This is a genomic window from Morganella sp. B601 (assembly GCF_051172335.1).
Classification (GTDB): Bacteria; Pseudomonadota; Gammaproteobacteria; order Enterobacterales; family Enterobacteriaceae; genus Morganella; species Morganella morganii.
This window is the reverse complement of the sequence record NZ_JBPIZE010000004.1, coordinates 1-57,671: the sequence shown is the minus strand read 5'-3', so window position 1 is coordinate 57,671 and position 57,671 is coordinate 1. Positions and strand designations below refer to the sequence as shown.

Genomic DNA, 57,671 nt, shown 5'->3' with positions numbered 1-57,671 from the left:
TCCACCGCCATCACAAATGACAGTGCGTCTTATTTCCAGACTTTCGGTGTGACAGAAGGATTATTATCTGACAGCCCGTGGTACGGATTAATTCTGATTTGTCTGCTGGTCGCCATCTCTTCACGCGGCGAAAAGCTGTTATTTAAATTATCCGGTTTTATGGTGCTGACCAAGCTGTTTATTGTCGCCGCACTCGGTATATCGATGGTGGGTATGTGGCACCTGTATAATATCGGTTCACTGCCGCCGGCTGGCCGTTTAATTAAAGAAGCGGTTATTACACTGCCGTTTACTCTGACATCCATTCTGTTTATTCAGACGCTCAGCCCGATGGTCATTTCATTCCGTAATCAGAATCTGAACCGGGAAGTGGCCCGCTTTAAAGCACTGCGGGCGATGAATATCGCTTTTATTATCCTGTTCTGTACTGTCTTTTTCTATGCCGTTTCCTTTACTCTGGCAATGGGTCATGACGAGGCGGTTAAAGCTTATCAGCAGAATATTTCCGCACTGGCAATCGCCGCTAAATTCTTCCCCGGCGGATGGGTGACAGTAGTCAGTGTGATGCTGAATATTTTTGCGGTTATGACGGCGTTCTTTGGGGTATATCTCGGGTTCCGCGAAGCCACGCAGGGGATTGTGATGAATATTCTGCAGCGCATGATGCCTGCGGAGCGGATTAATGAAACCCTGGTGAAATACGGCATTATGGTATTTGCGGTACTGCTGGCCTGGGGCGCCATTATTCTCAACGCACCGGTGCTGAGTTTCACCTCAATATGCAGTCCGATTTTCGGGATGGTCGGTTGTCTGATTCCGGCTTATCTGGTTTATAAAGTCCCGATGCTGCATAAATATAAAGGCATCTCCCTGTATCTGATTATATTTACCGGGTTGCTGCTCTGTGTGTCGCCGTTCCTGGCATTTTCCTGATAATACCCTCAGAAATAAAAAAGCCGCCGGATTTATTTTCCGGCGGCTTTCAGTCTGTCTGAATATAAAAATTACTGCTGATATAACCGGCGCAGATAATGAGCAACCGCGTCATCCGCATTGGAGCCAATCACTTCCATTTCCGGCAGAATATCTTTCAGGCGCTGATGCGCACCCGCCATAATGCAGCCTTTTCCGGCCATTTCCAGCATTTCACGGTCATTCATGCCGTCACCGAAAGCAATGCAGTCATTCAGGCGGTAGCCCAGTGATTCTGCGACCTGTTGCAGCGCCTCACCTTTTGAGACACCTCCGGCCATCACTTCCAGACAGCTGCGCAGAGAGAAACTGACATTCACTTTATTACCGAAACGCACGCGGATTTTGGCTTCCAGCGCGACAAGCTTCTCGTGGTCATCACAGGTGAAGTAGACTTTGCAGACCTGATCAACCGGAAAATCATTGCGGTCGAACAGCTCATACATAAAAACAGATTCCCGGAAAAACTCTTTCTGTTCCGGGCTTTCCCGGTTGATCATCCAGCCGTCACCCCGGTAATAGTTGGTGAGGATATCCGGGTTATCAAACTCCATCAGGCACAGCTCGCGGACCACATCCGGATCCACATCATGACTGAATACCAGCTCGCCTTTGGTGTTGTGTACCCGCGCGCCATTGGAGGTGATCATAAACGCATCAATCCCCAGCGCATCACGGATCTGCGCCACATCCACATGGTGGCGGCCGGTGGCAAAAACAAAATGCACGCCTTTATTGATGGTCAGCAGGCGGAGGGTTTCCTTGGTGTAGGGGGTCAAACTGTGGGCAGGTGATAATAACGTTCCGTCTAAATCTGAAGCAACCACATGATACATATGCAAATTCCTGAAAATTGATTAGTGGAGTCCGAAAAAATGACAAATCGCATTGAGCGCGACAGCGCGCAACGCGTCTTCTTCGAACAGGATCTCGTGATAAGCTCCCTCAAACGTCAGAGGCATATGTTCTTCTTCTTGTCCTGTCCGGGCTTTACGGCGATTTTCGCAGAAAGCCAGCAACTCCCGATTGTCCACCACCTTATCCTCTGATGCCATCAGCACCATCAGCGGGGTGTTTATCTCTCCCGCCTGCGCAATTATTTTCTGTCCGATATCAATGCTTTCGCGTAACCAGTGATACGTGGGTCCGCCGAGACGTAAAGCAGGATAGTCAGCATAACAGCGCAGGTAACGCCGGTACCGCGGGTAACTGTGGGTCAGCATGTTGATTAAAAACGGCAACGGCTGCCACTTCCCGGTTGATACCGCATACTCATTGCGTTCCGACGGCCGTTTATCGGCCCGGTTCACAATCATATTCGCCAGCCACATCGGCATCGGTAAATTGATGCCGAACATCGGGGCACATAATACCACGGCACGGAAGGTGTCCGGCTCGCGTAACAGATAACCGCCCAGTATCGCACCGCCCATCGAGTGAGCCAGTGCATAACGGTAAGCGTAATTTTTCTCCGCCAGTGCGATATTGGTGAACTGAGAAAAATCATCAATATAGTCGTCAAAACGCTCGACATGGCCTTTTTGCGGATCATCCAGCATCCGCCCGGAAAGCCCCTGACCCCGGTGATCCATAATAAAGACATCAAAACCGAGGTGGAAAAAATCGTACAGAACTTCCGGATATTTGACGTAGCTTTCGCTGCGTCCGGAGCTGATCACCAGCACTTTATCATGGTCAGGATCGGTAAACTGCACATAGCGGATAGTGACATCATCCGCGCCCTGAAATGTCCGCTCATCCCGCCGGTTCCAGAAATCAAGTAACGGGCCGTTCACAAAGGCAGAATACTCCGCTTCGCGTTCCAGCCAGCTTGCTTTCAGGGTTTCCGGTGGCAGCATAGGGTGCTCCTTTAGTCATCAAATCCGGTGAGATGCTCGCGGATAAGGGCCATAAATGCATCGCCGAATCGTTCCAGTTTCCGCTCTCCGACGCCATTTATCAAGAGTAAATCATTTGCCCTGACCGGGCATTGTTCCGCCATTTCAATAAGAGTGGCATCGTTAAATACCACAAACGGCGGGATATTTTCCTCATCCGCAATGGATTTGCGCAATTTGCGCAGTTTTGCGAACAGTTTTTTGTCGTAATTACCGCCGTAACTGCGGGCAGTCTGACGCGGCTTGATATTCTGGATCCTCGGTACCGCGAGTTGCAGCGGCACTTCGCCGCGCAGAACCGGGCGGGCGGATTCGGTTAATTGTAACGCAGAATAATTAGCAATGTTTTGCGTTATCAGCCCTAAGTGGATCAACTGGCGCAGCACACTCACCCAGTGTTCCTGGCTTTTGTCTTTGCCGATGCCGTAAACCGCGAGTTTGTCGTGTCCGTATTCACGGATCCGCTGGTTATTCGAGCCGCGCAGCACATCCACAATATACCCCAGACCAAAACGCTGCCCGGCGCGGTAGATGCAGGACAGCGCCTGCTGCGCCTCAACCAGCCCGTCATACTGCTTCGGCGGATCCAGGCAGATATCGCAGTTGCCGCACGGTGTCTGGCGGTTCTCGCCGAAGTAATTGAGCAATACCAAGCGGCGGCAGGTCTGCGCCTGGGCAAACGCGCCCATAGCATTCAGCTTGTGCTGCTCGATATCTTTCTGCGGCCCGGCCGGTTTTTCATCCAGGCAGCGGCGCAGCCACGCCATATCCGCCGGGTCATAAAACAGAACCGCTTCCGCACTGACCCCGTCACGTCCGGCACGACCGGTTTCCTGGTAATAGGATTCGATATTGCGCGGGATATCAAAGTGCGCGACAAAACGGACGTTGGATTTGTTAATCCCCATTCCGAACGCCACCGTGGCAACCACGACCTGTAAGTTATCCTTGAGGAAGGCATCCTGGACCCATTCACGCTGCGAATTATCCAGGCCGGCATGATACGCCGCGACACTCAGTCCGCGCTTTTGCAGACGGGCGGCAACATCTTCCACTTTATTACGGCTGTTACAGTAAATGATGCCGCACTGGCCTTTCTGACCACGGACAAACATCCACAGCTGATCAAACGCTTTATATTTTTCCACCAGTGTGTAGCGGATATTCGGGCGGTCAAAGCTGCTGATGTGGATCAGCGGATCACTGAGGCGCAGCCGCGAACAAATATCAGAGCGCGTGGTGTTATCGGCGGTAGCCGTCAGGGCAATGACCGGCACACCCGGCAGATGCTGGCGAAGCTCGCCTATCGCGCAGTATTCCGGCCGGAAATCGTGTCCCCACTGAGAGATACAGTGCGCTTCATCCACCGCCAGCAGCGACGGCTGCCACTGCTGTAACTGGCGGATAAAACTGCTCATCAGCAGGCGTTCCGGTGCCACATACAGCAGTTTGATGCGGTTATTGTGACACCCTTCCAGTACCTTCTGCTGTTCCTGCGCGGTCTGTGCCGAGTTCAGATAACCGGCTTCCACCCCGAGCAGGCGCAACTGATCGACCTGATCTTTCATCAGGGAAATCAGCGGTGACACCACCACTGTCAGCCCCGGCAGCATCAGTGCCGGAATCTGGTAACACAGTGATTTCCCGCCGCCCGTCGGCATGACCACCAGACAATCGCGTCCGCCGGTCACGGTATTGATAATATCGGACTGTCCGGCACGGAATTGCTGATAACCAAAGACCTGGCGCAGGATAGCGTCAGCGTCGGGCAGGGTATTGATGACTTCAGCGGTAGACACGCAGCTCCTCAGGTGAAACAGAAATCCGGGCAGTGCATTCTGCCGGTGAAAAGATGCTTCTATGCTAGCTCAGTTTGCCATCAGATAACAGACTATCCGCACGGACGGTGATAATATTCGATCGGTGCTGAGTTTTTTTGCGCACGCCTGCTGGTGTAATTTTGTGATGCACGTTACACTTTCACATCTTTTTAACGTCTTTACCGCCATCCGGCGTATCGCAGGCGATCACATTTTACGAATAATTAATTAATGACGTGATTATTCACGTTGTAACTATGTGGTATCAATGCGAGAGTGACCGCGCCGGCAGGCATCTTCTTTTCTTCTTTCTTTCAGACTTGGACTATCATGAGCCAGCAACAGACCGTAAAAGGCGTCCTTTGTGCTCTCGGCGCTTACTTTATCTGGGGTATTGCCCCTGTGTATTTCAAACTGATCCAACAGGTGCCTGCGGATGAGATCCTGACACACCGGATTATCTGGTCATTCTTTTTTATGATCCTGCTGATCACTGTGTCACGCCAGTGGCCGCGTATCCGCCAGATTATCCGCCAGCCGAAGAAAATCATGATCCTAGCGCTGACCGCCTGCATTATTGCCTCAAACTGGCTGATCTATATCTGGGCGGTAAACCACAACCATATGCTGGAAGCGAGCCTCGGGTACTTTATTAACCCGCTGGTCAACGTACTGTTCGGGATGCTCTTTCTCGGTGAGCGTTTCCGCCGCCTGCAATGGTTTGCGGTGTGTCTCGCCTTTACCGGCGTGCTGATCCAGCTCTGGCAGTTCGGTACTGTACCGGTGATCGGGCTGAGTCTGGCCATGACATTCGGCCTGTATGGTCTGCTGCGCAAAAAACTGGGGGTGGATGCCCAGGGCGGGATGCTGGTGGAAACCTTGTGGCTGCTGCCGGTTGCGGGTATTTATCTGCTTTTCTTTGCCAACAGCGCCACCAGCAATATGACCATGAACAGCCTGACGCTGAATCTGCTGCTGATTGCCGCCGGGATTATCACCACCGTGCCGCTGCTGCTGTTTACTGAGGCAGCTAACCATCTGCGTCTCTCCACGCTCGGCTTCTTCCAGTACATCGGTCCGACCCTGATGTTTGTGCTGGCGACCACCGCGTATGGCGAGGCCATTTCCGCTGAGCGGCTGATCACCTTCGCCTTTATCTGGGCGGGACTGATTGTCTTTACCCTGGATGCACTGTACACCCAGCGCCACCGTTACAAAAAAGCGTGATATTCTGTGAGACAGCGCCGGATCTGCCGGTGCTGTCACCGGGAGGATAAATATGGACTGGATCACGCATCATCTGGCGGTACTGCACGACCACCCGCTCTGGCTGCTGGCCATTCTGTTTGTTATCGCCCTGAGCAAATCCACGATTATTCTCTCCTCCGTACTGCCACCCGCCTCTGTCATGCTGATGACGGTGGTGACCCTGGCATTTCCGGTCGTTCCGGTGGTAATTATCTGGCTGGTGATTACGCTGGGCGCGGCCTGTGGCTCGATGATTTCGTATTATCTCGGCCGCCTGATTATCACCCGCAACTATTTTCCCGGGCTGATGGCGAAATACAAAACCGCCCTCGGTAAAGCCCAGGCACGGCTTCAGACCAGCGGGCTGCTGATCCTGTTTACCTCACGGTTTATTGCGGTGCTGCGCTATCTGATCCCGATGGCGGCCGGATTGCTGCGTTTCACACAGACCCGCGTGCTGGTAACCTGTCTGCTCTCTGCCGGGGTCTGGACCGCCCTTTACATGCTGATTGCAAAGGGCATTGAATTCACATTTTTCTGAGGTTGGATGTTACAGCCAATTCTTGCGTTTGAAGTAAAGATACGGCGCGAGTGCAGCAGCAACCATCACCCCGATCGCAGCGGGATACCCCAGCGACCAGTCCAGCTCCGGCATAAATTTGAAGTTCATCCCGTAACTCGATGCCACCAGTGTCGGCGGCAGGAATACCACAGAAACAACGGAGAAGATTTTGATAATGCGGCTTTGTTCGATATTGATAAAGCCCATTGCCGCCTGCATCAGGAAGTTCACTTTCTGGAACAGGGATTCATTATGCGGCAGCAGGGATTCGATATCGCGCAGGATTTCACGTGCCTGCTCCAGCTGATTCGCCGGCAGACGGGTACGGCGGACCAGGAAGTTCAGCGCGCGCTGGGTATCCATCAGACACAGACGGACTTTCCAGCCGATATCTTCCTGCTCGGCCAGGGCAGACAGGGCTTTATCGAACTCATCATCCTGTTTGCCTTTCATAATCGCCCGGCTGAGTGTTTCCAGATTGCTGTAGATGTTTTCGATTTCATCCGCCAACTGCTCGATTTTGGTTTCAAACAGATCCAGCAGGATTTCATAACCGTTGCCGTCCTGCATAGTCTGTTTACGGGCACGCATACGGTACAGGCGGAAAGCAGGCAGTTCCCGCTCACGCAGCGTGTATAAACGCCCGTCACGCAGGGTAAATGCCACAGTGGAGTTTCCGGCGTGGTCGTCCGCATCTTCGTAATAGAAAAAGGAGTGAACGTGAAGCCCGTCATCGTCCTCAAAGAAGCGTGCGGAGGCTTCGATATCGTCCAGTTCCGGACTGGTTGCCAGCTCCTGGTTGAACTGCGTCTGAATCAGCTGCCGTTCATGCTCTTCCGGCTCCGAAATATCCACCCACAGCGCATCTGTCAGGGCGTCGCCCTCTTCTAAATCAAGACGTTGCAAACGCTTATTGTCAACTCTGAATGCGCTCAGCATGGTATGCGGCCTCCGGGAACGAAAGGAAAAGAAAAATTGTGCGCATGTTATGCGCAGATGAAAAAGGGTGTCAACCGGTTATTATCCGATTAACACCTTACTCTGCGGGAGATCAGGGTTTTTCCAGTTTGGCGTAGGAGGCCACCAGCCATTTGATCCCTTCACCCTGGAAGGCTATCTGTAAGCGGGTATGCTCGCCGTTACCTTCCATATTGATGATAGTGCCCTCGCCGAATTTCGGATGACGGACACGCTGCCCGAGGGTATAACCGCTGTCATTGGCGGTGATCGGTGTACCCAGCCGCTGATGATTAACCGGGCGGGATACGGTAGCACGCAGGCGCACTTCCTCCACACACTCCGGCGGCAGTTCACCGATAAAACGGGATGGCCGGTGATACACCTCTTTGCCGTACAGACGGCGGGTCTCGGCATAGGTCAGAGTCAGCTTCTGCATGGCACGGGTCACACCGACATAGGCCAGCCTCCGCTCCTCTTCGAGACGGCCGCTCTCCTCCATCGACATCATGCCCGGGAACATGCCCTCTTCCACCCCGACGATAAAGACCTGCGGGAACTCCAGCCCTTTGGCGGAGTGCAGTGTCATCAGCTGGACAGCATCCTGATAGCGGTCCGCCTGACCTTCGCCGGATTCCAGCGCGGCATGGGACAGAAATGCCTGTAACGGCGTCAGCCCTTCGTCAGCATCCTGATAGCTGAACTGGTTGGTTGCGGTCACCAGTTCTTCTAAGTTTTCGATCCGCGCCTGGGCTTTTTCACCTTTTTCCTGCTCATAGTGTGCCCGCAGTCCGGAATCGCGGATCACGCGGTCAGTCTGCACATGCAGCGGCAGGCCGTCAGTTTCCTGCGCCAGCAGATTGATCAGTTCGAGGAAACGTCCCAGCGCGGAGGCAGCACGTCCCGCCAGTGCTTTTTCTTCCAGCAGCACACCGCAGCTTTCCCAGAGGGTCAGTTCCCGCTCACGGGCCGTCTGACGCACCACGTCCAGGGTGCGGTCGCCGATCCCGCGGGTCGGGGTGTTTACCACACGCTCAAATGCCGCGTCATCATGACGGTTTGAAATCAGGCGAAGATACGCCAGCGCATCTTTGATTTCCTGGCGCTCGAAGAAGCGCTGGCCGCCGTAAATACGGTACGGCAGCGCGGCCTGCAACAGCGCCTCTTCCTGTAAACGGGACTGGGCGTTGCTGCGGTAGAGAATCGCGCAGTCCGCCAGGGCACCGCCGTTCTCATGCCACTGTTTGATGCGCCCGACCACATAACGCGCCTCATCCAGATCATTAAAGGCACAATACAGAGAGATAGGCTCGCCGTCCTCGCCGTCCGTCCAGAGGTTTTTCCCCAGCCGGTCACTGTTATGGGAGATCAGGGCGTTCGCCGCTTTCAGGATATTGTTGGTAGAACGGTAGTTTTGCTCGAGGCGGATGGTGACAGCACCCGGGAAGTCTTTCAGGAAGCGCTGGATATTTTCCACCTGCGCCCCGCGCCAGCCGTAGATAGACTGATCATCATCACCGACAATCATCACTTTACCGGTATCTCCCGCCAGCATGCGTACCCAGGCATACTGGATGCTGTTGGTGTCCTGGAATTCGTCCACGAGGATATTGGTAAAACGGTCGCGGTAGTGCTGTAAAATCGCCGGTTTATTAAGCCACAATTCATGTGCACGCAGCAGCAGTTCAGCAAAATCGACCAGCCCCGCACGGTCGCAGGCTTCCTGATACGCCTGGTAGATCCGCAGCCAGGTGGCTTCCACCGGGTTGCCGTAGCTCTCAACATGCTGAGGCCGCAATCCTTCATCTTTTTTGCCGTTGATATACCAGCAGCCCTGTTTGGCCGGCCACTGTTTTTCATCGAGATTCATGGCTTTGATCAGGCGGCGGATCAGGCGGATCTGATCTTCACTGTCGAGGATCTGAAAATCCTGCGGTAATCCGGCATCAAGGTGATGCGCCCGCAACAGACGGTGTGCCAGGCCGTGGAACGTCCCGATCCACATCCCGCCCTCACTGGTGCCGACCAGTTCTTCAATACGGTGGCGCATTTCCGCCGCCGCTTTGTTGGTAAATGTCACTGACATCACCGAAAACGGAGAAGCATTCTCCACTGCCAGCAGCCAGGCGATACGGTGCACCAGCACCCGGGTTTTTCCGGAACCGGCACCCGCCAGCACCAGCATGTTTGAGCGGGGAGCCGCCACCGCTTCGCGCTGTTTATCATTAAGGCTTTCAAGCAGATAAGAGACGTCCATAATTTCCATCAGTGTTTTGTGCGGCAGCGCCGCGGAAGAAAAAGCGGCTTCCGGACAGCCGGATCCGGAAGAACTGGTTTTTTATACAGATAAAATTATAACAGTCCGGTTAAAGAATCCAACTGTGTAATTTCAATATGCGGCAGCAGGCGGGTTTCCGGGTCGTGATAAACATCACGGCCGTCGAGGTTGATCCAGCAGGCCTGCATGCCGCTGCACAGCGCACCTTCCACATCGGTATTCAGGTTATCGCCGACATGCAGGATATTTTCTGCCGGGATAGCCAGCCGCTGCGCCGCCGTGCGGTACATATCGCAGAACGGCTTTGCGCGCCCGTCAGGACCGGCTTTGAGAATAAAAGTAAAATAATCTGCCAGCCCGCATTTTTCCGGCTCCATATTGCCGTTGGTGATCGCCACCAGCGGAATTTTGGCCGCCAGCGCAGTCAGCGTATCATGCGTGGACTGCGGCACATCAATACGGCTGCGCCACTGCGCAAAATGCGCCATCACTGCATCCGCCCCGGCCTGAGCACGGGCGGCGGTATAGCCGTAATGCAGGAAAAAGGTGCGCCAGGAGAGCAGACGCCAGCGGCTGACATCATGGAAAATCTCCGGCTGCTGACGGCGGATCCGGTCACGGAACACATTAATATAGTCAGCCGGTAATTCACTAAAACGCGGATCATACTGACGGATAAACGCAATGACCTCCTCCTCGGTTTTATCCATCACCGGACGATTATCATACAGCGTGTCGTCAAGATCGAACGTCATGGCGCGGACAGGTGAAAGGGGGCGGTAAAAACGCATTACGGTTTTCCTCGTTTGGCCCGCGGATGTGCAACATCATACACATTGGCAAGATGCTGAAAATCCAGATGGGTATAGATTTGCGTGGTGGACAGATTAGCATGCCCCAGCAATTCCTGCACGGCACGCAGGTCGCCGCTGGATTCCAGAATATGCGTCGCAAAGGAGTGGCGCAGCTTATGCGGATTCAGGTGGCTGTTCAGCCCCTGGTGCAGGCCCCAGTATTCAAACCGTTTCTGCACATTACGCGCTGAAATCCGCTTACCGCTTTTGGTGGAGATAAACACCGCCCGGTCTTCCGGGTCATACAGCTCACGCAGCGGCAGCCAGCGTTCCAGACAGGCAACCGCCGTTTTGCCGAGCGGCACTTTGCGTTCTTTGCTGCCCTTCCCCAGCACCCGCACTTCGCCGGTGGCCAGGTCAAAATCCCCGGTATTCAGCCCGACCAGCTCCGATAAACGCAGCCCTGCGCCGTACATCACTTCCAGCATGGTACGGTCACGCACGGTCAGCGGATCATTACTGCTGATATCCATCAGCCGAGTAATATCATCCACATCCATATTTTTCGGCAGGTGCCGTCCCTGTTTCGGGGCACTGACAGCTTTGGCCGGATTGGCGGGCAGCAGGCCGTTACTGACCTGCCAGTCGAGAAATGAGCGCAGCGCGGAAAGACGCAGCGCCAGGCTGGCGGGCTGTAACCCGTTACGGCGGCTTTTTGCGGCCAGCATCCGCACCGTTGCCGGTTCCAGCTGCGCCCAGCTGCGGAGTTTACTGCTGACCATCATTTCCGCCAGCGCGGTGAGCTGACGGCGGTAATTGGTAATCGTGACCGGACTTAACCGGCGCTCCACCCGCAGATACTGCAGAAACTGTTCTGCCGTGACCAGCAGGTCATCTGCCGCGCTGTCCGTCATGCCAGTTCCACCCAGCGCTGCAATAGTTGCGGCAGGAAATATGCCACCTGTTCCAGCATCGCGGTACCCATGTCCTTCTGATAGTGCTGCTTGTCACGGCTGACAAATATCACTACGCCGAGGTCATGCTGCCCGCCCAGCAGCGATACAGACGCTGAGCCGACAAATGCACTGTCCGGCAGCAGCAGCTGAATTTCAGGGGCGGTCAGTTGTCCGAGATAATGATTGCGGTCCCCGAAACGGGAGAGGCGGATAGCTTCAAAGTGTGCGCGGGATAAGGACAGATCCTGATGACGGAACGGCGCGCCCAGCCGCCAGCTGTCAGTAAACAGACGAATTTTGGCATGGCTGAGTTTCAGCCCCTTCGCCCACTGATTCAGACGTTCGGAAAAATCATCAAGAGAAGTCGCGGCGGACAGCGATGCCAGCAGTTTCAGCAGGCGCGAGAACAGGTGTTCGTTTTCACGGGCCTGTATCATCAGCTGCATCAGATCATCCGTCAGCGTGCCTATCCGCTCACGCTGGCGTCCGAGCTGCCATTCCACCAGAGAAACCGCACCTTTTACCGGGTGCGGGATAGTCATGTCAGTGATCTGCGCGGCATTGCGGATGAAAAAATCCGGATGCGCTTTCAGATACGCCAGCACCGCCGTCTCATCCGGCTCTCCGGAAGGGGCGAATACGGCGGTATCCTGTTGACTGTCCATTGCTATTTATCCTCTTTATGATGATTAAAGATGGATAACACCATCATATACATGCGTGGCCGGGCCGGTCATAAACAGGGGTTTTCCCTCCCCTTCCCAGCTGATAAACAAGGTACCGCCGGGTAAATCCACCTGCACATTTTCTGCCAGCAGACCCTGGCGGATCCCGACAGAGACCGCCGCACAGGCGCCGCTGCCGCAGGCCTGTGTTTCACCGACACCGCGCTCGTATACGCGCAGACGGATGTGGTCACGCGACAGGATCTGCATAAAGCCGATATTTGCCCGCTCAGGGAAGCGCTCGTGACTTTCCAGAACCGGGCCGATAACCTCAACTTCCGCCGTTTCCGTGCTCTCCACCTGGATAACACAGTGCGGATTCCCCATTGACACCACACCGCACAGAACCGTGCGTTCGGCGGCGCGGATAATATAGGTTTTCTCTTCTTTAACCGCGCGGAACGGTACCAGAGCCGGTTCAAACTCCGGCACGCCCATATTCACGCGGACATTGTCATCATCGGCAATCGTGAGCACCATACGTCCGGACTGTGTGCTGACACGGATATCCCGTTTGTTGGTCAGCCCTTTGAGGCGGACAAAACGGGCAAAACAGCGCGCGCCGTTGCCGCACTGCGCCACTTCACTGCCGTCGGCGTTAAAGATGCGGTAGTGAAAATCCAGCTCCGGGTCATAGGGTGCTTCCACCACCAGCAGCTGATCAAAGCCGACACCGGTGTGCCGGTCTGCCAGACGGCAGATAAGCTCCGGAGAAAAATAGATATTCTGGGTGACGGCGTCCACCACCATAAAATCATTACCCAGGCCGTGCATTTTGGTGAACTGCATGTTCAGATCCTGTTTACGCCTCAGTAACCGGGGTTATCCGGTGGTCATTTTTGCGTTTTGCCGGTCTCAGCGTTGTCAGTCTGCACAGCAGACTGCTCTGCCGCAGGCTTGGCTGCAGGCGCGCTTTTCGCGGCGGCAGGCTCTTCCGGCGGGAAGTAAAGCGGGCCTTTGAGTCCGCAGCCGGACAGGGTCAGCAGCATCACGGCGGATACCGCACAGATCATTTTTTTCTTCATTTACAGTCATGCCTGTTAATCATCGGTCAATACCCTCTATAATCGCAGTTAGATGTCGAAAAGCAAATAGGAAATGACGATGAACGATACAGAATTTCACCGGACAGCCGATGCGCTGTTGCAGGATATTGAAGCAAAATTAGATGATTACGACGGTGATGCGGATATTGACTGTGAAACCAACGGCGGTGTGATGACCCTGAGCTTTGAAAACGGCTCAAAAATTATCATCAACAAGCAGGAAGCATTTCATCAGATCTGGCTGGCGGCACGTAATGGCGGCTATCATTTTGATCTGAAATCAGATAAATGGATTTGTGACCGCAGCGGCGGCGAGCTGTTTGCCATGCTGGCACAGGCCATCAGCGAGCAGAGCGGCGAACCGTTCAGCTTCTGAGAGTCAGACTGACGGCACAGAACCTGTGCCGTCGTGTGTCAGCCGCGCTGCCCGGCGGCCTGATACTGTAACGGCCGGACATCCGCATGAAAATCCGGATACGGGGCATCACGCGGCTCTTCCGTCACAGGCTGGGAGAACATCGTGCTGTGGAACGGTGTAACCTGTGTTTTACCGTCCGTTTTCAGGATCTGATAAAACTGCGGCAGATTGAAATTGATAAAGCTTGAACCATAAGTGAAGCGGTCATGGGAAGAGGAATAGAACCGGCTGACATCCCGGATCAGGTCTTCTTTGCTGCCTTCACAGCCGGAATAGATTTCCACCCGGTTTGATTCATCCAGCACATAAATATTGAAGCCGTTATCATCACGGTTTTCAAAGAAGAACTGAATAATCCCCTCACTGGCATAACCGTCCACCACATCCGGCAGATGACCGGTTTCCGTGCTGATTTTCACCGGAAACCCGCGCAGTTTGTTGTTGGAAATCGCACCGTAGAATTCCACGGCATTTTCCAGTTTCTGCACCGAGACGTTAAGGCGCTCAAAGAACAGCCCCCAGGTCTGACCGGCCAGGCGCAGTGCCTTAAAGCGGCCCGGATCCTGACGGTTGGTGGTCAGGCGCAGCTCAATACATTCGGAAACCAGCTGGCGGATGCGGGTACTGATCAACCCGCGCAGATGGCGGCTGTAGCAGAACACTTCCACGCCGGACGGCGGAGCAGCATCCTGGTGCATCTTGCCGAGAATAGTTTTCAGGGCTTCCAGCACCGACTGTTCACCGCTGAAATGCAGTGTGCGCACTTCATTCCAGGAGTTGCGGTACAGCAGATCAATACTGCCGACCAGGCATTTCTGCTCCTGACCGAAACTGAACACATCCAGCTTGCTCATATCAAAATGCACGACCTGCTCGGCGAAATCTGCGGTCGGATCCTGCTCCAGATTGACAATAATCGCCAGATGGCGGATTTCACACGGGCTGTACAGCGCACGCGGTGTCGGGGCAGGCAGACGGATAGGGAAATTCTGTGATACATCATGCACCAGCTCGTGCAGTTTCTGCTCATCGCAGTGTGACTCACCGTTATGAATATAGACGCGGGTTCTGTCTGTCAGAAGGCCGTTGAAGTAAGTCCAGGAGACCAGCTTATTCAGATAGCGGTTATATTCCAGCGGCTGATGGCCGATGATGGTATGGATTGTCGGCGCCTGATTATACAGATACCAGCCGCTGCGGTTGGCGCGGCCCGGCGGAACATAAATAAAGGTCAGATTCTCTTCTGACAAGTCCGGCGAAATCTGCGGGTTGACCAGGGTGACTTTCCCCGGCAGCGCCTCGAAAGCGGCATACAGTTTCCGTGTCAGCACGCCGATATCCTGCGGGCTGGCACTGACACTCAGATTATTGCGGCGCGCAAAGCGGATAAGGTTGCGGTAGCTCTGCATCATGGTATCGAGCAGCTCATTGTGCGCATCCCGCACCTGCTCAATTTTCCAGGCATTACGGCGATCCAGCACAGCCAGCCGCTCCGGGGACCAGCCCCAGCCTTTCACCATCTCAGACAGCACCTGACAGCGCCAGCCGCAGCAGCCGCAGGATGCGCGTTCGCTGACATCTGCAGGCGGTTTCTCACACACTTTCAGGTAGAAACAGCGGCGGATCAGATCAAGGCGGGTTTCATCATTGATAGCTTTCAGATAACGGGTGACGCGGTCGAGCATCATCGTGTAAGCATCCAGGCCGTGGTGAACAATCTCACCGGCATGCAGATGCTTTTTAAACTCAGTTGCCAGAAGCTGCCCGTTCGGGTAATCCCACGAGTAAGCTTCCAGCAGTAAACTTTTGATCACGGCTTTATACGGGGAATCCACACTCTTATAGAGCTGCCACAGACTGGCACCGAAGTACTCTTCCGCAGACAATTCGCCCAGACCGCCCAGATCCAGCCATTCGTTCGGGGTTAATACACCCTGCGCATAAAGGGAGAGAACATATTCATCATAGTGATGTTCTTCTTCTGCCGGAACCATGGCCCACAGCAGACGCTTACCGGCCATCCGCACGGCGGTCCGGTAAAATTCATCGAGCAGTAAAATATGCTGGGTCGAGCCGCAGTCCTCACCGTTGAGGCTGCCGCTGGCATTGTGGCGGAAACGGTTTTCATCGATCAGGAAGAAAGTGACATCGATACCTTTTGCGGCTGCCCACTCTTCAATCAGTGTGCATTTGCGGCGCAGGTTCTGTTTTTCATCGTGATCAAGCCAGGACTGATGACAGACCCAGATATCGAGATCAGAAGAGTGGCTCTGGCCGACAGACGAGGTGCTGCCCATGGAATAGATACCGGTAATCGGCAGTTCGCCGCCGGCATTGCACGGCAGACACTCTCCGTGCTGACGGGAAAACTCCGCCAGCCAGTGTGACTGGTAATCATCGGACGCCCAGAAACAGACACCGTGCGGCACATTACCCGGCACATAGCCCGGCATATCCGGATGGTGATGATGCAGCAGTACCGGCAGCAGACTGTACACGTCTTTAAACGCACGACTCATCCCGATGGTCGCGCGCTCAGATCTGAGCTGATTTATTGCATCCAAACGCTGCTTGAGTGTTTCAATATAAAGATACAAAGGATTCGCCTGATGTTATTTCATGTAACTGGAAACGACCTGATGCCCGGCTTTATACGTGTATGAATACAGACTGATAAGGTAATACTGAAAAATGATAAGAATCGAACCAAAGTTAAATTGCCGGAAACGTGATCAATTTAACACCTTCGGGCCAAAGGGTAAAGCTTCGCACTAAAAAAGGCACGATTACTCAAAGTTGTTATTAGCCGGATAACTAATTGTAAAATATATATTTTCGTTGAAAATCACCGGGATACACACAAAAAATCTAAGGAAATATTCGGGAAAACCGGTGTGTTTCTGTTTTTGTACATTTTTTAACCGAAAAAATAATACTGCTTACTCACTCAGGGCGTTTTTATTTATTTTAATAATGCTATGAAATAGTTATTTAAATTGAATCGATTTAATTAATACAATTTTATAATTGCAAAATATTTTTATTATTTAAAATATGTTTTAATTATTTACTGACAGACTCCTGCCACCCGCCTGAGACTATTTATTCACTGATCGTCTTTTTTCGTTGTTATCTGCCGGGCAGGTCTCGTCACGTAACTGGAAAAATTATCAGCAAAATGATAAAACAAAGGCAGTTTTTCTTATTTTTCCGGCTATGTTTCACATAAAAAAACACCGGATAAAAAGACAAGGATCCCTGATAATTATCATGACCACTCAATCTCTGCGTATTGCCACCCGTCAAAGCCCGCTTGCACTGTGGCAGGCCGAATTTGTCAGACAGGAACTGGAACTGCGCCACCCCGGGCTGCACGTCGAGCTCGTCCCGATGGTCACCAAAGGTGACATTATTCTCGACACACCGCTGGCGAAAGTCGGCGGCAAAGGGCTGTTCGTCAAAGAACTGGAACTGGCATTACTGGAAAACCGGGCGGATATCGCCGTGCACTCCATGAAGGATGTCCCGGTCGATTTCCCTGACGGACTGGGATTAGTCACTATCTGTGAGCGGGAAGACCCGCGCGATGCCTTTGTTTCCAACCACTATGACAGTGTGGATGCCCTGCCGCCCGGCAGTATCGTCGGCACTTCCAGTCTGCGTCGTCAGTGTCAGCTGCGCGAACGCCGCCCTGATCTGGTGATCCGCGACCTGCGCGGTAATGTCGGCACCCGGCTGGGCAAACTGGATAACGGCGACTATGACGCGATTATCCTGGCGGTCGCCGGGCTGAAACGCCTGAAACTGGATGAACGCATCCGCTGTGCACTGCCGCCGGAAGAGTCCCTTCCCGCTGTCGGCCAGGGTGCGGTCGGGATTGAGTGCCGCCTGGATGATGAACGTACCCGTTCTTTACTCAGCGTCCTGAATCATGCGCAGACCGATATCTGTGTCCGTGCCGAACGTGCCATGAATACCCGGCTGGAAGGAGGGTGTCAGGTGCCTATCGGCAGTTATGCTATCTGGCAGGGGGATAAAATCTGGCTGCGCGCGCTGGTCGGCGCACCGGACGGCAGTGAAATTGTCCGCGGTGAACGCCTGTGCGACCCGCAGGACGCCGCCGCCGCCGGGGTTTCTCTCGCAGAGGAACTGCTGGATAACGGCGCCCGGGGTATCCTGACGGAAGTCTATCAGGGGCACACGCCTGCATGACCATCCTGGTCACCCGTCCCTCACCGGCCGGTGAAGCCCTGGTCAGCGCCCTGCGCTCACGCGGGCAGAATGCCCTTTCTGCCCCGCTCATCCGTATTTCCCCCGGATATGAGCTGCCGTTGCTGATTGCCAAAATCGCGGCACTTTCTCCCGGAGATGCCCTTTTTCTGCTTTCAAAGAATGCGGTTTGTCACGCAAATGAACAGCTTATTCAACAGAATTACCTGTGGTCTGATAAGCTTTGCTATTATGGGATTGGTCAGTCAACCGCTAACTGCTTTGAACAACTGACCGGATTCCCCGCCGCCTTTATGCCCGGCGGGGAAACCAGCGAACATCTGCTGACCCTGCCGGACTTACAGGATATGACCGGCCGCCGCGCACTTCTGCTGCGCGGTAACGGCGGCAGAGAGCATCTGGCACAGACATTGCGCGAACGGGGCGCAGTGGTGGATTACTGTGAATGTTACCGCCGCGAACCTGAGAATTACGACGGCGGAGAATGCGCCCTGTTGTGGCAGCAGCAACAGGTTCAGACGCTGGTCGTGACCAGCGGCGAAATGCTGCACCTGCTGCGGCAGCTGATACCGGCCGCGCATCTCGGCTGGCTGCTGCAATGCCGGATTATTGTTGTCAGTGACAGACTGGCAGCTATCGCACAATCACTGGGCTGGCAGAATATTGATGTCGCCGCCGGTGCAGATAATGAAGCCTTACTTCAGGCTCTTCAATGAACAGACATGGGACGCCACGAATGACGGAACACGAAAAAAAAACCGGATCGGCTGATGTACCTGAGACACAGGATGCCGTAACCGGCACCGATCCGCAGGCAGAGAAAAAAGAGACAACTGCCGGGAAAAAAGCGACCGCAAAAAACGTCACTGACAAAGCGGCGTCTGATAAAAAACCGGCGGAAACACCGGCGGCTGACAGTAAACCGGCTGATACCGCGCCGAAACCGGCACCGGAAGCGCCGCAGCCACGGAAAACCCCGCCTGCCGCTGAGGAAAAACAGCCCTCCGGCTTTCTGCGCGGTGCTATCGCCCTGGCCGTTATCCTGCTGATCGGCGGTGGTGTCTGGTATGCCTCACAGGCCGGTACTCAGACGCTGTCGAAAAACCTGGAAGCGGAAAATGCACAGCTGAAATCTCAGATGGCACAGCTGCAGCAGGAACAGCAGCAGACACAAAAACAGATGCAGGAATTTATCGCGCAGCAGTCTGCACTCAGCGCACAGCATCAGCAGCAGGAAGAGGCTCTGAAACACGAGCTGGATTTACTGCGCAGCCGTGTCACCGCGCTGTCCAGTACCGATGTGAAAAGCTGGCTGCTGGCTCAGGCGGATTTCCTGGTCAAAATGGCAGAGCGCAAACTGTGGAATGACCAGGATGTGGTCACCGCGATGGTACTGCTGAAAAATGCCGATGCCAGCCTCGCCGAAATGAATGATCCGGGTCTGCTCGATGTGCGTACCGCGCTGCGTAATGACATTACGGCACTCTCCGCCGTCAGTCAGATCGATTTTGACGGCACGATCCTGCGCCTGAACCAGCTTGCCGGTCAGGTGGATAATCTGCGTCTGGATGACGGCAGCCGTGACGGCGCGCCGATGGACAGCAGTGACAGTGAAGGGCTGACCTCCTCCGTTGCGGACTGGCGCACTAACCTGACCAAAAGCTGGAAAGGGTTTATGAATGATTTCATCACCATCCGCCGCCGTGACAACACCTCTGCTCCGCTGCTGGCACCGAATCAGGACATTTATGTCCGTGAGAATATCCGCGCCCAGTTACTGATCGCTGCTCAGGCGGTGCCGCGTCACCAGGAAGAGAGCTACAAACAGTCACTGGATGCGGTCTCCACCTGGGTCCGTGCCTATTTCTCTGACAGCGATCCGACCAACGCCGCCTTCCTGGCCGAAGTGGATGCGCTGGCCGCCCAGCCGATCTCAATGAGTGCGCCGGACAGCCTGACCAGCCAGCCGCTGCTGGATAAACTGGTACAGACCCGCATCCGCCGCCTGCTCAACGATGAAACCCCGCCGCCGGCACCGGCTGAGGCACCGCAGGAAACACCTGCTGCTGCACCGGCACAGCCGGAAGCGGCACCGCAACAGGAGGGATAACAGATGTTTAAAGTCTTTATTCTGTTTCTTATCCTGATTGCCGGGATTATTGTCGGCCCGCTGATGGCCGGACATCAGGGTTATGTCCTGATCCAGACCAATAATTTTGATATTGAAACCAGTGTCACCGGCCTGATCATCATCTTCCTGGTACTTCAGGCGGTTCTGATGCTGCTGGGCTGGTGCTGGCGTCGTCTGAAAAGCGGCAGCTCCCGCACCCTCGGCTGGTTTGGCGGTCATAAACGCAACCGCGCCCGTGCGCTGACCAACGATGCGCTGCTCAAACTGGCGGAAGGGGATTTCCGTCAGGTGGAAAAATTACTGAGCCGCAGTGCAGATAATGCCGAGCAACCGCTGGTCAACTATCTGCTGGCAGCGGAAGCAGCACAGCAGCGCAGCGATAATCTCCGCGCCAATCAGTATCTGGAGCGGGCTTCCGAGCTGGCAGGGCGTCATCAGTTACCGGTGGATATCACCCGTGCCCGTATTCTGCTGAGCCGCGATGAAATTCCGGCGGCGAGAACCGCTATCGATAATCTGCTGGAAGTCGCACCGCGCCATCCGGAAGTACTGCGTCTGGCGGAACAGGTGTATGCGCGCTCCGGTGCCTGGAAATCCCTGATTGCCATTCTGCCGCAGATGAAAAAATCCGGCGAATTTACGGATGAGCAGGTTGAACAGACGGAGATCCGTGCCTGGCTCGGTATGATGCAGCAGGTTGCGGATCAGGACGGCAGCGATGCGCTGCGCCACTGGTGGAAAAATCTCAGCCGCCATCTGCGCCACAATCCGGAGATGGCCGTGGCGGCCGCGCAGCACTTTATCGCCGGTGATGATATGGCGGATGCGGAAGCGGTGGTGCTCGACGGACTGAAGCGTCAGAAAGATCAGCGCCTGCTGATGCTGCTGCCGCAGATCCGGACAGACAATCCAAAAGCCATCCGCAAGGTGCTGAACCAGATGCAGAAGGAAGATGCGGATCAGCCGCTGCTCAACAGTACCCTCGGGCAGTTGGCCATGCAGGAAACACGCTGGGAAGATGCGGAGAAATACTTTAAATCCGCGCTGAGCGTCCGTCAGGACACCCATGATGCCGCCTGGCTGGCCGATGTGCTGGATAAGCAGAAAAAGTATGAGGAATCTGCCATGATCCGCCGTAATGCTCTGCTCAATACCCTGACGTTACCGGATGAAAAAACGCCCCGCGAATAAGCACAGGCGGATTCTTTTTTATCACACAGAGCCAATCCTGCCGGATTGGCTTTTTTTATGCCGGAACATCATTAAAAGGGATTGACGGAATACATTATTGATGGCAAGAATGAGACATAAAAAAACACCTATCGCGAAACGATAGGTGTATAAAATACAATCAGGTCTACAGACGGATGGTGCCTCACTCAACGTTACGTCCTGTTGGTGATGTAAAGATTTCGGGATCTTTTACATCGATAACCCGGACAATAGGCACCGAATTTAGCTCTGCGTCATCTCCGGGTTTATGAAGCTTACGCAAACATAAGAAATGAGATGAGCATCTACACCCTGATGTAATGCACAAGACGTGCCAACTTTTACGCCTTCTCGGTTTCCCACGGTTCCCGTGGGTTTATTTTTTTTATCCTGCCTTCTGCTTATCAATCACTGATGCAAATCTGTCCGCAGTGTCTCTGTTTTGCGACGTTTTCTGACAGCATTATTTAAATCGTTATATATCAAAAGATTAAATGTCTCATTTTGGCGACATGCATTATGCCCGTTGTCGCTGGATCTATACAACATTCATAATATAATGATTTATATAGAAATTATCAGACGCCACTAATATCGGCGGTTTCACAGGAAACGTGTGTATTTTTGTCTGCCTGAACACCACAGCAGCATCAGCACAAAAGAAACAAAAATCAGCTGCGGAACGGCAGCAGGAAGAAAAACAGGGCAGGAAAAAACAGAAACCGCAGAAACGAAAAAGCCCTGCTGTAAGCGGGGCTTTCTCTGAATATGGTCGGCGAGATAGGATTCGAACCTACGACCCACTGGTCCCAAACCAGTTGCGCTACCAAGCTGCGCTACTCGCCGAAAGGCTGACTTTTCATGATGATGGTGCGAAGGGGGGGACTTGAACCCCCACGTCCGTAAGAACACTAACACCTGAAGCTAGCGCGTCTACCAATTCCGCCACCCTCGCAGGTTCATCACTACAGTCATGTTACATGTTATTAAATGGGGTGGCTAATGGGACTCGAACCCACGACGACTGGAATCACAATCCAGGGCTCTACCAACTGAGCTATAGCCACCATAACATCGCAACATTTTACTACTTACAACAACGAAATACTATACCGTAACTCTTACACGCATAATGGCGCGCCCGACAGGATTCGAACCTGAGACCTCTGCCTCCGGAGGGCAGCGCTCTATCCAGCTGAGCTACGGGCGCTTTGCGCCGTTGCGGGAGAGGATAGTACGGATTTCTCATCCGTCTGTCCAGTGCTTTTTTTCACAAATGTATTGTTTGCTCAGTCTTTGCCCGCTTTGCTGATAAAGAGAGCATTTTCCCGCAAAAAGCCGCCCGGACAGGGGCAATTATAATTTATTACCGTAGTAATAACCCAGAAATTTCAGCAGTTTTAACTGACGGCGGAAGCGGGTCGGTTGTGATAACAGGCGGTAGAGCCACTCCAGTCCCATGTTCTGCCACACCTTCGGCGCACGCTTCACATGACCGGTAAAGACGTCGTAAGTACCGCCCACGCCCATATACAGGGCATCCGGGTGGATCTTACGGCAGTCGCGCATAAAGATTTCCTGTTTCGGCGAGCCCATTGCCACTGTCACGATTTTTGCGCCGCTGTCGCGGATACGCTCAAACAGGACATCACGCTGTTCTGCGGTGAAATAACCATCCTGCGTGCCTGCCAGATTGACATTCCACTGTGCTTTCAGTTTGGCTTCGGTTTCCGCCAGCACTTCCGGCTTGCCGCCGACCAGAAACACCGGCGTGTTTTCCTGTCCGGCGCGTTCCATCAGCCCTTCCCACAAATCCGCCCCGGCAATCCGCGAGACATCCGCCTGCGGGTATTTGCGGCGGATAGCACGAACAATGCTGATCCCATCCGCATACAGATATTCCGCGTTGCTCAGCAGTGTGTGCAGCGCCTCATCCTGTTCGGCGGTCATGACTTTTTCAGCATTAATGGCCACCAGTGTACCGGTTCTGATCTGTCCGTCCTTAAACAGATAATCCAGAAAATGTGCCTGATTCCGGAAACCCTGAATCGGGTGGTTACGGATAGAATACTGCGGGATATTTTCCGCGCTGCCGGCATCAGAAGATAACGGTTCCATGCTAATTCCTTACGATGAAAGACGGGTGCGTTTGCCCTTTGAAATCACATAATGGCGGATAAGCCCGGCCGTTTCGAACAGCCAGTACAGTAATTTCGCCACCACCAGACAAAAGCCGAAAATAAGACAGAAAAACACCACGCGGGAAACGAATGAGTCCATTCCTTCGCGGGCCAGCACAATCATGTTAAATATCGCGCCGAAACAAAATGCATGCAGAATGGCCGCTTTGTAACGGTTTGTCTCCCGTTTGCCCAGCTCATACAGCCAGTCGAACCATTTGATTATCAGCCCGACCACCACTGCACCGAGCGGAATAAACCAGAAGCCGCCCATCACCACCAGCGAGCCGATCAGGGTCGGTGAAATCGCCAGCCCGGAATGGTTGTTCAGCACTTCCCAGGTAAAATAGTTTGCCGCATTCAGTACGGTATCCGGCCGGTCCGGCCACAGCCAGGACGGGATAAAGACATAGAAGTCACGGATAATCGGCGCCAGCCCCTGGAACTCAATTTTGTCGTAGTTATTCAGCAGCAGGCCGAGGTTTTCCCACGGTGAGAAGGTATCGCGGGTCAGATAGAGGAACGTGTAAAACGCTTCCGCCCCGCTGACATCCAGACTGTAGCGTTTGAGTGCCAGCCAGAACATCCCCACCACGCCGAAGACCCCGGCGCTGACCAGCATCCACAGCGAAATCCAGCCGCGCACAATGCCGATAAACAGGAACAGCGCAAACGCGATAATGATGTTGGCGCGGGTACCGCCGACAATCACATAAGTCATAATCCCGAACGCCACCGTGGTGATCAGGAAGAAAATCCAGCGCTGAAATGTGGGTTTCAGGAAGAACACCACCAGCATCGCCGGGATAAAGAAGTAGAAAAAGCGCTTTAAGGCCACGCCGGTGACCTGGCTCGAGAAAATCTGACTGTAGGTTTTCAGCTTAAACAGCAGCAGTCCGTTTTCCATAAAGAAAATACCGGCGGTCGCGACGGCAATCGCCGCCAGCAGCAGCCAGGTGAGCCGGGTTTCTGTTTTGTTCATGGAAAACAGCGGCGTACCGCTGTAAACCGCGTCAGGTCTGCGCAGCCGGGTTTTATACGCCACATAATAAATGGCATAGAAACTGACTGACGCCAGCAGCGCCTGTAACAGCGCGGACGGCGGCACCACCTGTACATCAAACTGGAACACCAGTGCAAAGGTAAACGGGAAGCCGAAAAAGAACGTCAGCAGATAGAGCATGGAGAAAAAGATATTAAAACTGAAGCGGACCCGGCGGAATTCGCGGTAGGTCAGCAGCAGAATAAAGGCCAGCGAGATAAACCAGACGGCAAACAGCCCGATGAAATCAAACTGACTCATGCCTGTTTCTCCTGCGCGGCGGCCAGTGCCAGCTCCCAGCCCTGCACAAAGTTCGGGCTGAAGAAGGCAATTTTTTCACGGTCGAGAGCAAACAGCTGTTCCCGCGCCTGCGCCACCACATCCGGTGTCACATCATCACCGTAAAACAGCACCGGCACCTGCTGCTCGGTCATATCCTGCCAGAACGGGTTCTGACGGCTTATCACAAACGGAATACCGAACTGGATCAGCAGACACAGTGTGCCGATCCCCTGCTGGCGGTTAAAGATAAAGTAGCCGAGGTCGCATTGTTTCAGCAGATTCAGATAGATATCAAAATCCATTTTGTCTTTCAGGATCTCTGTCTGCTGCTGAGGGAACAGTTGCTGCGCGAAAGCATCCACTTCCGCAATATAGTCCCCGTTGTTTTCCGGATAGCCCATCGGGATAATGATTTTCACCTTCTCCCCGAATTGCTCATGAATACGCGTCAGTGCCTCTTTATGGCGGTTTGAACGGTCACCCGAGTTACCCAGCAGGATCATCATATTATCGTCACCACGCGGCTCAGGCGGCGTTAAAACCGTCAGAGAGGGATCCATCCGCGTCGGGAAATAGAGCAGGTCAGCCGGGATCTTCGGGCAGAACTGGGCAAAATAGTTTAAATCGCCGCGCGTGCCGAACACATGACCGACCCGTTTCTGTGCCAGGCGGCGCAGATGATAAAACAGTCTGAATTTCAGCTGACGGGAATCCTCATACAAATCCGCGCCCCAGATATGCCAGTAAAACTGATGACGTTTAATTTTTCCTGATAATAATGCCAGCCAGATCAGGGCATTAAACTGACCATGGAAGAAAAAGCGGCACTGCCGGTCACGTTTTGCTTTCGCTGTGACGGCATTCGCCAGGCTTTTTTTATCCGGCCAGACATCCAGTTCCAGGTTGGGATATTGCGCCAGAAGCTGCCCGGCAGTGGAAACAACCATAAATTCAGGCATTTCCTCACGCGGCAGCTGCGGTGCCAGCACATCATTGAAGAAGCGCAGCACGGTCTGGTTATGATGCGGGATATCAGATCCTAAAACGTGAATTAAAGTTGTCATGCTCGCCTGCAATAGATCAGAAATACGCTACAACACAAAAGGAAGTAGATAATATATGTCAGCATATAGGCCTGTGCCGCGCCGACGGCACCGTGTGCCGGAATCAGCCAGTACGCGGACAGCGTCAGTAAAGCAAACTGGGTCACTTCCGTGAGGATATAAAACCGCAGTGCGGCCTTGGCAATCACCAGATAACCGAAAACGTAAGCACCCACTTTCAGGACATCACCGACCAGTTGCCAGGCAAACAGGTCACGCATGCCGGTAAATTTATCCGTGAACAGCAACCAGATAGCAAAATCACGCAGCAGCCAGACCATAAAACTGGCTGCAGCCACTGCCGGTAACACAAATTTCAGTGATTTGATGATCTCACGGCGGATATCACTTTTTGCCTGTAACCGCGATAATGTCGGCAGCAGATAGACAGAAAACGACGCGGTAATAAACTGGAGATAAGCATCCGAAATACTGGTCACGCCACCCCATATCCCCACCTCATCCCAGCTGTAGCGGGAGGCCAGCAGGTTCCGCATCATGATATACGCCACCGGCAGTGTGACCGCCGTCATCAGCGCCATCAGGGTGAATTTCCCCAGATGGGATGCAATCGCCCGATCCCAGGCCGGTTTCAGCTCGGAAAGCGGGAAATGGCGGCGGCGCAGCAACATGGCAAAAGCCGGAATAATAATCAGCGCCGGCACCAGTGCCAGCCCGGCCAGTGCGCCGTCATAGCCCCACCAGCGCTGGCAGAGATAATACGCAGTGACACCGATCAGACTGCCCGCGATCAGCGCCAGCGCATTGCCGGACGCATCCCGGTATCCTTTGATAATCGCGAGAAAATAGTTGGCGTAAGCAATACCCATCTGGATAAAGGCCACCGCCGCAACAACATCCTGGTAAGCGTCATTACCGTCAAACAGCGCCATGCTGATCGGTCTGCTGAACAGCAGAAACACAATCGCCAGCAGTGTCGAAAACACCAGAATCAGGGTTGAGGACGTGCCTAACACCGCCCGGCGTTTTTCCGCATCATCACGGTGCTCGGCGATATATTTGGTCACGCCGTTAAAAATACCGGCACCTGACAATACCCCCAGCACCGTAATCAGCTGGCGGAAGTTCAGAGCCTGACCGATACCGGCCGGGCCGAATGTCAGTGCCATTAATTTAATGACCAGCAGCCCCGCCCCGATTTTGATCAGGGTGGAGCCGGCGGTCCAGACAGAGGCTTTGGCTAAGGACATACTACGCGAAGAAGCCCTTAATCAGGTGGATCACACGCTGCTGCTCTTCTTCTGTCATGTTGTAGAACATCGGCAGACGCACCAGGCGCTCACTTTCACGGGTGGTAAAGATATCCTCACCGTGGAAACGGCCGAACTCCATACCCGCCGGGCAACTGTGCAGCGGCACATAGTGGAACACGGTCAGCACGTCATTGGCTTTCATGTATTCGCTGAATGCGGTGCGCTCTGCCACATCTTTCAGTTTGATGTAGAACATGTGCGCGTTCTGCTCCAGATTTTCCGGAACAACCGGCAGTGTCAGCAGACCATCCTGCGCCAGCGGAGTCAGGGCATCATAGTAAATCTGCCAGAATGCCAGACGGCGCTCGTTGATTTTTTCCGCTTCTTCCAGCTGTGCCCACAGGTATGCGGCCTGTAAGTCGGACATCAGGTAGCTGGAGCCGATATCACGCCAGGTGTATTTATCCACCTGGCCGCGGAAGAATTCGCTGCGGTTGGTCCCTTTCTCACGGATGATTTCCGCACGGCCAATCATTGCCGGATCGTTAATCAGGGTGGCACCGCCCTCTCCGCCGGAGGAGTAGTTTTTGGTTTCATGGAAGCTGTAGCAGCCGATATGGCCGATAGAGCCCAGCGCGCGGCCTTTATAAGTTGACATCACGCCCTGCGCGGCATCTTCCACCACAAAGAGGTTATATTTTTTCGCCAGCGCCATGATGACGTCCATTTCACAGGCCACGCCTGCATAATGCACCGGTACAATCGCTTTGGTTTTATCAGTGATAGCCGCTTCGATCTTGGTTTCATCGATATTCATGGTGTCCGGACGGATATCAACAAACACCACTTTCGCACCGCGCAGCACAAAGGCGTTGGAGGTGGAGACGAAGGTATAGCTCGGCATGATGACTTCATCACCCGGCTGAATATCCAGCAGGATTGCCGCCATTTCCAGTGAGGCGGTACAGGACGGGGTCAGCAGAACTTTGGCGCTGCCGAACCGTTTTTCCATCCACTCTTCGCATTTTTTGGTGAACGAACCGTCACCGCACAGCTTGCCGCTTTTCATGGCCTGCTGCATATATTCAACTTCAGTGCCGACTACAGGTGGTTTATTAAATGGAATCATTGCATCCTCGGTATAACCAGTAGGCAGTGCTGTCAACCGCACCACCGCTTTTTGTATAAAGGCGCATTGCCGCAATATTACTGAGCTGTGTCGCCACCCGTAATACCCGGCAGTGATGTACTGCACACCACTGTTGCGCCGCCGACATTAATTTCAGGCCGATACCCTGGCCCTGATTGCCCGGCAGTACCGCCAGCAGCCCGATGCGGGCGCTGTGTTCATCTGTCTGGCGGAGAGTAACAAACCCGGCAATCTCATTGTTTTTATTGCGGATAAGCAGACAGTCTTTATCGAATGTCCCGTGTACCGCTTTTTCCGCCCACACCGCATAAAAGCGGGCGCTGTCATCCGGCTGGTACCACGGGGCACGGAAACGGCTCTGACTGAAAACCTGTGCCGCCGCCTGTTTTATCACCGGGATATCCGTTTCATCCGCATAACAGAGTGTACTGTCAGACATTGCATTTTCTGTGCCACTCCTGAGTGACAATGCAAAATCCACCTCACTTTCCGCGAGGGAAAAGCCGAGAGCTGATAAACCGTCCAGTGCCGCGTTATCCCCGGCACTGATTTTGGCCTGCACCAGCTCATACGGCGCGAAATCTGCCGCAGACAGTGGTGCTGCGTCCGGGGAAAATGCCAGTTTTGCCGTTTTCAGGGCAAAAAAGTCACTTTCCCAGGCGAGATGCTCAATACTGGCGCGGACGGACATGGAGTAAATTCTTCAGATACTGACCATAACCGGTCTTCGCCAGCTGACGGGCGGATTCCGCCACCTGTTCGTCATTCAGCCAGCCGTTGCGCCAGGCAATCTCTTCCAGACAGGCAATTTTAAAGCCCTGACGTTTTTCAACCGTCTGCACAAAAGTGCTGGCTTCAATCAGGCTGTCGTGAGTGCCGGTGTCCAGCCAGGCAAAACCACGGCCGAGCAGCTCAACATTCAGTTCACCGCGCTCCAGATACATCTGGTTGATACTGGTGATTTCCAGTTCGCCGCGCTCAGACGGTTTCACCTGTCTGGCGATATCAACCACCTGATTATCATAGAAATACAACCCGGTAACCGCCCAGTTGGATTTCGGATGCGCCGGTTTTTCTTCTATCGACAGGGCACGGAATTCATCATCAAACTCCACCACACCGAAACGTTCCGGATCCATCACCTGATAGCCGAAAACAGTCGCGCCCTGCGTCCGGGCCGCGACACTTTTCAGTTTCGGGCTGAATGCATGGCCGAAGAAAATATTATCCCCCAGCACCAGGCTGCAGCTGTCATCACCGATAAATTCCTCACCGATGATAAAGGCCTGTGCCAGGCCGTCCGGTGACGGCTGTTCCGCATAGCTCAGAGAGATGCCGAACTGATCACCGTTGCCCAGCAGACGGCGGAATGACGGCAGATCTTCCGGTGTTGAGATGATCAGGACTTCGCGGATCCCGGCCAGCATCAGCACGGACAGCGGATAGTAGATCATCGGCTTGTCGTAAATCGGCAGCAGCTGTTTTGACACCCCTCGGGTGATCGGGTGCAACCGGGTTCCGGAGCCGCCCGCCAGAATAATTCCTTTCATACCAGCCTCTTACTTATCCTGACCCAGTCCCAGACGCTGTCCGGCATACGAGCCGTCCTGCACCCGGCGCCACCAGGTTTCATTATTCAGATACCATTCCACGGTTTTGCGGATACCGGACTCAAACGTTTCCTGCGGGCGCCAGCCCAGGTCGCGCTCAATTTTGTCCGCATCAATCGCATAGCGCAGATCATGGCCCGGACGGTCTGTCACATAGGTGATAAGGTCGCGGTATTTCGCGACACCGGCCGGTTTCTGCGGATGCAGCTCTTCGAGCAGCTCACAGATAGTTTCCACCACCTGAATATTTTTGCGCTCGTTATGGCCGCCGATATTGTAGGTTTCACCGATGTTTGCCTGTGTCACCACGGTATACAGGGCGCGGGCATGGTCATCGACAAACAGCCAGTCGCGGATCTGTTCACCTTTACCGTAAACCGGCAGCGGTTTGCCGGAAATCGCATTGAGAATCACCAGCGGGATCAGTTTTTCCGGGAAGTGATACGGCCCGTAGTTATTTGAGCAGTTGGTGATCACGGACGGGAAGCCGTAAGTCCGCTGCCAGGCGCGTACCAGATGGTCACTGGAGGCTTTGGAGGCAGAGTACGGGCTGCTCGGTGCATACGGTGTGGTTTCCGTGAAAAAGCCGTCAGGCCCTTCGAGGTCACCGTAAACTTCATCAGTGGAAATATGGTGGAAACGGAATGCGGATTTTTTCTCCGCATCCAGTGCCGTCCAGTAATGGCGCGCAGCTTCCAGCAGTGTGTAAGTGCCCACAATGTTGGTTTCGATAAACGCCGCCGGGCCGTCGATGGAGCGATCCACATGACTTTCCGCCGCCAGATGCATCACCGCATCCGGCTGATACTGTGCGAACACGCGGTCAAGCGCCGCGCGGTCACAGATATCCACCTGTTCAAAGGCATAGCGCGGGTCAGCCGCCACCGGTGCCAGTGATTCGAGGTTACCGGCGTAAGTCAGTTTATCCACCACCACCACGCTGTCAGCAGTATCACGGATAATATGACGAACAACCGCAGAGCCGATAAAACCGGCTCCGCCTGTCACTAAAATACGTTTCAACGCCATACTCCTTTGGTATCGATGATCCATTTCTGCGGGATCTGGCTGCCCGGAATGCCTCTGAACGGCGTGTGATCGACCAGCAGCAGAATAATATCCGCGTCAGTAATCGCTTTTTCGATGGAAACCAGCTCTGTCAGACCTTTCAGTTTGCCCGGCAGTTCATGAACGTTCGGCTCAACCGCCAGAGTTTTCCCTGCATGCCACTCTGCCACCATTTTGGTGACCTGAACCGCAGGGCTTTCACGCAGATCGTCGATATTTGGTTTGAATGCCAGGCCAAAGCAGGCAATCGTCACTTCATTGGCTCGTTTGCCGGTTTCAGTCAGGCAATCAGCAACCGCTTGTTTTACCTGATCGATAACCCACAGTGGTTTGCCGTCGTTAACCAGACGCGCGGTGTGGATCAGACGGGCCTGTTTCGGGTTCTGCGCCACGATAAACCACGGGTCAACCGCGATACAGTGGCCGCCGACACCCGGACCCGGCTGCAGGATATTCACACGCGGATGGCGGTTTGCCAGACTGATCAGCTCCCAGACATTGATGCCCTGGTCAGCACAAATCAGTGATAATTCATTCGCGAACGCAATGTTCACATCGCGGAAGCTGTTTTCGGTCAGTTTGCACATCTCAGCCGTGCGCGCGTTAGTAATGACACACTCACCTTCCAGGAAGATGTAATAGAGTTCACTGGCGCGTTTTGAGGATTTTGGTGTCATCCCGCCGACCACACGGTCGTTTTTAATCAGTTCGACCATCACCTGGCCCGGTAATACACGCTCAGGGCAATAGGCGATATCGATATCAGATTCTTCACCCGCCTGCTGCGGAAAAGTCAGGTCAGGACGTGCCGCTGCCAGCCACTCTGCCATCTGCTCAGTCGCACCGACCGGCGAGGTGGATTCGAGAATAATCAGGTCACCTTTTTTCAGTACCGAGGCAATAGATTCCGCCGCAGACTGCACAAAAGCCAGATCCGGCTCGTGATCACCTTTAAACGGTGTCGGTACGGCAATCAGGAATGCATCAGCAGGCTGAGGTTTGGTGAAGGCTTTCAGGAAACCGCCTTCCACAGCTGTTTTTACAACCGCGCCCAGGTCCGGCTCCACAATATGAATTTCACCACGGTTAATGGTATCAACCGCATGCTGGTTCACATCCACACCAACCACTTTCTTCTGACGGGAGGCAAAAGCTGCCGCTGTTGGTAAACCGATATAACCCAGACCGACAACAGAAATAGTTTCAAAACTCATAATGTCACCTGATTGTTTTTCAATGCTTCAAGAATACGCTGGCACGCTTTTCCGTCCCCGTAAGGGTTATGTGAACGGCTCATCTCATGATAAGCCGCCGGATCGGTCAGCAATCGCGTTACTTCACGAACGATAGTGCCGGTTTCAGTGCCGACCAGACGAACAGTCCCGGCGTCAATCGCCTCCGGACGTTCGGTGGTATCACGCATCACCAGAACCGGTTTACCTAATGACGGTGCTTCTTCCTGAATACCGCCTGAGTCGGTCAGGATCATATAAGCATGGTTCATAAGGTAGACAAAAGGAAGGTAATCCTGCGGACTGATCAGCACAATATTGCTGATATCATGCAGGATCCGTTTTACCGGCTCACTGACATTCGGATTGAGGTGAACCGGGTAGACAATCTGAACTTCCGGATGGGTCGTGGCAATTTCCGCCAGCGCGTGGCAAATCCGCTCAAACCCGCCGCCGAAACTCTCACGGCGGTGCCCGGTGACCAGAATCATTTTTTTGCTGCTGTCGATAAACGGATACTGTGCATCCAACTGCGCCAGCAGGGCTTTGTCCTGCATGATGCGATCACGGACCGCGAGCAGCGCATCAATCACCGTGTTGCCGGTGACGAAAATATGATTATCACGGATACCTTCGCGCAGCAGGTTTTCGCGCGAATTTTGTGTCGGCGCGAAATGGTACATCGCCAGATGTCCGGCAATTTTGCGGTTGGCTTCTTCCGGCCATGGTGAGTACAGGTTTCCGGTGCGCAGACCAGCTTCCACATGACCCACAGGGATCCGCTGGTAGAACGCCGCCAGGCTCGTTGCCATGGTGGTTGCGGTATCGCCGTGAACCAGAACGACATCCGGTTTAAAGTCGGCCAGTACCGGCTTCAAACCCTCAAGAATACGACAGGTAATATCAGTTAAATCCTGTCCCGGGCGCATAATATTGAGATCATAATCCGGTGTGATCTCAAAAAGGTGTAATACCTGATCCAGCATTTCACGATGCTGCGCGGTCACACAGACTTTTGCCTCAAAAGCCTGATCCGCTGCCAGCGCATGTACCAGCGGAGCCATTTTGATAGCTTCCGGGCGGGTACCAAATACAGTCAATACTTTCACTGAGAGTCTCTTTTATTTTATATGATATCCGGCTTTCCGGCCGGTGGCGGTTACCCGCCTTAAAACAGGCCGGGAACAGTGCCCCGGCCGGTTATTCTGCCGTTGCCGTTACGGACGGCGGCGGACCAGCGCCACACCGGCACCGGTCAGAGCACCGATAAAGCCCCACATAATCATCATGAAGGCACGGCGCGGGCTGTCACGTTTTACCGGCTCATCCGGTGTCCGCAGATAGCGGTAGGCGCGGAAGTTATCTTCCAGCGCAGGACCCACATTCAGCGTCGACAGCATAGCAATGTTCTGCTCGTAATCTTTATCAAACTCCGGTCCGGCGGCTTCCAGTGTCTCCAGACGTGCCTGTAACATCGGCGTACCTAACAGGAACAGCTGGGAGGACGGCAGTTCGTCGGCAGGCACATCTGTCCGGCTGCGGCTGATACCCTGTTTCTGTGCGGCCGCGATAGCATTTTTCAGCTGTCCGGTTTCACGCTGATACAGCGATTCCGCCACCATCTTCTGGCGTTTGACCAGTGCTTTCAGTGACTGTGACCGGGTCGCCCACGCCCCTTTCAGCTCATCGTTAAGATTCTGAGCCGCACGCGCGTTGGCAAAATCCACATACTGACTCAGCAGTTTCGCGGAGTCCGCCGCAGATTCCGCAGTCAGCGTCAGCGTATCATTCACCAGTTTCTTCGTATCATCACGCGGGGTCAGCGTGATGTTATTGATCATTTCGTCCAGCAGCGCCGCATCTGCTTTGGCATCATTTTCCATGCGGGACTTGTAGTAATCCGTCTGTAACCAGAAATCACGGCGGGTATCATAAGATGCCGCCTGGGTAATAAATTCCTGGTAGGCCTCATTCGGGATCGGCAGCAGTGCTGAAGATTCCTGAGCGGCATTCAGATGCGTGTCCAGATTACGCATAAATTGCTGCTGGGAATAATATCCGCCTAAATTATTAACGGTCGGATAATCCGTGATCGCCGTGGAATTCCACTTCTGCTGCATAAAATAACTGGCACCCAATGCAACCAGCGCAAACACAACCGCCATCCCGGCTATCCATAATTTTCCGCGCCATAACGACATAAATAACGCGCGGATATCTAATTCCTGGTCATACTGCGTTTGTTGCGGGTCCGGAGTATTTTCTGAACGCATATCAACATGTGCCTCTGTGGTTAAAAATTTAGTGTGTGACCGATTTACGACGCACGCGGCGTCTGTGGCGTTTGATAAAACGGGCAACTTTCCAGGCGCGTTTTATGCAGTAGCCGTACATAATAAAAGCAAGCAAGAACAGTGCCAGCATCACCCACTCAGGGACAAAGCTGAGTACCTGTCCGGCAATACCGATAGCCGCTAATACTGCCGCAGCAAGGGTTATCACCACAAAGGATTCGCGGGACGTAAATCCGGAACGCATAATCAGATGATGAATATGCTGGCGATCCGGTGAAAACGGGCTCATCCCTTTGCGCAGACGGCGGTACATAATGGCCACCATATCCATCAGCGGAATGGCGATAATCCACAGTGCGGTCACTGCATTAATCGCATGCGGCTCCCCGCCCTGTGAGGCCGATGTCAGCAGCCAGATAATGGTGAACCCGATCAGCGTACTGCCCGCATCCCCCATAAACACTTTAAAACGGCGGCCGAACAACCCGAGGTTAAAGCAGATATACGGCAGAATGGCGGCGATAAAGGTAAAGCACCAGAATGCCAGACCGCTGTTACCGCTCAGGGCAAACAGGATCCCCAGCGCGCCGAAAGAGACACAGGAAAGCCCGCCGAGCAGCCCGTCGATACCATCCACCATATTGAACGCATTCACCGCGCCCCATACCGCAAACAGTGTCAGCACATAGCTGAACGGCCCGAGTGTCAGTTCCCACGGCCCGAATGCATGCCCCAGGCTGTCGATTTTCAGGTTGGCAAACACCATCATAATGATAGCAACCACTGCCTGAACACCGGCCCGCAGTTTCACACTGAGGTCAAACCGGTCATCGAGCGCCCCGACCAGCACCAGTGCACCGGCGCACCCGAGATAAATAAATTTATGCGCAATAAACTCATCACTGATGAGGAAAGCGAAGCAGACACTGATAAAAATAGATATTCCGCCGACCAGCGGGACCAGTCCCTGATGCTTTTTGCGGTAATTGGGTTTATCCACCAAACCGACAGCGACGCCAGCCTTACGGGCAACAAAGACCGTCGCTGTGGCGAACACAAATATGATTAGGAGTTCAGTTAACATAGTGAGATTCACAACAACCCTTTCTGATATTTTTATTATCCCTGCCGGCCGACATCACCGTGCAGAACCTGCCATTACCAGGCAAAATAATATATGCAAGAAACATACCATGCCCTGCCGCACAGGGGTTCCTGACATAACCGGTAAAAAAAAACGCCACAATGCATGCGGCGTTAGTTATAAAGTGTCGTCGAAAAGCTACGAGCGTTTCATGAAGTCGAAGAACTCTTCGTTGGTCTTCGTCATCGCGAGTTTGTTAATCAGGAACTCCATTGCATCAATCTCACCCATCGGATGGATAATTTTGCGCAGGATCCACATTTTCTGCAGTTCGTCCTGAGTGGTCAGCAGCTCTTCTTTACGTGTACCGGAACGGTTGTAATCAATCGCCGGGAAGACACGTTTTTCTGCAATCTTACGGGACAGGTGTAATTCCATGTTACCTGTACCTTTAAACTCTTCGTAGATAACTTCATCCATCTTCGACCCGGTATCAACCAGCGCCGTTGCGATGATAGTCAGGCTTCCGCCCTCTTCCACGTTACGCGCAGCACCGAAGAAACGCTTAGGACGATGCAGGGCGTTGGCGTCCACACCACCGGTCAGTACTTTACCGGAGGAAGGAACCACGGTGTTGTAGGCACGGGCCAGACGGGTAATAGAGTCGAGCAGGATGATGACATCTTTTTTATGCTCAACCAGGCGTTTGGCTTTCTCGATAACCATTTCCGCGACCTGAACGTGACGCGCTGCCGGTTCATCAAAGGTGGACGCGATAACTTCACCTTTAACCAGACGCTGCATCTCGGTCACTTCTTCCGGACGTTCGTCGATCAGCAGAACCATCAGCACACAGTCAGGGTAGTTATGTGCGATATTGGCTGCGATATTCTGCAGCAGCATGGTTTTACCGGCTTTCGGCGGTGCCACAATCAGACCACGCTGACCACGGCCGATAGGGGCGGCCAGATCAAGAACACGGGCGGTTAAATCCTCTGTTGAACCATTACCGCGCTCCATACGCAGACGACGGTTTGCGTGCAGCGGCGTTAAGTTTTCAAACAGGATTTTACTGCGGGCGTTTTCTGGTTTGTCATAGTTAACTTCGTTAACTTTCAGCAGGGCAAAATAGCGCTCGCCTTCCTTCGGCGGACGGATTTTACCTGAAATGGTGTCACCGGTACGGAGGTTAAAACGGCGGATTTGGCTGGGAGAAACGTAGATATCATCAGGACCTGCGAGGTATGAACTGTCACCGGAGCGGAGGAAACCAAAGCCGTCCTGCAATATTTCCAGCACACCGTCACCGAAAATATCCTCGCCGCTCTTCGCGTGCTGCTTGAGGATAGAGAAGATGATGTCCTGTTTTCTCATGCGGGCCAGGTTTTCCAGCCCCATATTTTCGCCAAGAGTAATCAGCTCTGATACCGGCGTATTCTTTAATTCGGTAAGATTCATAATGGTGGGTTCTTTGACTCGGGGTGTATCTCGAATTATGAACGTGAATAATACGGTAACGTTATCGTTACCAGGTTAATTTTTTACAAAACCGATTTTCACTGTTAATACGAATATTTTTGCATTTCCAGGTAATCGTCTGCAAGGCTGACTGTGAACACCCGGCACAGGGCAAGATGTGATGCACATCCTATTTGGGAGAACAAATTGGGTGACATTCCCGCAAATTAGATTTATCTCCGAGGGATAACCGGACACCGGGACCGGAATATCGGATACCTTGATGTATCCGGAGATAACAGACTTTCAGACACTACAGAGTTGTCAGTATGCTATGCTGTCTGAGGAGCTTCAGCGATATCTGATCAGCTGGCGCTAACTTATCATGCTTCAGAGAAGACGTCCAGCGGGTGAACAAGGATTAATTCACGTTCCCGCAGGACATCTTAACGACATATGCTGAAACCGGCTATCAGATATTGTTATCGATAAAGGTTTTCAGCTGGGTTTTGGATACCGCACCAACCTGCGTTGCCTTCACCACGCCGTCTTTGAACAGCAGTAATGTCGGGATACCGCGGATGCCGTATTGCGGCGCTGTCTGCGGATTATCATCAATGTTCAGTTTTGCGATAGTGATTTTCCCTGCATATTCGTCGGCGATTTCGTCTAGAATAGGGGCAATCATTTTACACGGGCCACACCAGGCTGCCCAAAAATCAACGAGCACAGGGCCGTTTGCTTTTAATACGCTTTGTTCGAAAACGGAATCAGTCAGGTGAATAATTTTATCGCTCATTGTTCCACTCCAAAATTTGTACGATACCCGGTTAGTCTACCATTATTTAATGATAGGATTTACCTATTTCAGCGAATAGACTTCCGTAACGCAACATTAAACTGATATTCTACCTAAATATGAGCAAAACACATTTAACAGACAAGAAGTTTTCTGACTTCGCCTTGCATACTAAAGTGGTAGAAGCGCTTGATTCTAAGGGCTTTTATAACTGCACGCCTATTCAGGCGCTGACACTTCCCCTGACGATCAACGGCCGGGATGTTGCAGGACAGGCACAAACAGGAACAGGGAAGACGCTGGCATTTCTGACGTCAACGTTTCATCATTTACTTACCCATCCGGCACCGGAAGGCCGCAAAATCAATCAGCCGCGTGCACTGATTATGGCCCCGACCCGCGAACTCGCGGTACAGATCCATTCTGACGCCGAACCACTGTCTCAGCTTACCGGACTGAAAACCGGCCTGGCTTACGGCGGTGACGGCTACGACAAACAAATCAAAGTGCTGGATGAAGGCGTCGATGTGATTATCGGCACCACCGGGCGCTTAATCGACTTCGCCAAACAGGGCCGTCTCGACCTGAGTGCCATTCAGGTTGTCGTTCTCGATGAAGCTGACCGTATGTACGATCTCGGCTTTATCAAAGATATCCGCTGGCTGTTCCGCCATATGCCGCCATGTGCGGAGCGTATGAACCTGCTGTTCTCCGCGACACTCTCCTACCGCGTCCGTGAGCTCGCGTTTGAGCAGATGAACAACCCGGAATACATTGAAATTGAACCGGAACAGCGTACCGGTCACCGGATCAAAGAAGAGTTATTCTATCCGTCCAACGAAGAAAAAATGCGCCTTCTCCAGACACTGCTGGAAGAAGAGTGGCCGGATCGCTGCATTATTTTCGCTAATACCAAACACCGCTGTGAAGATATCTGGGCACACCTGGCGGCTGACGGCCACCGTGTCGGCCTGCTGACCGGCGATGTGGCGCAGAAAAAACGTCTGCGTATCCTCGAGGATTTCACTCACGGTAATCTGGATATTCTGGTGGCAACGGATGTTGCGGCCCGTGGTCTGCATATCCCGTCCGTGACTCACGTCTTTAACTATGATCTGCCGGATGACTGTGAAGATTATGTTCACCGTATCGGCCGTACCGGGCGTGCCGGGGAAAGTGGTCACTCTATCAGCCTGGCCTGTGAAGAGTACGCTCTGAACCTGCCTGCGATTGAAGAATATACCGGCCATCCGATCCCGGTCAGTAAATACAACAGCGATGCACTGCTGACTGATCTGCCGGTGCCGAAGCGCCGTCGTCGTCCGCCGCGCACCGGAGGTGGTCAGAACCGCCGTAATATGCCGCGCCGCAGCAGCAACGGGCCGCGTCATAACAATAACCGCACCAAACGCTGAAGGCTGCCATGCTGAGATCGTCCTCGCTTTATGCTGCCATCGATCTGGGTTCCAACAGCTTTCATATGCTGGTGGTACGGGAGATCGCAGGCAGTATTCAGGTACTGTCACGGATAAAACGCAAGGTTCGTCTGGCGGCCGGTCTGGATAAAGACAATATCCTGTCTCCGGCAGCCATGGCCCGCGGCTGGCAGTGTCTGCGTCTGTTTTCCGAACATCTGCAGGATATCCCGGACTCCCAGATCCGCGTGGTGGCGACAGCCACCCTGCGCCTGGCCAGAAATGCCGGTGAATTTCTGGAAACAGCAGCGGAGATCCTCGGTCATCCGGTTACGGTAATCCGTGGCGAGGAAGAAGCACGTCTGATTTATCAGGGTGTTGCTCACACCACCGGCGGGTCAGACAAACGCCTGGTGGTCGATATCGGCGGTGGCAGCACCGAACTGGTGACCGGCAGCGGTACCCGGACCACCGCCCTCTTCAGCCTGGAGATGGGCTGCGTCACCTGGCTGGAGCGCTATTTTACCGATCGCTCCCTGACCACAGAGAATTTCGCCGGTGCCGAACAGGCTGCCCGCGACATTATCGCCCCGGTTGCTCCCGCGCTTCTGGAGCAGGGTTGGCAGGTGTGTGTCGGCGCATCCGGCACCGTTCAGGCACTTCAGGAAATCATGATTGCCCAGGGCATGGATGAACAAATCACCCTGCCGAAACTGCAGCAGCTCAAACGCAAAGCGATTGAGTGCGGCAAGCTGGAAGAGCTGGAAATTGAAGGGCTGACACTGGAACGGGCACTGGTATTCCCTAGCGGGCTGGCCATTCTTATCGCGATTTTTGAAACACTCGGCATTGATGGCATGACACTCGCCGGGGGTGCACTGCGTGAAGGGCTGGTCTACGGCATGCTGGAATTGCCGGTAGAGCAGGACATCCGCACCCGGACACTGAAAAATATTCAGAAGCGTTTTCAGATAGATGCCGACCAGGGCAAACGTGTCCGCCAGTTAGCGGATCACTTTTTTCAGCAGGTGGCAACCGCCTGGCAGCTGGATATCCGCTGTCGTGAACTGCTCAGCAGTGCTGCGCTGATCCATGAAATCGGCCTGAGTGTTGATTTCCGCAAAGGCCCTGAACATGCCGGTTATCTGGTCAGTAATCTGGATTTACCCGGTTTCACACCGGCACAGCGCCGCCTGTTAGCGGTGCTGCTGCGCAATCAGAGTGGTCCGCTGGATATCCATTCTCTCAATCAGCAAAATGCGCTGACACCGCGTGAAGCCGGTTGTCTGTGTCGTCTGCTGCGTCTGGCGATTATTTTTGCCAGCCGCCGCCGTGATGACACGCTGCCGTCGCTGCGCATCCGGGCGTCTGCGGAAGGGCTGATTATCACACTGCCGGTCGGCTGGCAGCAATTGCATCCGCTGCGCGCGGAAGCATTACAGCAGGAAATTCAGTGGCAGAGTTATGTGCAATGGTCACTGATGCTGGAAGAACAGAAGCCGTCCACTCTCGGCTGACAAATAATAAGCCCTGATTATCCGTTTCCGGACACTATCAGGGCTTTAATTTTATCAGTCTTTTCAACGTGATCCGGCCTCCGTCAGTCATTCCGGATCATCATTTTGCTCTGAGTGATTTCCTCATCCGTTTTCTTCCTTTTTCTTTGCCAGCATCGCCTTCAGTCCGGCCACACCGCGCAGCCCGGCCTGTTGTTTCTCTTCGGCGGTTTTCACCACTTTTTTGCCGTCATCCCAGTGCAGATCATCCTGCGGCAGTTCATAGAGAAACCGGCTCGGTTCGGGGCGGATCAGCTCGCCGTACTGGCGGCGCTCACGGCACAGGGTAAAAAAGAGGGATTTCTGAGCGCGGGTGATCCCCACATAGGCCAGACGCCGCTCTTCATCCACGTTATCCTCATCGATACTGGACTGATGCGGCAAAATTCCCTCTTCCATGCCCACCAGGAAAACATACGGAAATTCCAGCCCCTTGGAAGCATGCAGTGTCATCAGCTGCACCTGATCCAACTCCTCCGCTTCCTCACCGCGCTCCATCATGTCGCGCAGCGTAAAGCGGGTAACCACCTGAGCCAGCGTCATCGGCTCGTTGAGATCATCCCCTTCCAGCATTTCAGCCATCCAGTTGAACAGCTGATCGACGTTTTTCATCCGCATCTCAGCGGCTTTCGGACTGGCAGACGTTTCAAAGAGCCAGCTCTGATAATCCAGGCCGTGCAGTAAATCACGCACCGCGATCAGCGGCTCACGCTCAACCAATTTTTCCACCTCAGCCAGCCAGCCGGTGAAATTCGTCAGCGCCGCCAGTCCCTGACCGGAAAGTGTCTGCCCCAGCCCGAGGTCAAAACTGGCCTGATACAAACTTTTGTCCCGCGTATTGGCCCACTCACCCAACTTCTGGATAGTCGCCGGTCCTATTCCCCGGCGCGGCGTATTCACGATGCGCAGGAAAGCACTGTCATCTTCCGGATTGGTCAGCACACGCAGATACGCCAGCAAATCCTTAATTTCCGGACGGGAAAAGAAAGAGGTTCCGCCGGAAATCCGGTACGGGATCCGGTTTTGCATCAGCATTTTTTCAAAGATCCGTGACTGATGGTTACCACGGTATAAGATCGCGTAATCTTTATAATCTGTCTTATTGATAAAGTGATGGGCGATCAGCTCCCCGACCACCCGCTCCGCTTCATGATCTTCATTATTCGCGGTGATCACTTTCATCGGATCACCATAACCGAGGTTTGAAAAAAGCTGCTTTTCAAACACATGCGGGTTATTGGCGATCAGAATATTCGCTGCATTCAGAATACAGCCGGACGAACGGTAATTCTGCTCCAGCTTGATCACCCGCAACTCCGGAAAATCTTTGCTCAGTTGCACCAGGTTTTTCGGCTGTGCACCGCGCCACGAATAAATTGACTGATCATCATCACCCACGACCGTAAAATACGCACGTTTACCAACCAGTAATTTCACCAGCTGATACTGACTGGTGTTGGTATCCTGATACTCATCCACCAGCAGATAACGGATACGCTGCTGCCAGCGCTCCCGCGCCTGTTCGTCACGGGCAAACAGCAGAGTCGGTTTGGTGATAAGGTCATCAAAATCAAGCACATTACAGCTGTTCAGATGCAGTTCGTAGCGGCGGTAACACTCAGCAAACGTATGTTCGCGCTCTGATCGCGCCAGCCCTTTTGCCTGTTCCGGTGTCAGCAGTGCGTTCTTCCAGTTCGAGATCTGACTGACCAGCTGTTGCAGTAACTCTTTATCTTCTTCCAGATGATCAAACGTCAGCTCTTTGAGCAGCGCGAGTTGATCCTGATCGTCGAACAGGGAGAAATTACTTTTCATCCCCAGCGCTTTGTATTCCCGCTTGATAATCTCCAGCCCCAGGGTATGGAATGTGGAGATCATCAGCCCTTTGGCCTCTTTGCGCCCCAGGGTTTGTGCAACACGCTCTTTCATTTCCCGCGCGGCTTTATTGGTAAAGGTCACCGCCGCGATCTGGCGCGGCTGATAGCCGGTATTGCGGATCAGATGCGCAATTTTATTGGTGATCACACGGGTTTTGCCGGAACCGGCCCCCGCAAGCACAAGGCACGGGCCCTGAACATACTCAACGGCCTGCTGCTGACCGGGATTTAATTTCATACGCGCTGTTAACTCGACTCAATACTGGAACAGGAGGGAATTGTAGCAGAAAGGAGGGACAGCCGTATAATCTGCCCTGCACAACACATTCCCGTCATCTTACATTAGATAAAATAGTATTTATATTCAATTAATTATCACTCGTCTGGTGTATATCTCTGTCATCCGTATATCGGTAACATGATAAAGATAAATACCTGCCGGAAAAACACAGATGGCATCACGACTTGATATTGAAAAATCCAGATTAATATATACACAGGACATTGGCTGGATAGATCGCAATCATGCATTAGGCGGGGATGCGCGCAACCTGTGGGCGCAACTGCTCACAGAGAATACCACACCCTATTACAAAGATTATTTTCTGGTCAGTTACGATCAGTTTATGGGAAAATTTTTCATTAAAATGGGCGTTACTTCCTGCTGGCTTGTGAAAAAAGGGCTCAGAGAAGAAGACAAAAAATCAATTGCTCTTTCAATGATGTTTTATATCTCCACGCTATTTGAAACTCATCAGGGACGATTTTTATTTTCCGGCCTGTTAGACAGCGACAGCGGATTCAGCGGGGAAGACCTTATTTCCAACCTTCTTGGTTTTTATTCCGTGATTGAACCCCGTGATTACTGGTCACTGATAAAACCGGTTCCCACTGAAACCGCACTGCGTATCTGGGATCATTATATGAATACCATTCAGCCTTTTAATTCCTATGAAAGTGATATTGTAATTAAACTAAATGTTACTGATGGCTGGGCGGGTTACCGGGGCTTCAGAAAATGGAATCCATTTGCAGATAAATATGATAACTAAATTATTTTCATTAATTATATTCATTCTATTTTTACTTTTTTTATACTGTTTTTTTCGCCAACCCAATACTTCCCGGTAACAAATTACATAAAGTCATTATTTTTGACCTCCGATTTTATTCGTAATGCTCCTGATAAGGAGAAGGCAACTTATTATTATCACTTTTGGGGTGATCGGGGTCAGGAATCATATTCTTCTGTTTATTATTGCCAGGATAAAAGTGATTTCTACACATTGAAATTAAAACTTCATCAATATGCTAACTCTCGAAGAAAATTAACTCCCCTTAATAAAACAACATATGTAAATAAATACAATGAAAATTTATTTGTTTCCATTACTGAAACTAAGAAAGAGCAACTGGATTGCATATCACTCTCGGAATACGAATACAGCTATGATTAAAACGGGTGTTGCCCGCTGATACTGTAACCGGACGTTCTGGCAGAGCAGTGCCGCCAGGTGATACTCTGATAGCTAAGTATGATGCTTTCATGCGGCTGAACATCATTATGGGTTAGTGCATTCGGATAATGTGATGAGATATTGACAATCGCAGCTTTTGTCAATCTTACTGTATAATACTTCTCCTGAAGGCCGGAGATACCTGTGCGGTAAAATATTAATTCACAGGTTGGCATTTCGTTTTCAGTAATACTGACACCCAGTAATGGTGATGATTTATCAATAGGTTTGCTTATAATGACCGGATGATGAATTTTATTTTTCTCACGAAATATATCATGACTGAATGAGTAAACAAAAATCTGGTCTTCATGTCCCCGCTGATACTTATTCCCTATTGATTCTGGTGATGAACATCCTTTTGAAATAAAACCTTGTTTATTACCTTCCAGCCGTAAGTAAATTCTGTTTGCCATAGCAATCCTTTGCTTATAAATCCGGATAATTATTACCGGTAAATACCTGTGACTAAAACGAGTGTAATAGTATTTTTGGCGGTGACAATAACCCTGTTTGGTGAAATTAAAAAAAAAACGACACCCACAGGTGCCGTCTCATTTCATCATTAAACGATTTTGTTATCAGCCGCCGACCGCGATACGTTTCATATCCGTCATATAGCCGCGCAGGGTTTTACCCACGGTCTCAATCGGATGCTGACGAATTGCTTCATTGATATCACGCAGCTGCGCATTATCCGTACCGTGGTCCGCGCCGGATTTACCCAGGTCACCCGGCTGCAGTGATGCCATAAAGTCTTTCAGTAATGGCACTGCTGCAAAGGAGAACAGGTAATTGCCGTATTCTGCGGTATCGGAGATAACCACGTTCATTTCATACAGACGCTTACGGGCAATGGTGTTGGCAATCAGCGGCAGTTCATGCAGTGATTCATAATAGGCGGATTCTGCAATAATCCCCGCGTCAATCATGGTTTCAAATGCAAGCTCAACACCGGCTTTCACCATTGCGACCATGACAACACCGTGGTCAAAATATTCCTGCTCACTGATTTTCTGCTCAGAATCCGGATAGTTTTCAAATGCCGTCTTTCCTGTCTCTTCACGCCAGGTCAGCAGATTTTTATCATCATTCGCCCAGTCCGCCATCATCGTTGAGGAGAAATGGCCGGAAATGATGTCATCCATATGTTTTTCAAACAGGGTCTTCATCTGTGCTTTCAGGGTTTCAGACAGCTGATAAGCACGGACTTTTGCCGGGTTGGACAATCTGTCCATCATCAGTGTGATCCCGCCCTGTTTCAGCGCTTCAGTGATGGTTTCCCAGCCGTACTGGATCAGTTTGCCTGCATACGCAGGATCCGCGCCGTCAGCAACCATTTTGTCATAACAAAGCAGAGAACCGGCCTGCAGCATACCGCAGAGGATAGTCTGCTCACCCATCAGGTCAGATTTAACTTCCGCAACAAAGGACGATTCCAGAACACCCGCACGGTGACCGCCGGTTGCCGCAGCCCAGGCTTTGGCTATCGCCAGGCCTTCACCTTTGGCATCATTTTCCGGATGGACTGCAATCAGTGTCGGAACACCAAAGCCGCGCTTGTACTCTTCACGCACTTCCGTGCCCGGGCATTTCGGTGCCACCATCACAACCGTGATATCAGGGCGGATGGTTTCGCCGACTTCAACAATATTGAAGCCGTGTGAGTAGCCCAGCGCTGCGCCGGATTTCATCAGCGGCTGAACCGCCTTAACCACCGCAGAATGCTGTTTGTCCGGTGTCAGGTTAACCACCAGGTCAGCCTGCGGGATCAGCTCTTCATACGTGCCGACGGTAAAACCGTTTTCGGTGGCACGACGCCATGAGGTGCGCTTCTCATCGATCGCTTCCTGACGCAGTGCATAGGCGATATCCAGCCCGGAATCGCGCATGTTCAGTCCCTGGTTCAGCCCCTGTGCACCACAGCCGACAATCACCACTTTTTTGCCTTTGAGATACCCTGCCTCGTCCGCAAATTCTTCGCGTGCCATAAACCGGCATTTGCCTAACTGCGCCAGCTGCTGGCGCAAATTCAGTGTATTAAAATAATTCGCCATGGTGACTCCGTGTATTGTGTTTGCTCAGATTGCTGTCTTCGCAGCACTGATTGATTATTTTCCGGTGTGATAAACACCCTTTATTTATAATGACTATATGTCATGATTTTCATTGCTTAAATTGATATATTCACAAGATAGTGATGCAATTTATGCAACATACTGACTAAAACATAATCCCCTGAGAGGTTGTGATGGATATCCGGGAACTCAGACTGTTTTTACATCTTGCGGAGAGCTGCCATTTCGGCAAAACCGCGGCTGCCATGTATATCAGCCCGTCGACACTCTCACGGCAGATCCAGCGGCTGGAAGAATCTCTCGGGCATCCGCTGTTTCTGCGGGATAACCGCACTGTTCAGCTGACAGCCGCCGGTGAACAGCTGAAAAAATTTGCGCAGGAAACAGTGCTGCAATACCAGCAACTGCAACATGCGCTTAATCATCAGAGCCCGTCACTGACCGGTGAATTACGTCTGTTTTGTTCCGTCACTGCCGCATACAGCCATCTGCCGCAGATCCTCGATCAGTTCCGGGCAGAACATCCGCAGGTGGAAATCAAGCTGACCACCGGGGACGCGGCGGATGCAGTGGAAAAAGTACAGTCACAGGAAGCGGATCTCGGTATCGCCGGAAAACCGGAAAAACTGCCGGATAATGTCCGCTTTCACCAGATAGGCGAAATCCCGCTGTCACTGATAGCGCCGGCACTGCCGTGCCCGGTCAGACAACAGGCGGTACAGCCGGTGCCTGACTGGGAAAATATCCCGTTTATCATTCCGGAGCATGGCCCGTCACGTAAACGGATTGATTTATGGTTTAAAACACACCAGATTCAGGATCCGCAGATTTATGCCACGGTGTCCGGCCATGAAGCGATTGTATCGATGGTGGCACTGGGCTGCGGTATCGCTCTGATCCCTAATGTGGTGGTGGAGAACAGCCCGGACGCAATCCGCAGCCGGATCCTGCAACTCGATAATATTTCGATGGTCGCGCCGTTCAAACTGGGCGTCTGTACACTGAACAAGCGGCTGCATGAGCCGCTTATCCGCGCTTTCTGGCAATTACTGCCGCGCCACCCCGGATAACTGCGGAGCCAGGAAACGGACAAATGCGGCATTGCCAGTTTCATCGCGGAAATCGTAGCCGAGTGCATTCAGATACTGCTCAAACTGCACATCCCCTGCCTGTATTTCAAAAGCCGCCAGTACGCGGCCATAATCCGTGCCGTGACTGCGGTAATGGAACAGGGTGATATTCCAGTGTGTACCAAGTGTTTCCAGGAATTTCAGCAATGCGCCGGGCGCTTCCGGGAATTCAAAACTGAACAGCCGCTCCTGCAACGGTGTTGACGGACGGCCACCCACCATGTAGCGGACATGCAGTTTCGCCATTTCGTCATCCGACAAATCTGTCGCACTAAAACCAGCGGCGGAAAGACCGTCCAGAATGGTTTTCCGTGCGCCCGCGCCCTCATCGGCACGGACACTGACAAATACTGAAGCTTCATCTGAACCGCTGTAGCGGTAATTAAATTCCGTCACCACATGCGGGCCAAGCGCCTGACAAAACCGCAGGAAACTGCCTTTCTCTTCCGGGATCGTCACCGCGAACACGCCTTCACGCTGCTCTCCCAGCTCGCACCGCTCTGACACATAACGGAGCACATGGAAATTCACATTGGCACCGGAAAGCACATGCGCCAGGTTTTCCCCCTGAATATTGTGCTGCTGAATGTATTTTTTCATCCCCGCCAGCGCCAGGGCTCCTGAAGGCTCCGCCACTGCCCGCACATCATCAAACAGATCTTTCATAGCTGCGCAGATGGCATCACTGTCTACGGTTATCACATCATCCAGATACTGCTGACACAAACGGAAGGTCTCATCACCAATCCGTTTCACCGCCACACCCTCGGCAAACAGCCCGACTTTCGGTAATTCGACCGGATGCCCGGCATCCAGCGCCGCTTTCAGACAGGCCGCCTCTTCTGCCTCGACACCAATTACTTTAATGTCCGGCATCAGGTGTTTAATAAACACCGCCACCCCGGCGGCCAGTCCGCCACCGCCGACCGGCACAAAGACTCTGTCGAGCCTGGCATTCTGCTGTAACAGTTCAAGAGCGATAGTGGCCTGACCGGCGATCACCGACGGGTGATCGAACGGCGGAATAAACGTCATCCCGAGGGATGCGGCCAGCTCCAGTGCATGTGCTTTTGCTTCATCAAAATTAGCGCCGTGGAGAACCACTTCGCCGCCGAACCCGCGAACCGCATCCACTTTGATATCCGCCGTCGCCACCGGCATCACAATCAGGGCTTTCACCCCGGTTTTCCCGGCAGACAGTGCCACACCCTGTGCATGGTTTCCGGCTGATGCCGTCACTACGCCCCGCCGTTTCTGTTCTTCTGTCAGCTCCGCAATCATGGCATACGCGCCGCGCAGCTTAAAACTGTGCACGGGCTGCCTGTCTTCCCGTTTCACTGAAATGGTATTGCCGAGTCGTGCCGACAGTTTCGGCATCAGTTGCAGCGGCGTGACCTGAGCGACATCATAAACGGAGGCACTGAAGGCCGCTCTCACGTACTCAGCCGCTGACGGTTGAGCAGACAATGGTTGTTTTGCGGTCATCCTTAACCCCCGAGTTTACTTTTATCCCGTACCGCGCCTTTATCGGCACTGGTCGCCAGCAGTGCATATGCACGCAGCGCAAAAGAGACCTGACGTTCACGGTTCTGCGGTGACCAGGCTTTTTCACCTCGTGCCTCTTCCTCTGTGCGGCGGGCTGCCAGAGTTTGCTCATCTACTTTCAGTGAAATCTGCCGTGACGGAATATCAATGGCGATAGTGTCCCCGGTCTGAACCAGCCCGATCAGCCCGCCGTTGGCCGCTTCCGGCGAAACGTGGCCGATGGATAACCCGGAAGTGCCGCCGGAGAAACGTCCGTCAGTAATAAGTGCACAACTTTTTCCCAGGCCCATTGATTTCAGGTAGGTGGTCGGATACAGCATCTCCTGCATACCCGGCCCGCCTTTCGGCCCTTCGTAGCGGATCACCACCACATCCCCGGCAACAACTTCTCCGCCGAGAATCGCTCTTACCGCATCATCCTGACTTTCATACACTTTTGCCGGTCCGGTAAAGGTTAAGCTCCCCTCATCCACCCCGGCAGTTTTCACAATACAGCCATCTTCGGCAATATTGCCGGACAGTACCGCCAGCCCGCCATCCTGGCTGTAGGCATGGGTTTTGCTGCGGATACAGCCGTTTTCACGGTCGTCATCCAGGGACGGCCAGCGGCAATCCTGTGAGAATGCTTTTGTTGTACGGATCCCAGCAGGACCGGCGGAATACATCCGTTTCACCGCATCATCTTTCGTCAGTGTAATATCATACGCCGCCAGTAACTCCGGCAGGGTCATCCCCAGCACGTTACTGACTTCCCGGTGCAGTAACCCGGCGCGATCCAGCTCGCCCAGGATACCAATTACTCCACCGGCGCGATGTACATCTTCCATATGGTATTTCTGCGTGCTTGGCGCGACTTTGCATAAATGCGGCACCGCACGGGAAAGGCGGTCAATATCCGTCATTGTGAAATCAACTTCCCCTTCCTGTGCCGCCGCCAGCAGATGCAGAACTGTGTTGGTTGAACCGCCCATGGCGATATCCAGGGTCATCGCATTCTCAAACGCTGCTTTGGTGGCGATATTGCGCGGCAGAAAACGGATATCATCCTGCTCGTAATATTTTTTGGTGATTTCCACAATCCGGCGTCCGGCATTAAGGAACAGATTTTTGCGGTCAGCATGAGTTGCCAGCAGCGAGCCGTTCCCCGGCTGAGATAAGCCCAGCGCTTCGGTCAGGCAGTTCATCGAGTTCGCGGTAAACATACCGGAGCAGGAGCCGCAGGTCGGGCAGGCCGATCGTTCGATTTGTTCACTGTCCGCATCGGAAACATCAGGATTTGCACCCTGGATCATAGCATCCACCAGATCCAGCTTGATTATCTGATCAGACAGTTTGGTTTTACCGGCTTCCATCGGGCCACCGGATACAAAAATAACCGGGATATTCAGGCGCAGTGAGGCCATCAGCATTCCCGGAGTAATTTTGTCGCAGTTGGAGATACAAACCATGGCATCCGCACAGTGTGCATTCACCATGTATTCCACAGAATCGGCAATGAGTTCGCGTGACGGCAGAGAATAAAGCATCCCGCCGTGCCCCATGGCGATCCCGTCATCCACAGCAATGGTATTGAATTCTTTGGCCACGCCACCGGCGGCCTCAATTTCCTCTGCCACCAGTTTACCCAGATCCCGCAGGTGAACATGACCCGGAACAAATTGTGTGAATGAGTTAACAACCGCGATAATCGGTTTGCCGAAATCGGCATCTGTCATTCCTGTCGCACGCCATAATGCGCGCGCACCCGCCATATTGCGGCCATGCGTTGTTGTCGCCGAACGGTACTGAGGCATTGTAATCTCCCGTGTTTGCAAAAATCAGGCGGGGGAACGACCCGCCTGCAAATCTGTTTCGTTATTATGGATTTACCGGATCTAACCAGCCCCATTTGTCTTCTGTTTTCCCGGTGAACAGGCCAAAGAATGCCTGCTGGATCTCTTTGGTAACCGGTCCGCAGCGGCCGATACCCACCTGAATACCGTCAACACTGCGTACCGGCGTAACTTCCGCCGCAGTACCGGTCATAAAGACTTCATCCGCCAGATAGAGTGATTCGCGGGATAGCGTCTGCTCACGGATTTCATAACCCAGCTCTTTTGCCAGGGTCAGAATCGCATCACGGGTAATACCCGGCAGTGCAGAAGAGGTAAATGGCGGAGTGAAGATAATGTTATTTTTCACTTCAAACAGGTTTTCACCCGCCCCTTCAGAGATATAACCGTTCACATCCAGCGCAATCCCTTCCTGATAACCGTGACGGCGGGCTTCACTGCCGACCAGTAACGAGGACAGGTAGTTACCGCCTGCTTTGGCCGCTGTCGGAATGGTGTTAGGGGCTGCGCGGTTCCAGGATGACACCATCGCGTCAATCCCTGCATCCAGCGCTTCCTCACCTAGGTAAGCACCCCACGGGAATGCCGCGATGATGACATCGGTTTTATAGCCCTGCGGCGGGTTAACACCCATACCGACATCACCGATAAAGACCAGCGGACGGATATAACCACTGGATAAATTATTTTTGCGCAGCGTGGCGCGGCAGGCTTCCATTAATTCATCAACAGAATATTCCACCGGCATACGATAGATTTTGGCGGAGTCATGCAGGCGCTGCATATGTTCGCGATGACGGAAAACGACAGGGCCCTTATGAGATTCATAACAGCGGATCCCTTCAAAAACAGATGTCCCGTAGTGCATGGCATGACACATAACATGCACTTTTGCCTCTGCCCACGGAACCATCTCATCATTGAACCAAATAAAATCAGCTTTTTTTGTCATTGTAATTTTCCTTTATACTGCACAGCTAATGTGTTGATAATTTTGTGTATTTTTTGTGAGAACTTCGACATCCTCCACATCCGCCAGCTTAACTAACTGTGTACAGAGCAGGGCAGGCGGCCGCAGGCTTGAAACTGTTAACTCAATGTTTACATTATCACCTTCGGAACCTTTCGCCAGATCCATTTTCATGGCACAGACGTTAAATCCGCGGTGGCGCACAACACGCAGAACCCGTTCCAGGATTTCCGGGCATGAACGTGCCTGAATTGCTAACTGATGCTGCATCATAATGAGCTCTCCAACATATGTTCGTTACCCGCTCCCGGCGGTACTAATGGCCAGACGTTATCTTCTTCACGGATGGCGACATGTAATAAATACGGGCCCTGATGGTGTAACAGGGTATTAATCGCGGACGGCAGCGCTGATTTTTCAGTCACCAGCTGTCCCGGGATATCAAACGAGCGCGCCAGGGCAACAAAATCAGGATTGTCATCCAGTACCGTCTCGCTGTAACGCTTATCAAAAAACAGTTCCTGCCACTGACGCACCATACCGAGACGCTGATTATCCAGCAGCAGGATTTTGACCGGCAGACGTTTGCGTTTGATAGTGGTCAGTTCCTGCACATTCATCATGAAAGAACCATCACCGGAAACACACAGCACGGTTGCTTCCGGGCGGGCAATCTGTGCCCCGATCGCTGCCGGTAAACCAAACCCCATCGTACCCAGACCACCGGATGTCAGAAAATTCTCCGGGCCGTCAAAGGTCATATGCTGTGCCGTCCACATCTGGTGCTGCCCGACATCCGTTGTCACCACACAATCTGCCGGTTTGGCCGCAGATACCTGAGATAACAGCAGCGGTGCATAAATACTGTCACCGGCATGTGAATAATCAGGCGTGTGCTCTGCTTTCAGTTTCTTCACGTGATGCTGCCAGACAGATAATGACAGCGGCTGTGACAGCAGCGGCAGAGCCTGCTTCGCATCGCAGGCAAGAGAAACATGTGTCTGCCGTAATTTATCGAGCTCAGCCGGGTCGATATCCACATGGATCACCTTTGCGCGCGGGGCAAATGCGTTCAGCTTGCCGGTTACCCGGTCATCAAAACGGGCGCCGACCGCAATCAGCAGATCCGCCTCCTGAACCGCAAGGTTCGCTGCTTTTGCCCCGTGCATCCCGAGCATCCCGAGGTAATACGGATAATCCGGAGAGACCGCCCCCAGTCCTTTCAGGGTGCTCACTGCCGGCATACCGGTTTCATCCAGAAACGCCCGCAGCTGTGCAACGGCACCTGACATTCCGACACCACCACCGGCATACAGCACCGGCTTCCGGCTTTCCCGCATCAGTTGCCGGGCACGGGAGAGAGCCGTCTGCGACAGAGGTTCTGCATTATTTACCGGCAGAAAATACGGGGTAAATTCACTAATCTGTAATTGAATGTCTTTCGGGATATCAATGAGTACCGGCCCCGGACGCCCGCCTGCAGCAATCGCGAAAGCCTCGGTAATAATTCGCGGCAAATCAGTAATTGATTCAACCAGGAAGCTGTGTTTTGTGCATGACAAAGACAGCCCCAGCACATCGATCTCCTGAAAGGCATCCGTACCAATCAGTGATGAACCTACTTGTCCGGTGATGGCAACAACCGGTACTGAATCAAGCAGTGCATCCGCCAGCCCGGTGATAAGGTTTGTTGCTCCCGGCCCTGATGTTGCGATACATACACCCGTTCTCTGCCCTGCCCGTGCATAGCCGATTGCCGCCATAACCGCCCCCTGTTCATGACGGCAGAGCACATGCTCCACACCACCGTCATACAGCGCGTCATAGACCGGCATGATCGCCCCGCCCGGGTAGCCGAACACAGTGTCAACGCCCTGTGTTCGTAGTGCCTGCACTAACCACTGTGCCCCGTTCATGTGTGACTCCTTAGTCCGCCGTTTTCTTTTCAGTGAAAAATCATAAATTTAAGGTTAAAAAAAACCCCGCGCCTTTCGGTGCGGGGTTCTCGTGAGATCCTGGCTCGTATCAGCCATTTTCGTATCCGAGTGCAGCCCCGCACGGTGGGATAATAATCACCACCACGCTCACGATAATTAGGCTAATCACTCGGACAATCTTATTCATGGATAAATTCTTCTGTCTGCCGTATTCAGTTGGTCTCTTTATTTTAGAGTTATCATGTTATCGAATTCCTGACAACGGCTATTTGTCTTTTTTTTAACAACAAGAATAAAAATCCATAAAATTCAGTGAACTGCCATTATTAACGATATGTTTCACTGCTATTTTTTTATCCGGCGGTATCCTCCTCTGCCAAAATCGTCACTTCCGGAATAACACCGAAAAAACGGGGCATTCTCCGGTACAACTTACTTTTCCTCTGAACACTATTCCCGGGAGCACGATGGAAAGCGTGGCAGATTTTTTATTCTGAAACCCGGAAATTAATTCCCCGCCGCCCGGTTTTTCCATGCAACACGCAGAGCAGAAATCACTTTTATGCAACATACATAAAATCTGTCGATATACATCGTAAAAAACGGAATTTCGCTGCGAAATGATGAAAAAAATCACCATCATGATAATTCCTTTATGTAACTGCAGGATGACCTGATGTCATTTGCTATTGTTTATACCCGTGCCATGATCGGGACAGAAGCACCGCTGGTCACCGTCGAGGCACATATCAGCGCCGGGTTGCCCGGATTAACACTGGTGGGATTACCGGAAACCGCTGTTAAAGAGTCAAGAGATCGGGTCCGCAGTGCCCTGATCAACGGCGGATTTGAATTTCCGGCAAAGCGGGTCACTATCAATCTTGCCCCGGCTGATTTACCCAAAGAAGGCGGGCGATATGACTTGCCTATCGCTGTTGCCATACTCTCAGCTTCAGAGCAAATAGACGCAAAATTGGCAGAGAATTATGAATTTTCGGGGGAATTAGGTCTTTCGGGAGAACTCCGGTTCTGCCGCGGCATATTACCGGCAGTACTGGCCGCCCGTCAGTCAGGAAGGCTGGCTGTAGTATCAAAACAGCATCATGATGAATTATGTATTCTGCCCGCCGGTTCGGCGCTGATGGCGGATAATTTACTGCAGATTGCCGCATTTTTTTATCAGCAGCAGGAACTGAATGAAAACAGCCACCAGGCGGGGAAAACAGAAAATGATAACGGTACCAGTATTGATGATATTACCGGCCAGCAACACGCCAAACGGGTTCTGGAAATAAGTGCTGCCGGCGGGCATAATTTGCTCCTGCTCGGCCCGCCCGGTACCGGAAAAACCATGCTGGCCAGCCGGCTGGGAACACTGCTCCCGCCGTTAACCGCGCAGGAAGCTCTTGACGTGGCGATAATCCGGAGCCTGACCCAAACCTCATCAGAACAAAATAAATGGCCCCAGCGTCCGTTCAGGGCACCACATCATACCGCATCCTCTGCGGCACTCACCGGTGGCGGCAGTATTCCGCTGCCGGGAGAGATATCGCTGGCACATCACGGCATTCTGTTTCTTGATGAACTCCCTGAATTCTCCCGTAAATCACTCGACTCCCTGCGTGAACCACTTGAATCCGGAGAGATCATTATTTCCAGAGCAAAAGCAAAAGTGTGTTTTCCTGCCCGTATACAGCTCATTGCTGCAATGAATCCCAGCCCGACGGGCCATTATCAGGGCATACATAACCGCAGCGGTCCTCAGCAGCTTCTGCGCTATCTTTCCCGCATCTCGGGACCGTTTCTGGACCGGTTTGATTTATCAATTGAAGTGCCGATGCTGCCGCCCGGAACACTGAGCCGGACAGAAAAAGATCCGCCGGTTCATGAGCAGGTAAAAGCACGGGTACAGTCCGCACGCCAACAACAATACCGCCGTAACGGGCAGGGAAAACTGAATGCGGGACTGTCAGGCAAAGAAACAGAGGAGGTGTGTGCATTATCAGCACAGGATGCCCGTTTTCTTGAGGATGCACTGACGCAACTTAATCTGTCTGTACGGGCATGGCACCGTATACTGCGTGTCAGCAGAACTATTGCCGATCTGCGGGATGAAGGAGGACAGGTGTCACGAAAAGATATACTGGAAGCACTCAGTTACCGGGTAATGGACAGATTAATCCATAAATTGCAGCAGGCGGTCTCTTAAAAAGAGAAAGGGGCACGAATGCCCCTTTTAACTTATTATTTCTGATGATATTAATCATCTGTGTCGGTATAGTCTTCCGACGGATCGATCTGAGGTTTACCACCGGACAGCGTGTGGAAGCGTTTTGGTTTGCGAATACGCTCCAGATACTTAATCCACACTTTTTCTTCTGCTGTTTCCGGCATACGCTCACCACGGCATACAGAAACAAACTGTTTTTCTTCGTCCGTCTGGGGGGCGCGTTTACCCATATCCAGTTCGTTGAAAGCAAAACCATGGCGCTCAAGTAACTGAGCTTCTTTTATGGTGAAATGACCATGGCGTGAAAAACCACGAGGATAATGTTTATTATCAAAAAAACGATTAGTCGTGATAAAGCTTTCTGCCATCTGACACACTCCTAATTCTCTACTGACATACTCTTTATGGCGCGGAGTATTAGATAGCATTAGGATTCTGTAAAACAAAATATTTAAATCATAACGACAAAAATTTTTGGAGATACCAGTGGATACAGAATTACTGAAAACCTTTCTGGAGGTCAGTAAAACCCGTCACTTCGGGCGTGCGGCTGAATCCTTATACCTTACACAATCTGCAGTCAGCTTTAGGATCAGGCAGTTAGAGACAAATCTCGGGGCAAATCTTTTTACCCGCCACCGGAATAATATCCGCCTGACCGCAGCAGGCGAGCGGTTAGTACCTTATGCCGAAGCGCTGATCAATACCTGGCAGCTGGCGAAACAGGAAATTAATCATGCCTCTGTACACAACCCGCTTTCCATCGGAGCGACTGCATCATTGTGGGAAGCTTGTCTGACCCCCTGGCTCGGACAGATCTACCAATCACATGCAGATCTGCGCCTGGAGACCAGAATTGCATCCCGCCAGTCACTGGTAAAACAATTACATGAACGGGAACTGGATTTACTGATTTCTACTGAGCAGCCAAAAATGGATGAACTGAAAAGTGAGATTGTCGGAGAAATCACACTTCAGCTGTTCAGCATACAACCGCTGACGGCAGAAAATCCTCCGGGCCTTATCCGCCTGGAATGGAGTGCTGATTTTCAGCAGCATGATGAGGCTGTTTTCGCCTGCTGCCAGTCTCCGGTTCTGACAACATCGTCTGCTTTTCAGGCAAAACAATTACTGTCAGTGACATCATCTGTCGCTTATTTACCAGCACACTGGAAAAAAATATATCCCGAACTGAACCCCGTGGATAATGACCTGATTACAAAGCCTCTGTACGCTGTCTGGCTGCAGAATAGTGATCAGCAGGGACTTATCGGGCAATTAATCGCAATACCGGTATAACGCTGGTTACTGATGATTTTAAAGATAGATAGTGCGGTAAGTAACTGTTGTATTGAAAGGAGTGGTCGCAAAAAAGAAAGGAAATTCGGCAGGATACGATACATAAGAAGGGAAGGCGAAATTCAGATAATAAAAAACCCAGTTCATAACGAACCGGGCTATTAATAAATAAAGATCTTTAGTTATTACTTATCAAGTAAATGGCAGGGGCGGAGAGGCTCGAACTCCCAACACCCGGTTTTGGAGACCGGTGCTCTACCAATTGAACTACGCCCCTAAATGTTGGCGGAACGGACGGGACTCGAACCCGCGACCCCCTGCGTGACAGGCAGGTATTCTAACCAACTGAACTACCGCTCCGCGTATCTCTGTGTGACTGATGCAGTTCTGCACCCTCACTTAATAATAACCTGGCGGTTCCCTACTCTCACATGGGGAGACCCCACACTACCATCGGCGCTACGGCGTTTCACTTCTGAGTTCGGCATGGGGTCAGGTGGGACCACCGCGCTACGGCCGCCA

The 57,671-nt window shown here is 52.6% G+C and carries 49 protein-coding genes, 6 tRNA genes and 1 rRNA gene (1 of these 56 running past the window's edge); 14 read left to right on the top strand and 42 right to left on the bottom strand.

The window, feature by feature from the left end:
- On the top strand, window positions 1-933 hold the 3' portion of the coding sequence (locus ACSBQN_RS11840; protein ID WP_152696557.1) for an amino acid permease. The gene continues 378 nt to the left of window position 1, outside the view; only the last 933 of its 1,311 coding nucleotides appear in the window; its start codon lies beyond the left edge, outside the window; the stop codon is at window positions 931-933.
- Window positions 934-1,004: 71 nt separating this feature from the next.
- Here the strand turns inward: ACSBQN_RS11840 and yigL are convergent, their stop codons facing one another.
- The 3 genes from yigL to recQ are packed head-to-tail and all read right to left on the bottom strand — an operon-like array spanning window position 1,005 to window position 4,669.
- Window positions 1,005-1,808 (bottom strand): sugar/pyridoxal phosphate phosphatase YigL, encoded by an 804-nt coding sequence (gene yigL / locus ACSBQN_RS11835; RefSeq protein WP_024474241.1) that lies wholly within the window; start codon window positions 1,806-1,808, stop codon window positions 1,005-1,007.
- Window positions 1,809-1,829: 21 nt separating this feature from the next.
- Window positions 1,830-2,831, bottom strand: a complete 1,002-nt coding sequence (pldB, locus tag ACSBQN_RS11830; protein WP_214167233.1) for a lysophospholipase L2 — start codon at window positions 2,829-2,831, stop codon at window positions 1,830-1,832.
- Window positions 2,832-2,842: 11 nt separating this feature from the next.
- Complete coding sequence (gene recQ / locus ACSBQN_RS11825; RefSeq protein ID WP_024474239.1) at window positions 2,843-4,669, bottom strand: ATP-dependent DNA helicase RecQ; 1,827 nt, start codon at window positions 4,667-4,669, stop codon at window positions 2,843-2,845.
- Between the two features lie 351 nt (window positions 4,670-5,020).
- Here recQ and rarD point away from each other — a divergent pair, with 351 nt between their 5' ends.
- Window positions 5,021-5,917, top strand: a complete 897-nt coding sequence (gene rarD / locus ACSBQN_RS11820; protein ID WP_036409478.1) for an EamA family transporter RarD — start codon at window positions 5,021-5,023, stop codon at window positions 5,915-5,917.
- A 52-nt stretch (window positions 5,918-5,969) separates the two neighbouring features.
- Window positions 5,970-6,479, top strand: coding sequence for a DedA family protein (locus tag ACSBQN_RS11815; protein ID WP_004234447.1), 510 nt, complete (start codon window positions 5,970-5,972; stop codon window positions 6,477-6,479).
- A gap of 9 nt (window positions 6,480-6,488) precedes the next feature.
- On the opposite strand, the gene corA is transcribed toward ACSBQN_RS11815, so the two are convergent.
- The 7 genes from corA to lptM all read right to left on the bottom strand — a co-directional run bounded on the left by corA (window position 6,489) and on the right by lptM (window position 13,235).
- Entirely contained in the window at window positions 6,489-7,439 is a 951-nt protein-coding gene (corA, locus tag ACSBQN_RS11810) for a magnesium/cobalt transporter CorA (RefSeq protein WP_004241337.1), read from the bottom strand.
- Between the two features lie 112 nt (window positions 7,440-7,551).
- Window positions 7,552-9,723 carry a DNA helicase II gene (gene uvrD, locus ACSBQN_RS11805; RefSeq protein ID WP_024474237.1) on the bottom strand — a complete coding sequence of 724 codons (2,172 nt, stop codon included), beginning with the start codon at window positions 9,721-9,723 and terminating at the stop codon, window positions 7,552-7,554.
- Between the two features lie 86 nt (window positions 9,724-9,809).
- A complete protein-coding gene (yigB, locus tag ACSBQN_RS11800; protein WP_024474236.1) occupies window positions 9,810-10,526 on the bottom strand; it encodes a 5-amino-6-(5-phospho-D-ribitylamino)uracil phosphatase YigB in 717 nt (238 codons plus the stop codon).
- Complete coding sequence (gene xerC, locus ACSBQN_RS11795) at window positions 10,526-11,443, bottom strand: tyrosine recombinase XerC (protein WP_024474235.1); 918 nt, start codon at window positions 11,441-11,443, stop codon at window positions 10,526-10,528. Before xerC ends, yigB begins: the two co-directional genes overlap by 1 nt.
- The gene (locus tag ACSBQN_RS11790; RefSeq protein ID WP_036409476.1) at window positions 11,440-12,150 is read right to left on the bottom strand and encodes a DUF484 family protein; all 711 of its coding nucleotides are present in this window, start codon (window positions 12,148-12,150) and stop codon (window positions 11,440-11,442) included. Before ACSBQN_RS11790 ends, xerC begins: the two co-directional genes overlap by 4 nt.
- A gap of 24 nt (window positions 12,151-12,174) precedes the next feature.
- Entirely contained in the window at window positions 12,175-12,999 is an 825-nt protein-coding gene (gene dapF, locus ACSBQN_RS11785) for a diaminopimelate epimerase (RefSeq protein WP_004234433.1), read from the bottom strand.
- A gap of 44 nt (window positions 13,000-13,043) precedes the next feature.
- Window positions 13,044-13,235, bottom strand: coding sequence for an LPS translocon maturation chaperone LptM (gene lptM / locus ACSBQN_RS11780; RefSeq protein ID WP_004234431.1), 192 nt, complete (start codon window positions 13,233-13,235; stop codon window positions 13,044-13,046).
- A 79-nt stretch (window positions 13,236-13,314) separates the two neighbouring features.
- On the opposite strand from lptM, the gene cyaY reads away from it, so the two are divergent.
- Window positions 13,315-13,632, top strand: coding sequence for an iron donor protein CyaY (cyaY, locus tag ACSBQN_RS11775; RefSeq protein ID WP_024474233.1), 318 nt, complete (start codon window positions 13,315-13,317; stop codon window positions 13,630-13,632).
- A 38-nt stretch (window positions 13,633-13,670) separates the two neighbouring features.
- On the opposite strand, the gene ACSBQN_RS11770 is transcribed toward cyaY, so the two are convergent.
- The gene (locus ACSBQN_RS11770; protein ID WP_354633094.1) at window positions 13,671-16,271 is read right to left on the bottom strand and encodes a class I adenylate cyclase; all 2,601 of its coding nucleotides are present in this window, start codon (window positions 16,269-16,271) and stop codon (window positions 13,671-13,673) included.
- A 673-nt stretch (window positions 16,272-16,944) separates the two neighbouring features.
- Between ACSBQN_RS11770 and hemC the strand changes: the two genes are divergently transcribed.
- Genes hemC through ACSBQN_RS11750 form a run of 4 tightly spaced genes read left to right on the top strand, consistent with a single transcriptional unit; the run spans window position 16,945 to window position 21,226 of the window.
- Window positions 16,945-17,886, top strand: a complete 942-nt coding sequence (gene hemC, locus ACSBQN_RS11765; protein ID WP_152696544.1) for a hydroxymethylbilane synthase — start codon at window positions 16,945-16,947, stop codon at window positions 17,884-17,886.
- Window positions 17,883-18,620 (top strand): uroporphyrinogen-III synthase, encoded by a 738-nt coding sequence (gene hemD, locus ACSBQN_RS11760; RefSeq protein ID WP_024474230.1) that lies wholly within the window; start codon window positions 17,883-17,885, stop codon window positions 18,618-18,620. Before hemC ends, hemD begins: the two co-directional genes overlap by 4 nt.
- A gap of 20 nt (window positions 18,621-18,640) precedes the next feature.
- Window positions 18,641-20,014 carry a uroporphyrinogen-III C-methyltransferase gene (gene hemX / locus ACSBQN_RS11755; RefSeq protein WP_024474229.1) on the top strand — a complete coding sequence of 458 codons (1,374 nt, stop codon included), beginning with the start codon at window positions 18,641-18,643 and terminating at the stop codon, window positions 20,012-20,014.
- A 3-nt stretch (window positions 20,015-20,017) separates the two neighbouring features.
- On the top strand, window positions 20,018-21,226 hold the full coding sequence (locus ACSBQN_RS11750) for a heme biosynthesis HemY N-terminal domain-containing protein (RefSeq protein ID WP_024474228.1): 1,209 nt from the start codon (window positions 20,018-20,020) through the stop codon (window positions 21,224-21,226).
- A 790-nt stretch (window positions 21,227-22,016) separates the two neighbouring features.
- Here the strand turns inward: ACSBQN_RS11750 and ACSBQN_RS11745 are convergent.
- From ACSBQN_RS11745 to trxA, 18 genes are all read right to left on the bottom strand, one after another.
- Window positions 22,017-22,093, bottom strand: a tRNA-Pro gene (locus tag ACSBQN_RS11745).
- Between the two features lie 22 nt (window positions 22,094-22,115).
- Window positions 22,116-22,202: transfer RNA gene (locus tag ACSBQN_RS11740), tRNA-Leu, on the bottom strand.
- A 36-nt stretch (window positions 22,203-22,238) separates the two neighbouring features.
- Window positions 22,239-22,314 (bottom strand) — tRNA-His (locus tag ACSBQN_RS11735).
- A 66-nt stretch (window positions 22,315-22,380) separates the two neighbouring features.
- Window positions 22,381-22,457: transfer RNA gene (locus ACSBQN_RS11730), tRNA-Arg, on the bottom strand.
- Between the two features lie 146 nt (window positions 22,458-22,603).
- Window positions 22,604-23,365: a lipopolysaccharide N-acetylmannosaminouronosyltransferase gene (gene wecG, locus ACSBQN_RS11725; protein WP_024474227.1), complete on the bottom strand. Its 762-nt coding sequence runs from the start codon at window positions 23,363-23,365 to the stop codon at window positions 22,604-22,606.
- Between the two features lie 9 nt (window positions 23,366-23,374).
- The gene (gene wzyE, locus ACSBQN_RS11720) at window positions 23,375-24,730 is read right to left on the bottom strand and encodes an ECA oligosaccharide polymerase (protein ID WP_004234414.1); all 1,356 of its coding nucleotides are present in this window, start codon (window positions 24,728-24,730) and stop codon (window positions 23,375-23,377) included.
- Window positions 24,727-25,815, bottom strand: a complete 1,089-nt coding sequence (locus ACSBQN_RS11715; protein ID WP_024474226.1) for a TDP-N-acetylfucosamine:lipid II N-acetylfucosaminyltransferase — start codon at window positions 25,813-25,815, stop codon at window positions 24,727-24,729. Before ACSBQN_RS11715 ends, wzyE begins: the two co-directional genes overlap by 4 nt.
- Window positions 25,812-27,065, bottom strand: a complete 1,254-nt coding sequence (gene wzxE / locus ACSBQN_RS11710; protein WP_024474225.1) for a lipid III flippase WzxE — start codon at window positions 27,063-27,065, stop codon at window positions 25,812-25,814. The genes ACSBQN_RS11715 and wzxE overlap by 4 nt, the downstream gene beginning before the upstream one ends.
- A 1-nt stretch (window position 27,066) precedes the next feature.
- Window positions 27,067-28,197 carry a dTDP-4-amino-4,6-dideoxygalactose transaminase gene (gene rffA / locus ACSBQN_RS11705; RefSeq protein ID WP_024474224.1) on the bottom strand — a complete coding sequence of 377 codons (1,131 nt, stop codon included), beginning with the start codon at window positions 28,195-28,197 and terminating at the stop codon, window positions 27,067-27,069.
- Window positions 28,184-28,909: a dTDP-4-amino-4,6-dideoxy-D-galactose acyltransferase gene (rffC, locus tag ACSBQN_RS11700; RefSeq protein ID WP_024474223.1), complete on the bottom strand. Its 726-nt coding sequence runs from the start codon at window positions 28,907-28,909 to the stop codon at window positions 28,184-28,186. The genes rffA and rffC overlap by 14 nt, the downstream gene beginning before the upstream one ends.
- Window positions 28,887-29,768 carry a glucose-1-phosphate thymidylyltransferase RfbA gene (gene rfbA, locus ACSBQN_RS11695; RefSeq protein WP_024474222.1) on the bottom strand — a complete coding sequence of 294 codons (882 nt, stop codon included), beginning with the start codon at window positions 29,766-29,768 and terminating at the stop codon, window positions 28,887-28,889. The genes rffC and rfbA overlap by 23 nt, the downstream gene beginning before the upstream one ends.
- A 9-nt stretch (window positions 29,769-29,777) precedes the next feature.
- Complete coding sequence (rffG, locus tag ACSBQN_RS11690) at window positions 29,778-30,857, bottom strand: dTDP-glucose 4,6-dehydratase (RefSeq protein ID WP_024474221.1); 1,080 nt, start codon at window positions 30,855-30,857, stop codon at window positions 29,778-29,780.
- Window positions 30,848-32,110, bottom strand: a complete 1,263-nt coding sequence (gene wecC / locus ACSBQN_RS11685; RefSeq protein ID WP_434991678.1) for a UDP-N-acetyl-D-mannosamine dehydrogenase — start codon at window positions 32,108-32,110, stop codon at window positions 30,848-30,850. The genes rffG and wecC overlap by 10 nt, the downstream gene beginning before the upstream one ends.
- Entirely contained in the window at window positions 32,107-33,237 is a 1,131-nt protein-coding gene (wecB, locus tag ACSBQN_RS11680) for a non-hydrolyzing UDP-N-acetylglucosamine 2-epimerase (protein ID WP_024474220.1), read from the bottom strand. Before wecB ends, wecC begins: the two co-directional genes overlap by 4 nt.
- Window positions 33,238-33,345: 108 nt before the next feature.
- On the bottom strand, window positions 33,346-34,401 hold the full coding sequence (wzzE, locus tag ACSBQN_RS11675) for an ECA polysaccharide chain length modulation protein (protein ID WP_032099213.1): 1,056 nt from the start codon (window positions 34,399-34,401) through the stop codon (window positions 33,346-33,348).
- A 28-nt stretch (window positions 34,402-34,429) separates the two neighbouring features.
- On the bottom strand, window positions 34,430-35,506 hold the full coding sequence (gene wecA, locus ACSBQN_RS11670; RefSeq protein WP_004234399.1) for a UDP-N-acetylglucosamine--undecaprenyl-phosphate N-acetylglucosaminephosphotransferase: 1,077 nt from the start codon (window positions 35,504-35,506) through the stop codon (window positions 34,430-34,432).
- A 198-nt stretch (window positions 35,507-35,704) separates the two neighbouring features.
- Window positions 35,705-36,964: a transcription termination factor Rho gene (gene rho / locus ACSBQN_RS11665; RefSeq protein WP_024474217.1), complete on the bottom strand. Its 1,260-nt coding sequence runs from the start codon at window positions 36,962-36,964 to the stop codon at window positions 35,705-35,707.
- 472 nt (window positions 36,965-37,436) lie between these two features.
- Complete coding sequence (gene trxA, locus ACSBQN_RS11660; protein ID WP_004241312.1) at window positions 37,437-37,763, bottom strand: thioredoxin TrxA; 327 nt, start codon at window positions 37,761-37,763, stop codon at window positions 37,437-37,439.
- Window positions 37,764-37,882: 119 nt separating this feature from the next.
- Between trxA and rhlB the strand changes: the two genes are divergently transcribed.
- Window positions 37,883-39,178 (top strand): ATP-dependent RNA helicase RhlB, encoded by a 1,296-nt coding sequence (gene rhlB, locus ACSBQN_RS11655; RefSeq protein ID WP_004234392.1) that lies wholly within the window; start codon window positions 37,883-37,885, stop codon window positions 39,176-39,178.
- A gap of 8 nt (window positions 39,179-39,186) precedes the next feature.
- Window positions 39,187-40,695, top strand: coding sequence for a guanosine-5'-triphosphate,3'-diphosphate diphosphatase (gppA, locus tag ACSBQN_RS11650; protein ID WP_024474216.1), 1,509 nt, complete (start codon window positions 39,187-39,189; stop codon window positions 40,693-40,695).
- 123 nt (window positions 40,696-40,818) lie between these two features.
- Here the strand turns inward: gppA and rep are convergent, their stop codons facing one another.
- Window positions 40,819-42,849: a DNA helicase Rep gene (rep, locus tag ACSBQN_RS11645; protein ID WP_024474215.1), complete on the bottom strand. Its 2,031-nt coding sequence runs from the start codon at window positions 42,847-42,849 to the stop codon at window positions 40,819-40,821.
- A 214-nt stretch (window positions 42,850-43,063) separates the two neighbouring features.
- Here rep and ACSBQN_RS11640 point away from each other — a divergent pair, with 214 nt between their 5' ends.
- The gene (locus ACSBQN_RS11640; protein WP_214167238.1) at window positions 43,064-43,663 is read left to right on the top strand and encodes a hypothetical protein; all 600 of its coding nucleotides are present in this window, start codon (window positions 43,064-43,066) and stop codon (window positions 43,661-43,663) included.
- Window positions 43,664-44,064: 401 nt separating this feature from the next.
- Here the strand turns inward: ACSBQN_RS11640 and ACSBQN_RS11635 are convergent, their stop codons facing one another.
- Together ACSBQN_RS11635 and ilvC are read right to left on the bottom strand one after the other, a co-directional pair.
- Window positions 44,065-44,544, bottom strand: coding sequence for an Hcp family type VI secretion system effector (locus ACSBQN_RS11635; protein ID WP_354633092.1), 480 nt, complete (start codon window positions 44,542-44,544; stop codon window positions 44,065-44,067).
- 165 nt (window positions 44,545-44,709) lie between these two features.
- Window positions 44,710-46,185 carry a ketol-acid reductoisomerase gene (gene ilvC / locus ACSBQN_RS11630; RefSeq protein WP_004241304.1) on the bottom strand — a complete coding sequence of 492 codons (1,476 nt, stop codon included), beginning with the start codon at window positions 46,183-46,185 and terminating at the stop codon, window positions 44,710-44,712.
- Between the two features lie 194 nt (window positions 46,186-46,379).
- Between ilvC and ilvY the strand changes: the two genes are divergently transcribed.
- Window positions 46,380-47,276: an HTH-type transcriptional activator IlvY gene (gene ilvY / locus ACSBQN_RS11625; RefSeq protein WP_024474212.1), complete on the top strand. Its 897-nt coding sequence runs from the start codon at window positions 46,380-46,382 to the stop codon at window positions 47,274-47,276.
- On the opposite strand, the gene ilvA is transcribed toward ilvY, so the two are convergent.
- From ilvA to ilvL, 6 genes are all read right to left on the bottom strand, one after another.
- The gene (gene ilvA, locus ACSBQN_RS11620; RefSeq protein ID WP_024474211.1) at window positions 47,253-48,821 is read right to left on the bottom strand and encodes a threonine ammonia-lyase, biosynthetic; all 1,569 of its coding nucleotides are present in this window, start codon (window positions 48,819-48,821) and stop codon (window positions 47,253-47,255) included. The genes ilvY and ilvA overlap by 24 nt on opposite strands.
- A 2-nt stretch (window positions 48,822-48,823) precedes the next feature.
- Complete coding sequence (ilvD, locus tag ACSBQN_RS11615) at window positions 48,824-50,674, bottom strand: dihydroxy-acid dehydratase (protein ID WP_024474210.1); 1,851 nt, start codon at window positions 50,672-50,674, stop codon at window positions 48,824-48,826.
- A 64-nt stretch (window positions 50,675-50,738) separates the two neighbouring features.
- On the bottom strand, window positions 50,739-51,665 hold the full coding sequence (locus ACSBQN_RS11610; protein ID WP_004234382.1) for a branched-chain amino acid transaminase: 927 nt from the start codon (window positions 51,663-51,665) through the stop codon (window positions 50,739-50,741).
- A 12-nt stretch (window positions 51,666-51,677) separates the two neighbouring features.
- Entirely contained in the window at window positions 51,678-51,956 is a 279-nt protein-coding gene (gene ilvM / locus ACSBQN_RS11605; RefSeq protein ID WP_101924345.1) for an acetolactate synthase 2 small subunit, read from the bottom strand.
- On the bottom strand, window positions 51,953-53,599 hold the full coding sequence (gene ilvG, locus ACSBQN_RS11600; protein ID WP_214167248.1) for an acetolactate synthase 2 catalytic subunit: 1,647 nt from the start codon (window positions 53,597-53,599) through the stop codon (window positions 51,953-51,955). The genes ilvM and ilvG overlap by 4 nt, the downstream gene beginning before the upstream one ends.
- 109 nt (window positions 53,600-53,708) lie before the next feature.
- Window positions 53,709-53,807 (bottom strand): ilv operon leader peptide, encoded by a 99-nt coding sequence (ilvL, locus tag ACSBQN_RS11595; RefSeq protein ID WP_079549161.1) that lies wholly within the window; start codon window positions 53,805-53,807, stop codon window positions 53,709-53,711.
- 489 nt (window positions 53,808-54,296) lie between these two features.
- Between ilvL and ACSBQN_RS11590 the strand changes: the two genes are divergently transcribed.
- A complete protein-coding gene (locus ACSBQN_RS11590; RefSeq protein WP_214167249.1) occupies window positions 54,297-55,829 on the top strand; it encodes a YifB family Mg chelatase-like AAA ATPase in 1,533 nt (510 codons plus the stop codon).
- A gap of 50 nt (window positions 55,830-55,879) precedes the next feature.
- On the opposite strand, the gene ACSBQN_RS11585 is transcribed toward ACSBQN_RS11590, so the two are convergent.
- Window positions 55,880-56,218 (bottom strand): DUF413 domain-containing protein, encoded by a 339-nt coding sequence (locus ACSBQN_RS11585; protein WP_004234373.1) that lies wholly within the window; start codon window positions 56,216-56,218, stop codon window positions 55,880-55,882.
- Window positions 56,219-56,336: 118 nt separating this feature from the next.
- On the opposite strand from ACSBQN_RS11585, the gene hdfR reads away from it, so the two are divergent.
- Window positions 56,337-57,149, top strand: coding sequence for an HTH-type transcriptional regulator HdfR (hdfR, locus tag ACSBQN_RS11580; protein WP_193830421.1), 813 nt, complete (start codon window positions 56,337-56,339; stop codon window positions 57,147-57,149).
- Between the two features lie 201 nt (window positions 57,150-57,350).
- On the opposite strand, the gene ACSBQN_RS11575 is transcribed toward hdfR, so the two are convergent.
- The 3 genes from ACSBQN_RS11575 to rrf all read right to left on the bottom strand — a co-directional run.
- Window positions 57,351-57,426, bottom strand: a tRNA-Trp gene (locus tag ACSBQN_RS11575).
- A gap of 6 nt (window positions 57,427-57,432) precedes the next feature.
- Window positions 57,433-57,509 (bottom strand) — tRNA-Asp (locus ACSBQN_RS11570).
- A 48-nt stretch (window positions 57,510-57,557) separates the two neighbouring features.
- Window positions 57,558-57,671 (bottom strand): 5S ribosomal RNA (rrf, locus tag ACSBQN_RS11565); the annotation flags it as partial.

Coding starts and splice junctions, on each gene's coding strand:
- hemC (WP_152696544.1), top strand. CDS start 16,945: ATGACCACTCAATCTCTGCGTATTGCCACCCGTCAAAGCCCGCTTGCA.
- rhlB (WP_004234392.1), top strand. CDS start 37,883: ATGAGCAAAACACATTTAACAGACAAGAAGTTTTCTGACTTCGCCTTG.
- ilvC (WP_004241304.1), bottom strand. CDS start 46,185: ATGGCGAATTATTTTAATACACTGAATTTGCGCCAGCAGCTGGCGCAG.
- lptM (WP_004234431.1), bottom strand. CDS start 13,235: ATGAAGAAAAAAATGATCTGTGCGGTATCCGCCGTGATGCTGCTGACC.
- xerC (WP_024474235.1), bottom strand. CDS start 11,443: ATGACGGACAGCGCGGCAGATGACCTGCTGGTCACGGCAGAACAGTTT.
- ilvM (WP_101924345.1), bottom strand. CDS start 51,956: ATGATGCAGCATCAGTTAGCAATTCAGGCACGTTCATGCCCGGAAATC.
- ACSBQN_RS11590 (WP_214167249.1), top strand. CDS start 54,297: ATGTCATTTGCTATTGTTTATACCCGTGCCATGATCGGGACAGAAGCA.
- rffA (WP_024474224.1), bottom strand. CDS start 28,197: ATGATTCCATTTAATAAACCACCTGTAGTCGGCACTGAAGTTGAATAT.
- ilvY (WP_024474212.1), top strand. CDS start 46,380: ATGGATATCCGGGAACTCAGACTGTTTTTACATCTTGCGGAGAGCTGC.
- wecA (WP_004234399.1), bottom strand. CDS start 35,506: ATGTTAACTGAACTCCTAATCATATTTGTGTTCGCCACAGCGACGGTC.
- ACSBQN_RS11640 (WP_214167238.1), top strand. CDS start 43,064: ATGGCATCACGACTTGATATTGAAAAATCCAGATTAATATATACACAG.
- wzzE (WP_032099213.1), bottom strand. CDS start 34,401: ATGCGTTCAGAAAATACTCCGGACCCGCAACAAACGCAGTATGACCAG.
- rfbA (WP_024474222.1), bottom strand. CDS start 29,768: ATGAAAGGAATTATTCTGGCGGGCGGCTCCGGAACCCGGTTGCACCCG.
- ilvG (WP_214167248.1), bottom strand. CDS start 53,599: ATGAACGGGGCACAGTGGTTAGTGCAGGCACTACGAACACAGGGCGTT.
- ACSBQN_RS11750 (WP_024474228.1), top strand. CDS start 20,018: ATGTTTAAAGTCTTTATTCTGTTTCTTATCCTGATTGCCGGGATTATT.
- trxA (WP_004241312.1), bottom strand. CDS start 37,763: ATGAGCGATAAAATTATTCACCTGACTGATTCCGTTTTCGAACAAAGC.
- hemD (WP_024474230.1), top strand. CDS start 17,883: ATGACCATCCTGGTCACCCGTCCCTCACCGGCCGGTGAAGCCCTGGTC.
- rarD (WP_036409478.1), top strand. CDS start 5,021: ATGAGCCAGCAACAGACCGTAAAAGGCGTCCTTTGTGCTCTCGGCGCT.
- ACSBQN_RS11790 (WP_036409476.1), bottom strand. CDS start 12,150: ATGGACAGTCAACAGGATACCGCCGTATTCGCCCCTTCCGGAGAGCCG.
- wzxE (WP_024474225.1), bottom strand. CDS start 27,065: ATGTCCTTAGCCAAAGCCTCTGTCTGGACCGCCGGCTCCACCCTGATC.
- ilvL (WP_079549161.1), bottom strand. CDS start 53,807: ATGAATAAGATTGTCCGAGTGATTAGCCTAATTATCGTGAGCGTGGTG.
- ACSBQN_RS11585 (WP_004234373.1), bottom strand. CDS start 56,218: ATGGCAGAAAGCTTTATCACGACTAATCGTTTTTTTGATAATAAACAT.
- wecG (WP_024474227.1), bottom strand. CDS start 23,365: ATGGAACCGTTATCTTCTGATGCCGGCAGCGCGGAAAATATCCCGCAG.
- rep (WP_024474215.1), bottom strand. CDS start 42,849: ATGAAATTAAATCCCGGTCAGCAGCAGGCCGTTGAGTATGTTCAGGGC.
- rho (WP_024474217.1), bottom strand. CDS start 36,964: ATGAATCTTACCGAATTAAAGAATACGCCGGTATCAGAGCTGATTACT.
- pldB (WP_214167233.1), bottom strand. CDS start 2,831: ATGCTGCCACCGGAAACCCTGAAAGCAAGCTGGCTGGAACGCGAAGCG.
- wzyE (WP_004234414.1), bottom strand. CDS start 24,730: ATGAGTCAGTTTGATTTCATCGGGCTGTTTGCCGTCTGGTTTATCTCG.
- rffG (WP_024474221.1), bottom strand. CDS start 30,857: ATGGCGTTGAAACGTATTTTAGTGACAGGCGGAGCCGGTTTTATCGGC.
- dapF (WP_004234433.1), bottom strand. CDS start 12,999: ATGCAGTTCACCAAAATGCACGGCCTGGGTAATGATTTTATGGTGGTG.
- cyaY (WP_024474233.1), top strand. CDS start 13,315: ATGAACGATACAGAATTTCACCGGACAGCCGATGCGCTGTTGCAGGAT.
- ACSBQN_RS11635 (WP_354633092.1), bottom strand. CDS start 44,544: ATGGCAAACAGAATTTACTTACGGCTGGAAGGTAATAAACAAGGTTTT.
- ilvA (WP_024474211.1), bottom strand. CDS start 48,821: ATGACCGCAAAACAACCATTGTCTGCTCAACCGTCAGCGGCTGAGTAC.
- hemX (WP_024474229.1), top strand. CDS start 18,641: ATGACGGAACACGAAAAAAAAACCGGATCGGCTGATGTACCTGAGACA.
- rffC (WP_024474223.1), bottom strand. CDS start 28,909: ATGTCCGTCCGCGCCAGTATTGAGCATCTCGCCTGGGAAAGTGACTTT.
- yigB (WP_024474236.1), bottom strand. CDS start 10,526: ATGCGTTTTTACCGCCCCCTTTCACCTGTCCGCGCCATGACGTTCGAT.
- yigL (WP_024474241.1), bottom strand. CDS start 1,808: ATGTATCATGTGGTTGCTTCAGATTTAGACGGAACGTTATTATCACCT.
- ACSBQN_RS11715 (WP_024474226.1), bottom strand. CDS start 25,815: ATGACAACTTTAATTCACGTTTTAGGATCTGATATCCCGCATCATAAC.
- corA (WP_004241337.1), bottom strand. CDS start 7,439: ATGCTGAGCGCATTCAGAGTTGACAATAAGCGTTTGCAACGTCTTGAT.
- ACSBQN_RS11610 (WP_004234382.1), bottom strand. CDS start 51,665: ATGACAAAAAAAGCTGATTTTATTTGGTTCAATGATGAGATGGTTCCG.
- uvrD (WP_024474237.1), bottom strand. CDS start 9,723: ATGGAAATTATGGACGTCTCTTATCTGCTTGAAAGCCTTAATGATAAA.
- ACSBQN_RS11815 (WP_004234447.1), top strand. CDS start 5,970: ATGGACTGGATCACGCATCATCTGGCGGTACTGCACGACCACCCGCTC.
- wecC (WP_434991678.1), bottom strand. CDS start 32,110: ATGAGTTTTGAAACTATTTCTGTTGTCGGTCTGGGTTATATCGGTTTA.
- ilvD (WP_024474210.1), bottom strand. CDS start 50,674: ATGCCTCAGTACCGTTCGGCGACAACAACGCATGGCCGCAATATGGCG.
- gppA (WP_024474216.1), top strand. CDS start 39,187: ATGCTGAGATCGTCCTCGCTTTATGCTGCCATCGATCTGGGTTCCAAC.